Below are 57,671 nucleotides of genomic sequence, written 5' to 3' on the forward strand. Positions count from 1 at the left end.
TAGGGGAGTTCGAGCTCCTCCATCAGCCAGATCACGCGCTCGGAACGGGATGTCGACAAGTGATAGATGGTGATCATCGATGAGCTCGCTTCAGGTCGCTGCAGAGGCGCCATGAGCGGCCGGGGTACAGCCGACTTAGCCGGTAGACAATAAAAAAGCGCCAACATGGTCGGCGCTTTTGCTTTGAATCCAGTCTGGAATCGTCGGTCACGCGCGAAAGCGCGTCAGCGCGAGAACTTCTTGTACTTCATGCGATGCGGAATGAGGCTGTCGACGCCAAGACGGCGCTTCTTGTCCTCTTCGTAGTCGGCGAAGTTGCCCTCGAACCACTCGACGTGGCTATCGCCTTCAAAGGCCAGCATGTGGGTCGCAATGCGGTCGAGGAAGAAGCGATCATGGCTGATGATCACGGCGCAGCCGGCATAATCAGTCAACGCGTCTTCCAGAGCCCGCAGGGTCTCGACATCGAGATCGTTGGTCGGCTCATCGAGCAGCAGTAGGTTCGCGCCCTTCTTGAGCATCTTGGCGAGATGGACGCGGTTGCGCTCACCGCCCGATAGCTGCCCGACCTTCTTCTGCTGGTCGGGCCCTTTGAAGTTGAAGGCGCCCGTATAGGCCCGCGAATTGATCTCGCGCTTGCCGAGATAGATGATCTCGTTGCCTTCAGAGATTTCCTCCCAGACGTTCTTCTTGCCGTCGAGGGCGTCACGCGATTGATCGACGTAACCGAGCTGCACGCTGTCGCCGACCGCGATCTCGCCCTTGTCGGGTTTTTCCTGGCCGGTGATCATCTTGAACAACGTGGTCTTGCCCGCGCCGTTCGGGCCAATCACGCCGACGATGCCGCCAGGCGGCAGCTTGAAGGTGAGATTGTCGATCAGAAGCTTGTCGCCAAATGCCTTTGACAGGCCCGTGAATTCGACGACGTTGTTGCCGAGCCGCTCACCCACTGGAATGACGATCTGGGTCGAGGACGGAATCCGGTCGGCCTGTTTGGTGACGAGATCTTCGTAACGTTGGATACGCGCCTTGGACTTGGCCTGACGGGCCTTGGGCGACGCGCCCATCCACTCGGCTTCCTGTTCGATCTGCCGTTGACGGGACGCATCCTCGCTCTTCTCCAACGACAGCCGCTTGGCCTTCTGCTTGAGGTAGGAGGTGTAATTGCCCTCATGCGGGATGCCCCGACCGCGATCGAGCTCGAGAATCCAGCCGGTCACATTGTCGAGGAAGTAGCGATCATGGGTCACGATCAAGATCGCGCCCTCGTAATTGCGAAGATGACCCTCCAGCCAGTTCACCGTTTCGGCGTCAAGATGGTTGGTCGGTTCGTCGAGGAGCAGCAGGTCGGGCTTTTCGAGCAGCAATTTGCAAAGCGCCACGCGGCGGCGTTCACCACCCGAGAGCTTGTCGACGGGCCAATCGTCGGGCGGACAGCCGAGCGCGTCCATGGCCTGTTCGACCTGACTATCGAGGTCCCACAGGTTCTGGGCTTCGATCTCGTCCTGCAGGCGGGTCATCTCATCCGCCGTCTCGTCCGAATAATTCATCGCGAGGTCGTTGTAGCGATCGAGGATCGACTGTTTGGCCGAGACGCCCAACATGACATTGCCGCGAACGTCGAGGCTGTCGTCGAGTTGCGGCTCCTGCGGCAAATAGCCGACGCGCGCGCCGTCGGCGACGAAGCCGTCACCCTGATATTCGGTGTCGATCCCGGCCATGATCTTGAGCAGCGTCGACTTACCCGACCCGTTGATGCCCAACACGCCGATTTTGGCGTCCGGATAGAAGGAGAGGTGGACGTTGTCCAAAACCTTCTTGCCGGTCGGGTAGGTCTTGGTCAGCCCCTGCATATGATAGATGAATTGATTGGAGGCCATACGTTGTGGTCCGCTCTTCTCGCATTCGCTCGAGCATGGGCGCCCGCCGCGAAACAATGCTCACGATTTCAAAATTCGATCACGTTCGTGGCGTTAGAAATCGATATCGATTCCTTGTCGTCCGATCGCATCGGTGGGGTGTACATCCAGATCAGTCAGAGGTAGCAGGCGGCGGAAACCCGCACAAGCAGACGCGCTCGGCGCGGCGCACCAGAATGCTCCATTTCGGAGCGAGACGACGCTCATCGCGGTTCGTCTGCGGCCGTGTCAATCAGGTTCAATCGAAGGAGCAGCATGTGAGTTCAGCCGATATTGCGGTGCGCGACCCCGGTTTTCCGATCCCAGCCGGCGTGAGCTCGTCGCTCGTCCGCCCGCCTGACGCAAGCCGAGCCATGACCCCGATCGCGCCCCTGTTTTCGGCCGATCTCGCGTCGGGTGAGGACGAACTCGGGCGCGGTGAGCAAGCCGTCTTCATGGCCGAACTTCTGGCGCATCAGCAGGTGGAGACGCCCTTTTGTGTCGGGGTGTTCGGATCGGCCGGCGCCGGCAAGAGCTTTTTCCTGAACCAAACGATCGCGGCCGTAAAACAGGCGAGCGATGGGGCGGCTCGCGTCCGCGCCGCAAGCCCGTTCCTGCCCGACATTCTCACGGTGCAGGTTGAGGCCTCGTACTCGACCGACGCGGGTGCCACGCTGATGGTGGCTGTCGCCGAGGCACTCGCGATCTCCTATCCGGCGTCGATGTCCGAGACCCTGCATGCGGGAGGCGATCCGGTGAAGGCCGCCCGCGATGCAAGCGATTCGCTCAACGATGCGCGCCGGCGGCTCGATGAGGAGCGACAAACACTGGATGGCCTGGTGGCCCGGCAAGCGCGCCTCGTCGAGACGGTTTTGTTCGAAGCCGCCGGATCCCGGGTCGACGCCTATGCGAGAGGCAACCGATCCCGCATCGAAGCTGCACTTCGCTCCTTCGGGTTCACCGGTGCGGATCCTGTCTTGACCTATAAGGATCTCGTTCGGGAGGCGAGCGAGGCCAGCGCCCCCCTGTCGCGGTTCGCGCTGGGTCTACGCGCCCTCTGGGCCTATCCGGGCCAGACACGACTGATCGTCTACGCGATCCTGTTCGGCCTCTTGGCCTGGGGCGCAACGGCCCTGCAGACCGATCAACAGGCATGGTTGACGTGGATCGCAGATTTTGGCGATCGCGCTGTGCCGACGGCGGACTGGTTGCGCGGGCATGTTCACTGGCTCGGGCCAATTCACACCGTTGCCTTGACGTTGGCGATCCTCGCGCTTGTCTGGAATGTGCTTCGCGCCGCGCGATTCCTGCAGCCGATCTTCAAGGGCGTGTCGCTGTTGCGATACGACCTCGAGGCGCGCCATCGCGACCTCAAGGGCCAACTCGCCCACCAAACCCGCCGGGTGGACGGGTTGGCGAGCGATGCCGAAGCCGCCTCCGTCCGTGCGGCCGCGTCTGAGCGACGCGCCAGCCAGCACATCTCCTCCGGCCTCCACGACGCATCGGCCTCCGCCCTGCTTCCGGCCGATGCCGCCCCTCGCGATTCGGCAGCGACTTTCTTTAGAAGCCTTGGCGCTCTGATGGCGCGCGGAACGGTCGGCGCCGCGGCCGGGATGAACGAGGAACTTGCTCCCGGAATTGCTCATCGGGACACAGGCGTGCCGCGCCGGATCGTCGTCGCGATCGACGGACTCGATCGTCTTGCGGCCGATGCAGCCGCAAGCTTCGTCACAACGGCGCGGCGCCTCCTCGGCCCTGGCTTCGTCATCATTCTGGCGGCAGATCGAGGTGTGCTGGCCAGCGGCTTCTCGGAGACGGATCCGGCCCGGTCGACAGCCGATCTTGGCCGAAGCGTCAATCTCTCCTACCACCTCGGCTTGCCTGATCGGGCGGATCTGCGGGCGACTTATGCGCGTCGTCTGATCGAGGGTGGATCGGCGGCGACGCCGAGCGTCGGCGATGCGATCGATCCGCGTCAGTCGGCTCTCGATGCCGCGTGGCGGCCGAAGGAAGCCGAGACTGTCGCTGCCCTTGCGTCGTTTGCCGGTGAAAATCCGCGTGCGATCAAGCAATTCGTCAACGTGTACCGGATTGCGCGTGCGGATCCGCAACTGCGTGATGCGCCGACGCCCGTCTTCACGGCTTTGGCACTGGCTCTCGCCCTCGACTCCTACGGCTTTCCGGAGGATCTGGCGGCTTTGGAGAGCGCGAGCCATGGCGAGATGCCCCGCGACTCCGCCGTGCTGCGGCAGGCTCTTGCGGCAGCGCGCGCCGCGTCCGGCGAGCCCGTCGAACTCGGCCAAGCTCAGCGTGGTCTCGAGGTTGCGCGGCACTACACGTCGCGGACCTGACGCCGCCCAAAAAGAAACCGGCCCGCGAGGGCCGGTTTCCATGATGCAACTACATCTTTGGCAGATCAGTCGGCGCGAACGGCCTGCCAACCCTTATAGTCCTTGACGTTATCGCGCGTCACGAGCGTCGGCGGGATCAAGGTCACGAGCTCGGCCGGCTTCTTGCCGCTCAGGATGTCGACGCCGACCTGCACGGCCTTGCGGGCCATCAGATAGGGATCCTGGCTCGCAGAGGCCTGGATCATGGGTGAGTTGGCGTCCTTCAGCGCGGCTTCGATATCCGGCGCGCCATCGACCGACGTGATGATGATGTTCGAACGGTTCTGCTGCTTGGCCGCAAGATTGCTGCCAATCGCCTGGGGGTCGTTGATGGCGAAGATGGCATCGACCTTCTGGAAACGGGTCAGCAGGCTCTGCATGACGGAGAGGCCGCCATCGCGCGAGCCCTTGGCATCCTGGTCGCTCGACAGGATCTTGAGACCGGATGCTGCACCGAATGCCTTTTTGCAGCCGACCACGCGGTCGATCACGGATGACACCTGAGGGCCATTCTCGATGATGACGTCGCCCTTAGCGTTCAGCTTGTCGACGATATACTGGCACGCGATCTGACCGGCCTGGATGTTGTCGGTCGTCACGGCGGCATCGGCGCCGTCCGCATAGGTGTCGACCGCCACCACGATGATGCCAGCCTTCTGGGCCTTTGCGATAGCGGGTTTGAGGGCCTTCGGGTCACCCGGGTTGAGCAAAATGAGATCGACGCCAGAAGCGATGAAATTATCGATCTGCGTGACCTGCTTGCCGAGATCGTAATCGTAACCGACCGTCTGAACCTTCACGTTCGGGTTGGTCTTCTTGGCCTCTGCCTCGGCGCCCTTCGACAGAGCGATGAAGAACGGATTGCCGAGCGATCCGAGCGATATGCCGATCGACTTCAAGTCCTTGGCTGATGCTGCGCCGGACGCGATCATCAAAGCCGCGCTGGCGAGTAGAATCTTCTTGAGCATTGTAAACTCCCTGTGAGACGGAAAAGCCGGTCCCGTGTTGGCCCGAAGCCGGCTTGACCGGGCGTTAGGCCCGGATGACGTGAAGGGTCAGGTGCGGGCATTCCCCTGCATCCGATAGCGGTCGAGCGCGACGGCTCCGATGATCACCAAACCCTTGATAATAAACTGCCAGACGTCCGAGACGCCCGTGAGGATCAGCCCGTTGGCCAGGACCGCGATGATGAGCGCCCCGATCAACGTGCCGATGATCGAGCCGACACCGCCGACGAAGCTGGTGCCGCCCAGGATGACGGCTGCGATCGCATCGAGTTCGTAGCTGGTGCCCAGCTGCAATCCGTTGGCGGCATAAAGCCGAGACGCCTGCATCACGCCGCCGAGACCGGCTAAAAAGCCCGAGACGCCATAGACGAAGAGCAGAACCGCCCAGACCTTGATCCCCGCGAGGCGCGCCGCATCCGCATTGCCGCCGACCGCGTAAATGTGCACGCCCAGCACGGTGCGTCGCAGGATGAACCAGGAGATGGCGATCACCACGATGGCGATCACGACCAGCCAGGACACGTTATAGCTGGTGCCCGGTACCACGAAGCCGCCGTTGCCGATCGCTGCGAAAGGCAGGTCGGAGTTGAACACGGTGGTGTCGTCTCCGAGCAGTCGCGCGACACCGCGAACGGCCGTCAACGATCCGAGCGTGACGATGAAGGGCGGCAGCCGCATCGCCGAGATCAACGTGCCGTTAATGAGCCCGAAGACGAGGCCGGTGAGGACGCCGGCGAGAATGCCGAGCATACCCCAATCCGGGATCTTCGAGATGATGAGGGCCGCCATGGCTCCCACGGCCAGGATCGAGCCAACCGACAGATCGATGCCGCCTGTGAGGATCACGAAGGTCATGCCGGCCGCCAAAACCGTATTGACGGCGGCTTGTTGTGCGACCGTCGACAGGTTGAGGGCCGTTCCGAAACGGCCGCTTTGGAAAGCTTGCGACAGGTTGCCGGTTTCGGACCATCCACTGAGGAACTGGAACATGACGCAGATCAGGATCAGAATCGGCAGCATGCCGACCGATCGCCAGAAGGCTTGCATGCGCTGACCCTTGACGGGCGGTCGCGCAGGTGAAGGATCGATCGTTTTCACCGAAGTCATGACGTGGCCCTTGTCAGGATCGTGAGAGAGAAGACCACCAGCCTGACCACGGTCGCTCGGTGGTGGGGGTGATGGTGGTCCGGCAAAGCCAGATCAGTGAGCGGAGGCCGCAAGTGCGGGCTGTGGCGCCAACGGCGACTGAGCCGCGGTCGCGAGCGCGATGATGTTTTCCTGATCGATGCGGTCGCCCTCGAGCTGCCCTTCGAGATGGCCTTCCCGCATGACGAGAACGCGATCGGCGATACCGACCACTTCCGGCAGTTCGGACGAGATCACCAGCACGCCCGCGCCCGCCTTCGCGAGATCGTCGATAATCCGGTAGATTTCGGATTTCGCACCGACATCGACGCCGCGGGTCGGCTCATCGAGGATCAGCACGACTGGTTTGGTTTCGAGCAACCGCGACAGCAGCACCTTCTGCTGATTGCCGCCCGAAAGCGACCCGACATTCACGTCTGCCGATGCGACCCGGATCGTCATGGCAGCAATGGCGGCCTTGGCGCGCTCCGCTCCGTGTTTCAGGTCCAACACCCCGGCTTTGGCGTCCTTGCCGCAGATCATCAGATTGATGTTGTCACGAACCGACATGTCGAGAAGCACGCCCTCGGCCTTCCGGTCCTCGGTGAGGTAAACCAGCCCCGCATCGATCGCGTCTTGCGGCGATCGGATCGTGACCGGCTTGCCCGCCAGCTTGATCTCGCCGGTCGTATGCGGATCTGCCCCAAACAAGATGCGCGCGAGTTCCGTGCGGCCGGCCCCCACGAGGCCCGCCAAGCCAAGCACCTCCCCGGCATGCAGCGAAAAGCTGACGTCATGCACGCGCCGGCCGTCGCCGATATGGCTGACCTCGAGGATGGGCTCGGCGGTCGCCTGAAAGCGGTGATCCTTCTTATAAAAGGAGGAAATATCGCGACCGACCATCATCTTGACGACCACCTCAGGGGTCATCTCGGCGCGATCGATGGTTCCGACATAGGTCCCGTCCCGCAGGATGGTGACGCGATCCGAGAGTTCATACACTTCGGCCATGCGATGCGAAATGTAGATGATCGCCATGCCGTCCTGTCGCAACTGGCGGACGGTCGCGAAGAGACGATCCGTTTCGCGCGACGACAGAGCCGTCGTCGGCTCGTCCATGACTAGAATGCGAGAATTTGCGTGGACGGCTCTGGCGATCTCGACGAGTTGCCGCTCGGCGATCGACAGCAGCGAAACCAAGGTCTGCGGTTCGAAGGTCGCCCCGAGGCGTTTTAGAACCCCGGAGGACTCCCGCATCATCTTGGCCCGATCGATCAAGCCTCCGCGACGTGGTTCTCGTCCGAGATAGATATTTTCCGCGACCGACAGGTTCGGAGAGAGCGCCAATTCCTGGTAGATGATCGAGATGCCCGCATCGCGGGCCTGCAACGGTCCATTGATCGTCACAGGTTTACCGTTGATCCGAATTTCGCTGCCGGCGTCGGCCTGGTAGGCGCCCGATAAGATCTTCATCAACGTCGATTTGCCGGCGCCATTCTCCCCCATCAAAGCCAGGATTTCGCCTTGATGCAGGGTAAGCTCGACGTTCGAAAGCGCTTTGACGCCGGGGAACGTCTTCGAAATGTGACGCATTTCCAAGATGGGAGCGGATGTATTCGACGGAAGCGCTGCGTGATGCGCAATATCCATAACGGCCTCCCCCAATTTGCTCATTCCCGAGGCACGACTGCTCACCGGACGCGCGACTGCCTTGGGTGCATCAGAGCCACGCACCGGGCGATTGTCAATGAGTGGAGGCCGCATTCTGGCCGCATAGCTGAGCAGGCGGCCAGATTAGTCATATGATTGTGAACGATCTTAACGGGGACGACGGACTTCCGCCGAATAGGCTTCAAGCAGGGTGCGTGAGACGTCCCCAGGCGTGAATCGATAGGGGCCGATCTCGGACACGGGTGTCACCTCGGCGCCCGTGCCGCAGATGAAACATTCGTCGAAGTCGGGCAATTCCTCGGGCATGATGCGCCGCTCCGACACCGCAATGCCGTGCTGCTCCGCCAATTCGATCACGGTCTGGCGCGTGATGCCGTTGAGGAAGCAGTCGGCGATCGGTGTGTGCAATGCGCCGTCTTTTGCAAAGAACACGTTGGCGCCGGTGCATTCGGCCACGCGCCCCTGCCAATCCAACATGAGCGCGTCGGCATAGCCCTTCCGCTCCGCTCGGTGCTTCGAAATCGTGCAGATCATGTAAAGACCCGCGGCCTTCGAATGAGCCGGAACGGTCATCGGATCGGGACGACGATAATCTGCCATGTCGAGCCGGATGCCCTGCATCTTTTGCTCGACATCGAACATGCTCGGCCATTCCCACGTGGCGATCGCGACATGGATGGTCGCATTCTGGGCCGCCACGGCCATCATCTCGCTTCCGCGCCAAGCGACGGGGCGGACATAGACATCGGCGACGCCGTTCCGACGGATCACCTCGGCCTTCGCGGATTCGATCTCATCGACCGAAAACGGAATGTCGAAGCCGAGCAAATCCGCGGACTGCCTAAACCGCTCGCTGTGCTGGCGGCTTTTGAAGATCACCCCATTATAAGCGCGTTCGCCTTCGAACACCGCACCGCCATAGTGCAATCCGTGGCTCAGCACGTGCAGCTTGGCATCGGCCCAGGGTACAATCTTCCCGTCCATCCAGATGACCCCATCGCGTTGGTCGAAAGGAAGGACGGACATCAAATTGCTCCCATGATGGCTTTGAGATCGCGGCCGGGCTAATATCGCCGGGCGCGTGTCGTGAGAATGACGCTTCACGACAGCCTCGGTATTGCTGAGGCCTTGCCATGGACTATCGATAGCCTGATACTAAGTCAATACTGCTGACATAAACGGAGCCGACCTGCCGATGGATTCAGCGACCGCCCTGGTCTCAAGTGAGCCTCTGGATCCGACCCTTGGCGCTCGGGCTCCGTCGCCCATGTTCGACCTGATCGAGCTGTTGTTCTTCGCCTATCGCGATTTCGTCGGTGATGCCGACCGGCTACTCGAGACTTACGGGTTCGGCCGCGCGCATCACCGTGTGTTGCATTTCGTCTACCGGCAGCCGGGCCTGACGGTCGCCGAGCTCCTCGACATCCTGAAGATCACGAAGCAGAGCCTCAACCGCGTGATGAAGGATTTGCTGGACGTCGGTTTCATCGAGGTCCGGTCAGGCGCCAGCGATCGGCGCCACCGACTGCTTTTCGCGTCGGTTGCGGGTGGCCAACTCGCGCTCGAGCTCGCCTGTCTTCAGTCCGAACGCTTCCGGTCGACGCTGAAAACGTTAGCGCCGTCCTCTCACGAGGCCGCGACCGATTTTCTGCTTGGCGTGGTTGATCCGACGGAGCGAAGCAAGGTTACGCGGCTGGTCTGGGGTGCGCCAGCGGCGCAGCGGGCGAGGGCTGCAGAGTGATGGACGCCACCGTGCCGGCCGATGTGCTGGGCGCTTCTCCCGCCGATGATGCCGCACATCTCCTCGTGGTCGACGACGATCGCCGAATCCGGGAGCTACTGTCGCGTTTCCTTCGAAAGGAGGGCTATCGCGTCACGCTCGCGCAGGATGCGGCGGAGGCCGCCATGCATCTGAAGAATCTCGCCTTCGACCTCATCGTGCTCGATGCCATGATGCCGGGGCAGAACGGTTTCGATTTTGCGGTCCAGACCCGACGGGATTCGCAGGTCCCGATCCTGATGCTGACGGCTCGCGCCGAGGCGGAAGATCGGGTGCGCGGCCTCGAGGCAGGCGCCGACGATTACCTGACCAAGCCGTTCGATCATCGGGAGTTGCTGCTTCGGGTCGCCTCGATCCTGCGCCGCGCCGCGCCGCGCGTTGTCGAAGATCGCGAGCGGGACCGCCATATCCGCTTCGGCCCGTATAGTTTTGCGATCGATCGGGGAGAATTACGCCAGGGCGAGGAGGTGATCCGCCTGACCGACCGGGAGCGTGAAATGCTTCAGATGCTGGCCGGCAGTGCCGGCGGCACAGTCTCGCGGGAAGATCTCGCCGGATCCGGGGTCGGTGCGAACGAGCGGACCATCGACGTCCAGGTGAACCGGCTCCGGCGGAAGATCGAAGTCGACCCGGCGAATCCGGCCCATCTCCAAACCGTGCGAGGAATCGGCTATCGGCTTTTCCTCAACCCATAACGCGCGGCGGCGCGGCTTCATCAAGTTCCCGCCCTCGCTCCCGGCTCCGCGGACGTGGTGGCACAGGAGCGCGAGGCTGGTGGCCGACATCCTGCCGAAGCGGCTTTATTCGCGTTCGCTGCTGATCGTCATCGTGCCGATGGTGATCTTGCAATGCGTGATCGCCTATTTCTTCATGGAGCGGCACTGGCAGTCGGTGACGTTCCGGTTATCGACCGCTCTGACGCAGGATATCGCGGCGCTGATCGATCTCTATCGAACCACTCCGCTCGATCATGGCACTGCAAATCTCGAGAGGATCGCCTTCGAGCGCCTCGCGCTCGATGTGGACTTTCTGCCGAAACAGTCGCTTCCGACCGCGCTGCCGAAGCCATTTTTCTCCTTGCTGGACCATTCGCTGTCGAACGAGATCCGCAAGCAGATTGGCCTGCCGTTCTGGATCGATACGGTCGGCCGATCCAGTATGGTGGAGATCCGCATCCAACTCGGCGATGCCGTGTTGAGGGTTTTGGCGCGCCGCAGTGCCGCCTATGCGTCGAATGCCCATATCTTCATCTTGTGGATGCTCGGAACGTCATCCGTGCTTCTGGCGGTCGCGATCGCATTTCTGCGTAATCAGATCAGGCCGATCGTCCGCCTGGCGCTAGCGGCCGAGAACCTCGGCAAGGGCCGCCTGATCGACTATCGGCCGAGCGGCGCACTCGAAGTGCGGCGCGCGGGTTACGCCTTCATCGAGATGCGCCGCCGCATCGAGCGAACGCTGGAGCAGCGGACCACGATGTTGAACGGGGTCAGCCACGACCTCCGCACTATTCTGACTCGATTTAAATTGTCCTTGGCGCTGATGGAAGAAGGGCCCGACAGCGAGGCCTTGCAAAAGGACATCGACGAGATGGGCCGCATGTTGGAAGCCTATTTGGCTTTCGCGCGGGGCGATGCAGGCGAAGTCTCGGCGGCGGTCGATATCGGCGCGCTCCTCGAGGAGTTGAAGTCCGAGGCGGAACGCCAAGGGCGACCCACCAAGATCGAGGTCAATGGCGAAACCACGATGATCGTTCGGCCGCATGCCTTCAAGCGCTGCCTCGCCAATCTGGTCGGCAATGCCTTGCGCTACGGCACACAGATCCAGATCGAGGCCTTGCGTGATCAGCGCTTTCTGACCGTGCATGTCGACGATGATGGGCCGGGCATCGCGCCCGACAAGCGCGAGGAGGTGTTCCGGCCGTTCCACCGGCTCGACGAAGCCCGTAACCAGGATCACGGCGGCACCGGTCTTGGTCTCGCCATCGCGCGCGATATCGCGCGCTCCCACGGCGGCGAGGTGTTGCTCGGCGAAAGCCCGCTGGGCGGGCTGCGCGCTACGGTGCGTGTGCCGGTCTGACGCCGACCTTGTGCGGCGCCGACTTCGGCGTAAAGGAAGCACGAACCCCGTCCCCCTTTCGACCGGACAGTCATGACATTTCGATCCTTGGTCACTCGCGTCACGCCCGACCCCTATATCGCCGCGATCGTCGGCATGGTGGTCTTGGCCACCATTCTCCCGGCCCAAGGCGTCATGGCGCCGGTCATGACCCGAGTCACGAGCTTCGCGATCGCGCTGTTGTTCTTCATTTACGGGGCGCGACTGTCGCGCGAGGCCGTCGTCGCGGGCCTGACGCATTGGCGGCTGCAACTCACGGTCTTTCTCAGCACGTTCCTGCTTTTCCCGGTGCTCGGGCTCGGCATGAGCGCGCTGATGCGGCCGATCATCGGCGCGCCTCTGGCGCTCGGTATCCTGTTTTTGTCGACTCTCCCGTCGACCGTTCAATCCTCGATCGCCTTCACGTCGATCGGTCGCGGCAACGTCGCGGCGGCGCTGTGTAGCGCCTCGGTGTCGAACCTGGTCGGCGTCGTCGTCACGCCTTTGCTGGTTGGCCTGCTTCTCGGCACGCAGGGCGGCTTTTCGGCGGATGCGATCGGCGATATCGCGTTGCAATTGTTCCTGCCGTTTTTGCTCGGGCAATTGCTGCGGACCTGGATCGGGCCGTGGATCCTCCGCCACAAGAGCCTGACCAGCTATGTCGATCGCGGCTCGATCCTTCTCGTCGTCTATACGGCGTTCAGTGAAGGCGTCGTGGGCGGGTTGTGGCATCAGATCGACGTGCAGGATCTCGTCATTCTCCTGATCGCCAACCTTGTGCTGCTGGTCCTCGTGCTGGTCGCCACCACAGTGGCGAGCCGCGCGCTCGGCTTCTCGAAAGCCGATGAGATCGCCATCGTGTTCTGCGGCTCGAAGAAGAGCCTCGCGAGCGGCTTGCCGATGGCCAACATTCTCTTCGCCAGCCAGCCGCATCTGGTCGGGCTCTATGTGCTGCCGCTCATGCTGTTCCATCAGGTGCAGTTGATGGCCTGCGCGGCTCTGGCCAAGCGCTACGCCGCACGGGCGGAAACCGACGATGCCGGCCAAGCGAGCGCGCAAGCCGCTCCGCTTTAATCCGGGACGCGCTGGCCGTTGGCGCGAAGCCGGGTCGAGGATGCCATCGATCGTGGTCCATGGATGAAGACCGAGGCCGGTGGGCGTTTGCCCGAAAGGCTCGGCGCCTCGTTTTCGCGCAGTCGTCCTTTCGCCATCACGGTCGCGGCGCGTCCGCGCTTGGCATTGAATGTCGAGCCGGGCCTGTCGACGATCGCGAGCGGAACGCTTGCGACAAACTCCCGCCAATGCTTCCAACGGTGCAGCTCGGGCAGGATATCGGCCCCCATGATCCACACGAATGATGTCCCAGGACATCGACGTTTCAGATAATCAACGGTCTGGACCGAATAACGCGTGCCGATCGCGGCTTCGAAACCCGTGACGTCGATACGTGGGTGGTGAGCGACGATCTTGGCGGCGGCGATGCGCCGTTCGAGGCTGGGCAAGCCCTCGGCGACCTTCAGTGGATTGCCGGGCGTGACGATCCACCAGACCCGATGCAGCCCCAACCGCTTCATAGCCGCGAGGCTCGCCAGGCGATGACCCTCATGCGGCGGATTGAACGATCCACCGAACAAGCCGATCCGCATCCCGCGCCCGGTCAGGGGAAGCACGGGAAAGCGCCAGTGTCGGTGCGGTCCGATTGTCGAGCGCGGCGCGGGCCCTTGTTTCACGGGCGCGTTTGTCCGCTCCCGCGAATGCGATAGTTGAACGACGTCAATTGTTCGACGCCGACCGGTCCCCTCGCATGCATGCGGCCCGTCGAGATCCCGATCTCGCCGCCAAATCCGAACTCGCCACCGTCGGCGAATTGGGTCGACGCATTATGGACCACGATGGCGGAATCGACCCGCGCCAGAAACGTATCGGCCGCGCCCTGGTCCTCGGTGACGATACAATCGGTGTGATGGGAGCCATAGGTCTCGATATGGTCAATCGCCGCCTCTAGCCCGTCGACCAGGCGGCAGGCGATGATCGCATCCTGATATTCGGTCCGCCAATCCTGCTCGGTGGCGGGCGTGACGCGCGGATCGATCGCGCAGGTCTCGCTATCGCCGCGGATGGCGCAGCCCGCGTCGATCAGCATGTCGAGCAATGGCTTGAGATGCGTCGCAGCAACGGCGCGATCGACCAACAAGGTTTCGGCCGCGCCGCAAACCCCGGTCCGCCGCATTTTGGAGTTGAGCACGATCGCCTTGGCGCGTTCGAGGTCGGCGGCTTTGTCGATATAAACGTGCACGAGACCTTCGAGGTGGGCGAAGACAGGCACGCGCGCTTCGCGCTCGACCCGTTCGACCAGCGTCCGACCGCCACGTGGCACGATCACGTCGATCGATCCATCGAGCCCCGACAACATCGCCCCGACGGCATCCCGGTCCCGTGTCGGCACGAGACTAATGGCTGCCTCCGGAAGACCTGCGGCGCGCAACCCCTCGACGAGACAGGCGTGAATGGCCTGGCTCGACTGAAAACTTTCCGACCCCCCGCGCAAGATGGCTGCATTGCCGGATTTCAGACAGAGCGCTCCCGCATCCGCCGTGACGTTGGGGCGGCTCTCGTAGATGACGCCGATGACGCCGAGCGGCGTTGCGACGCGCTCGATCACGAGACCGTTTGGACGGTCGAACCGTGCGAGGATGCGGCCCACAGGGTCGGGAAGGGCCGCGATGTCCGCGAGCGCTTGGGCCATGGCCTCGATCCGCTTGCCGTCGAGCTTCAAGCGATCAAGCGAGGCGGAGGTCAGGCCACGCCGCTCGGCATCCGTCATGTCGCGTGCATTGGCCAACAAAATGACCGGCTCGTTGGCGCGTATTGCGGCGGCAGCGGCAAACAGCGCCTTGGATTTTTGCTCTGCCGTCGCAAGCGCAAGGGCGCGCTGGGCGAGGCGAGCCGCCGCTCCGAGATCACGCATGATCGTGGTGGTCGCGCTCAAGGAGGCGCCGCCGCCTTCGATGACCGTAAAGGGCTCCATGATGTCCGCCTTCGATTGGGTGAGCGGTTCATGCGTCACAGGCGCAACGTTGTCCAGAGAAGCGACGCGATCAGGTGGCACGAACCGGCCGCACGGTGGTCCGAAAATCGACCCTCACCATATCCTGTGTGGCGATGCAGGCGACGACGCCGTCGACCCGGCCACCCGCAGTTCCATCAAGGAAGGTGAACCGACCCTGAAGATTCTGTGCGAACAGGCTCGAGAAGGCGAGATCTGGTCGGTCATCGAAGGTGAGGTCGACCGGATCGAAACCCGCTGCCTTCAGCTTGGTCACGAGCGCCGGTGAACAGGCTTGCACGACCCGGTCGCGCCCGAGAACGGCCTTGAGGACATGCTGCTGATTAAAGGCCAAGTCCCAAACGAGAGCCAGCACCACCAGTGCCGCGAGTGCGACCAGGCCGATCAGGGTCTTGAACATGAGCCGCACGATTGATCTTTCTACAAGTCGGTTCGTCGTCCGATGAAACGCCGCAAGGGCGAGTTGATCGGTCCCATCACGTCTTTGAATGCTTGGCGCGGGCTTTTTTATTGCGACGGCGGCATGACGAACCTATGGTCCGGCGTCAATTCCACCACCCTCGGAAGCTCCCATGGCCTTCATCGCCGACACCCTGTCCCGCGTCAAACCATCCGCCACCATTTCGGTGACGCAGAAGGCGCGCGACCTGAAAGCGCAGGGGCGTAATATCATCAGCCTGTCGGTCGGCGAGCCGGATTTCGATACGCCGGACAACATCAAGCAGGCTGCGATCGAGGCGATCCAGCGGGGCGAGACGAAATATCCGCCGGTCTCCGGCATCGTGCCGCTGCGCGAGGCGATTGCGGCCAAGTTCAAGCGCGAGAACGGCCTCGACTACAAGCCGACGCAGACCATCGTCTGCACCGGCGGTAAGCAGGTGCTGTTCAATGCCTTCCTGGCCACCCTGAACCCGGGCGACGAAGTCGTGATCCCGGCGCCATATTGGGTCAGCTATCCCGACATGGTGTTGCTGACGGGCGGCACGCCGGTCGTGGTGCAAACCACCATGGCCCATGGCTTCAAGCTGCAGGCCGAGGATCTCGAACGCGCCATCACGCCGCGCACCAAATGGGTGCTGCTGAACTCGCCGTCGAACCCGTCCGGCGCGGCCTATACGGAGGCCGAACTCAAGGCCGTCACCGACGTGTTGATGCGTTACCCCGATGTCTGGGTCTTGACCGACGACATGTACGAGCACCTCGTCTACGGCGATTTCATCTTCACGACGCCCGCCCAGATCGAACCGAACCTGATGGACCGCACGCTCACGATGAACGGCGTGTCGAAATCCTATGCGATGACGGGCTGGCGTATCGGCTACGCGGCCGGTCCGGAGAAGCTCATCAAGGCGATGGACATGGTCCAGGGTCAGCAGACGTCGGGCGCCTGCACGATTTCTCAGTGGGCTTCGGTCGAGGCGCTGAACGGCCCGCAGCATTTCATTGCGGAGCGTCGCAATGCATTCGAGGTAAGGCGCGATCTCGTCGTGTCGATGCTCAACCAGGCGAAGGACCTCGTCTGTCCCTCGCCCGAAGGGGCGTTCTACGTCTACCCGTCTTGCGCTGGCACGATCGGCAAAACGGCCCCCTCCGGCAAGCGCATCGAGAATGATGAGGATTTCGTGTCGGAACTCCTCGAGGCCGAGGGGGTCGCGGCGGTGCATGGCGCCGCTTTCGGATCAGGCCCCAACTTCCGCATCTCCTACGCCACCTCCAACGCATTGTTGGAAGAGGCTTGTTCGAAGATCCAACGGTTCACCGCCTCGCTGCGCTGACCCGACCTGATCGGCGATACGGCCGTCCAAGACCGTATCGCGAACGACAGCCGCATCCTCGCCGTGCTTGCGCGTTGGGCCTGCGCCGAACCTTTGGCACATCCGGCCGTTAGAGCCGAAACAGGGGAAGAACGCATGTCGCGACCATTAGCCTGGGGCGTGTTGAGCACGGCCAACATCGGCGTCGAGACCGTGATCCCTGCGATGCAGAAGGGCGAGCTTGGCGAGATCCGCGCCATCGCGTCTCGTAACGTGACGACCGCGCAAGCCGCTGCGGATCGGCTCGGCATCCCGCAGGCCTATGGTAGCTACGAGGAGTTGCTGGCCGATCCGGCGATCGACGCCATCTACAACCCCCTCCCCAACCATTTGCATGTTCCGTGGACGCTCCGGGCGCTCGAAGCCGGAAAGCACGTGCTTTGCGAAAAGCCGATCGTCCTGACGGCTGACGAAGCCACGCGACTGGTCGAAGCTTCGGCCCGTACAGGCCGGCTCGTAGCCGAAGCGTTTATGGTTCGCCATCATCCGCAATGGCTCAAGGTGCGCGATCTGATCGCAACCGGGTGCATCGGCGAAACGCGCGCGATCGGCACGCTGTTTTCCTATTTCCTAACTGACCCGAGCAATGTCCGCAATCAGGCCGACATTGGAGGGGGTGGCCTTTACGACATCGGTTGCTACGCGATCAACACCGCTCGCTTTGTCTTTGGCGACGAACCAGAGCGCGTCATCGGGTTGTTCGATCGCGATCCTGCCATGCGGGTCGACAGGATGGCGAGCGCTCTGGCCGCGTTCCCCGGATCACGGCATCTGACCTTCACCTGCGCGACCCAGGCGGTGCCTTACCAGCGAGTTCAGATTCTCGGCACGACGGGCCGTATCGAGATCTAGATCCCGTTCAACGCTCAGCCGGATCGACCGAGCCGCTTGTTCGTCGACGATGGAGGCGATGTGACCGGCAAGGACATCGAGGTGATCGAACTCCCCCTCGCCAACCAATATACGCTGCAAGGCGATGCTTTTTCCCGCGCGGTACTCGAGCAACGTCCGCTTGAATGGGGGATGGCAGACAGCATCGCCAATATGCGGGTCATCGACGCGCTCTTCCGCTCCGGCGAAAGCCAGCGTTGGGAGACGCCGTAAATCTTCTTATGAGGCGGCCGGCCCAGGGCCATATTGCTCGTCGGTAACCTTCTCCATCCAGGTCACGGGGCTGCCCTCAAGCTTTTCCGCAATGGCCACATGGGTCATGGCCGTCGTTGGTGTCGCGCCGTGCCAATGTTTCTCGCCGGGCGAAAACCAGACGATATCGCCGGGCCGGATTTCTTCGATCGAGCCACCATCGCGTTGGGCCCAGCCGAGCCCCGAGACGACGAGCAGCGTTTGTCCAAACGGGTGCGTGTGCCACGCCGTTCGCGCGCTGGGTTCGAAGGTCACCGTCGCACCGCTGACGCGTGCCGATTCAGTGCCTTGGAACGGAGCGTCGATCCGTACGGTTCCGGTGAAATAATCGGCCGGCCCCTTGGCGGATGCCGTCGAGCCGCTGCGTTTGATATCCACGACTGCTCTCCTCTGTTGCTACTCTGCGCGCGATCGTAAAGCATTCCGGTGGTTGACGGAAAGCGCCGCTGCAGCGCCCCCTCTCGTTCGCTCCACGATATTGAGGCTCACACAGTCGCGGTTGATCCTCGGCCCAGACCACTTTTGTATCGGCATCAACCAAGCTATTGCTGCGCGGGCAATGAGTGGCGTGGCCGTCGAACGGAGAGACGATATGTTGGTGGTCTGGCGCGGTCGAGGATGCTGGGTCATCTTTTTGATCGCCCTTGCGGCCTTTCTTCCGATCATCGTTCTTTGGAAGGTCGATGGGCCCGAGATCGACCGCGGTGTCGCGGTCACCATGGGGTTGGCGGCTGTGATGATTGCGGCGCTCGGACTACGCTGGAATCGTGGCGTGACCTTTCATGCGTCAGCGCAAGCGCATTCGTTCTGGGGCATCCCCATGCAATTATGGGCACTGCCGACCGCGCTCTTCGCCATCTTGCTCGGCACAGGCGTCATCACGACGGCAGAAGCAGCTCCGCTACGGCCACCCATGCCGATCACCGACCGCGGCGCTCCGTAAGGGCAGGGCCATCAGCCGTTGCGAGACTTAAATCCTTTCCAGCGTGGCGACCTTGGTTCAGATCGGCGCCTGCCTATTGGTCTCTCCGGTAAAAGCCAGAAAAGCTGACGTTGGCTCCGCCGCAGGCTTTGTTGTCACGCACGACGAGGTAAGGTCCTCGCCGGACCATGCGGACGTTGCATGTGAACTCGTCGCCCGCACCAAAGGGCAGCGTGTGGTTTTCATCGCCCATCGCAAAGGCCAGCACGCCCTTGTCGGGTCGCATCGTGCCGGCGAGTTCGCCGGTGTGAACGGACCCAAGTCGACGCCGGTCTGGTGTATCGCCCCAGGTCGCGTCACCTGTCACGATCAGCGCACCGCTGCTGCCGTTCGCGATCGTGATGGTCTGCTCAGGCGCAACCCAATGCCCCGCCCAATCGGTGGGTGACTGCTGATCGTTGGGGAGCGGCGCCAGCGCGGCCGTCGGAAGCCATGCGATGGTCGAGGGTCCCCGGCGGCCCAGAAATCCTGAACAGGTATAGGCGCCCTGTGTCGGTCCAATCAGCACCACGTCGCCCGCGACAAGAAAGGCTCGCTGCTGGCACTCCGGCTTGTCGCTCGGACATCCATGCACCAGGGCGTCGATCTGCACGAATTGAGTTCGCGGCGTCTCCGACCGGACCACGGCCACACGCGGCTCATCGACCGCGACGTCGGACCAGACGCAGTCAGCCCAGGCGTCGGACGGCACCGCTACCACAGCCATCATGAAGGCGAGAGCGAAGCGCTTGTCGATCCATCGTCGCAGCATCGTCAGCCCTCTTACACGTGACCGGCGATTGATCGCCGATTACGGATCAGCGCGACCAGCGGCAGCATCGTGGCGCCGAGCAGTGCCACCACCAGGGCCGCCAACGTGAACGTGCGGTTCCACAATTGATTGAGCGCCAAATCGGTGGTGACAAGGTCGGGCTTAGCGGGGTCGGCCAAGACGTCGATCGTATATTCGCCGACGTGAACGCCCGTGAAGACATAATTCACGCGTCGCGACACGGAGCCGGACGGCGTCTCTACCGACAAGGTCGCATTGCAGATGTGTACAATCAGTTGGGAACTGCATTTGCCGTCGGTGACCTCGGCCTCGGCCACAGGGCGTGCTGCCTCTCGCACCTGCCAATCCGACACAAGCGTGGGCGCTGTATAGATGGTGGCAGCAACCAGCATCGCGCCAAACATAAGACTGCTGAGCAAGACCCAGATCGTTTGCTTCCAGTCACGAGCTGGCGGTGGGAGCCGCAGGGGCGTCGAATCGAGGGACGTCATCATGGCAACGGTCTAAACCATTAAAGCGTCGCCAGCCAAGACGTGCGGCGCAGCGTTTAATGCCGCGAGACGCCGCCGGGCTTCTGCAGCATGCTGGTAGCGGCCGAGCAGATCGGCGAACTCCTGCGGCTTCATCTTGCCGGGCAGAATGGTCTTCAGCGTCACGATGCGCTGCTTGGGGTCAAGCTTGACGTTGCGAGCCCGTGTCACGCGTTCAGGAAGCGGCGATCCAGGCCGCAGCAAAAGGCGCGTGGTCATGCGATTATAGTCGCAAGCGAGGTCCAAATCGGCGATGTCGTCCCAGGCGATCGGTCGATCGAGGCCCGGAACGGTTAGCGCGTCTCTCCCGAAAACAAGCGACGTTCGCTCGCCTTGCCAGAGACAGAAGAGGCCGAAGCCGGCCAATAACGCTCCGAGCGTGGCGCTCGTCGCCGCCACCAACCTTAACTCGCCTGCTCCGAGCCCGGGTACATCCGTCACCAACAGGATGAGCGAGACGCCGATCATGACGCCGCCGGAGACCAAGAGGACGTAGCCTTGTGGGCGTTTGTTGACGGTGAGCACCCGATCGTCAGCATCGACCTTCGCGGCTGTCGCGGCCAGATGGGCCTGGAGCGCATCGTCATTCTGCCGCACGGCCGCGAGGAAATCAGCCGTCGCCGCCTGGCAGAGGCCGACCGGGTCGTCGAAGTAGGCCGCGAGCTTGCCGAGTGCCTCGCGGGGGGGGTGCCGCTCTTGCCGCGTCGAGCCGTTCGGGGGAGGGCGGACAGCCTAGTGCCGCAAGGCGATCGCGCGTGGTCGGGTGGGTGTCGGTCGGGTGAGTCTGTTCGGCCTCGAGATGAGCGGCGGGATCGTCGAGACCGCGTGCGATGGCGTGATCGAGCACAGCCGCGACCATATCGGGCGCCCCCATCCCACGGTTCTCCGTGGCTTCGTCGAGCGTTTCGACGATGCGCGGTCGGACGGCACCCACCCGCAAGAGCGCGCGGGCGGCGGCCTCTGGCGAAGTCGGTCCGGCCCCGACACGATCGGCCGCAAATTCGCGGGTTCGGCTCCAGTGGCGCACGGCATAATGGAACCGATCCATCACGAATAATCCGAGCCACATAGCGGGACTGAGAAGTCCGAAGGCCGAACCGCTTCCTTCGCCGACGGCCGCCACCGCATCGAGGGACCGGCCGACGCCTGCATAGATCGGCAGAAAGCGCAGGCTGTAGGCGGTATCGCCCCCGGCGAAATGGGCGAGCTCATGTCCGATGATCGACGCGACCTCGTCGCCCCGCAGCAGCGTCAGGTAGGGCAGGGGGACATAAAGCGTGCGGCCTGCGAGCTTGTGGCCGCCGGGTTGCAAGATCTTGGGTCCGGCGCTGACGAAGAAGCCCTCCGTTAGTCCAACCACGATGGTATCGGGTTTGAGTGATCCGAGCCGTTCAGCAAGCCCGTCGACGAGCCGCCAAAGGCCCGGTGCCGCTGCCGGAGGGACCAGCCGACCCAAAATGGGAAGCGGGTCGGGCTCGAAGGCCGCCAGCGCGTGTCGTAACCCGGCCAAGGTGCTGCCCGCCACAAAGATGCTGCCGAGAACGGCGATGCATGCGACGGCCAATAGCTTGATCTCGCTGGTGCCGATTCCGGGTTGAGCAAGCGCTGCCGCCTCGAAGACGACGACCGATACGAAGGCCGTCGTCCCGAGCACGACCTGCGTCGCGAGGATCGCCGGTAAAACCGTTCGGACAAGGGAGAAACCGCGCACGAGGATCTCGCGCGACGTCCGCCCGAGCCATCCGAGCGCCCCACCGGTGATGAGAACCAGGAGTGACAGCGCGGCGACAAAAGCCGAGGCCCCCATCACAACGGGTGGCAACATGCGCCGCAGGTCCATGACCTTGGTGAGGGACGCGACCTCTTTCAGGGCCTCACGCGCCTGGTCCAGCGCAAGGGGCCCTCCATACAGTTGGCCGTTGCGGCGAAACTGCATGGTGAAGTCCATCTTGCCGTTCTTGGGCGCCTGCGCTTCGAGTTGTGCGACGACACCGGACAGGCGGAGCTGCTCGTTGTGGAGATCGAGCCAGTCGGCAACGCCGCGTTGCTGTTCCCAGCATCCCAGCAGCAAGATCGCCAGCGGCAGCAACACGGTCGCGGCCAACAGCCTCATGAATCGACGGGCACGGGACTGCGGCGTCATATCTCGCCTCCTGAGAGCCAAGTTTGGCAAGGGTCGAGGCTTCCCCTGGTCCCCACGAGCATCGGTTTCGCCGGAGCGACGACGGTCAAATCGAGATCTTGTCCGTCACGGAAATCCCGTGCCCGACGAGACCGATATAGTTGTGCTCATGCGCCGACAGCACGGCGATCGACCTGACACCGAGGTCGCGCAGGATTTGCGCGCCGACACCGATATCGCGCCAGCGGGTTTTCCTGGCTTCGGCACTTTGATGATGTTCGCCAGTGCCGGCGCTGACCGCCGCCTGCGGCGCGGCCGTCGCGACATCCGGATTGCGGACAACGATGAACACGCCGCGGCCTCTTTGTCGGAAGATCTCGAACGCTCGGCCGATTTGATTAAATCCCGGCTCGATCAATTCGCGAACGGGTTGCTCGCGATGGATGCGGCACGGCACGTCCATGCCGCCGCTGAGGTCGCCGAAAACGACCGCGATATGCTGCCAGGGGTCGAGCTTTGTCGCATAGGCATGGACCGTCACGGCATGGCCGTCGATCGTCGCCTGTTCGGTCGACAAGCGTTGAACGAGACTCTCACTTTGCACGCGGGCCGCGATCAAATCCTCGATCGTAACGATCCGCAAGCCATGTTCCCGCGCGAAACGGATCAGTTCGTCGAGGCGCTTCACTGTGCCGTCGTCGTTCACGACCTCCGCCAGAACCGCCACATCAGACAGCCCCGCCATCGTGGCAAGATCGATCGCCGCTTCGGTGTGACCCGAGCGCGTGAGGACGCCGCCGGCCCGGCCGATCAGCGGAAAGACATGGCCGGGTCTGAGGAAGTCGCCGGCTTGCGCCCCGGCTGCCGCGAGCGCCCGCACCGTGTTGGTTCGCTCGATGGCCGAGATGCCGGTCGTCATCCCTCGTTTCGCATCGACGCTGACCGTAAAGGCGGTCCGCATTGGATCGAGATTGTTGGCCACCATCGGCGGCAATTGCAGGCGCTCGGCTCGTTCGGCGGCCATGGGAGCGCAGATGATGCCACTGGTGTGGCGGATCATGAAGGCCATCCGCTCAGGCGTGGCGGTTTCGGCCGCCATGATCAGATCGCCTTCGTTCTCGCGATCGGTGTCGTCCACCACGACGACGAGTTCGCCGCGCCCCACGGCCGAGACCGCGTCCGCGATCGTGTCGAGCTTGAAAGTGTGTTCGGTCATAAGGTCCTACCGCAGCGAAGCTGTCGTCGAACGCGTGTCCGAAATCGGCGAAGACGCGTCCCTTGAAAAATCGCGATGACCTGATCTACCGGCGCTGACGGCATGACGCAATCATGCTGGCTCGAGCGATGTGGACACTCGCGATAGTGCCCCCTTTTCGATGGCGGTTTTGCAGGTGACCGGAGACATGGCCGCCTTCTTATACACAGCCGATCAGACTGACGCTTCGATCGATCGGAAGCTCGCTTTGGTCAAAGAAGAGCGGCGCGGTTTAGTCGGGAAGGGTCCGCAGGGTCTCGCCCGGTCGACAGCCGCATGAACTCCGTCCTGGCGGAACTGTCGTGCCTCAAGGAGGTTGATCGCGGAGCGCACGAGCCCGGTTTGTCGCGCCGGGTCGATCAGCAGAGTCTGGCAGGATGTGATGAGCCCAGGATATCTCCCGTTCAAGGATGCCCTCGATCTACCAGCCTTCTTCTGTGACAATTGTGGCTTCTGGCAACGGCATTTCGAGCGTCCGACGTCCTGCCCGCTGTGCGTTGATGCCCGACACGTCATGCCGCAGCGCGGCTGGCATTTCCGTGATCTCGCCGAAGCCCGCAAGCTATATCCCTGCCATTGGGCCGAGATCGAGCCGGGAGTCTGGCGCTTCTGGAACGATCCGGTCGATGGGATCGGTTCGTCCGGCTATCTAATCCAGACAACGGGCGGCAATCTCGCCTTCGAGGGCTGTGCGGTCTATAGCGAGGCGGCGCTCGCGGCCATCGCCCAACTCGGCGGCGTGCAAGTTCTGGCCGCCTCGCATCCCCATTCTTACGGAGCGATCTGGCAATTGCAGGATCGCTTCGATCCCGAACTCGCCCTGCATCCGGGCGATCTCGCTTGGTCGGGCGCGCTCTGCGTGAGTTGGCCATTCGACGAGCGGCTTGAACCATTGCCGGGCCTGGAACTGCATCTGACGGCCGGACACTTCGACGGCCATGCCGTGCTGTTCGACCGCGCGCGAAAGATTCTGTTCTGCGGTGATTGCCTGAAATTCGAGCTCGACCCTCGCGATTCTCGCCGCGCCACCACGATCTCGACCCATAAGGCGTTTGTGCGTGGCATTCCGCTCACGCAAGGCGAGTTGCGGCGCTATCGCGATGTCTTCGCGGCTCTCGACTTCACCCAAACCTGGACGCCGTTCGAGCAAGCCGCCAACAGCGGGCGTCGCGACGCCCTGGCGCTGATCGACACGATGTTGGCGACGCGTCCGCATGCCTTTCCGGTTCCGCTCGGCGATCTCGGCGTCGCGGACGCTTAGGAGCGGGCCGGCGCCGCTATCCTGCCGATCCCCGACATGTCGCGCATCAGGCTCCATGGCAGACCCTGCCCTCGGAAGCCTTCGGCGGAGCTGCCCTCTGAAAGCTTCGTCCGCAAGCCGTCGGGGCCACCGAATTGAAAGCACAACTGGGTCGCGTAAGCGAGGCACGATGCCTCCTTGGCCGCCGCTGCGTCCGCATTGAGCCGCAGGCTGTGCTCGGGCATGACATGCATCCTGTGGGCGAACGGCTCAGCCGGATTGGCGGTCCGTGCCACATAAGGAAAATCGCGCCACCAAAGAACCGGTTTCTCGAGACCGTCGAGGGCTTTGACCAGTTGAACATGATCGACATGACCGCCGATCGCTTGCGGCGCGAAGATGAGATCTGGCGCATGATCCACCATGAGCCTCTCGATCGCGGCACGAAGATCGATCCCGATGGTGTCGGTTGCGAGCGGCGGTTGAAACAGGGCGTTGGCCGACGTGTAACCGCGATGGGGTGCTTCCGGCAGCTCGACATGGATCGGCTCCGCCACCCCGAGCGCCCGCATGGCTGCAAGATCCTCGGCGCGCCGCAGGGCCATGTAATCGACGTCTGGCCCAAGCCCCTTATCGAGTTGGCAGGCGAGCGCAAATCCATGCGGTTTCGGCACCGAGCGGGTGAAGAGCGTCGCGACACGGACGCTCCAGCCGTCGCGCACCAGCGTCGCGAGCGTACCACCGCAGGAGAATGCGGCATCGTCGAGATGCGGCGATAGCGCGAGTGCCGTGCGGGTCATGGATGGCCGGCCGTCACAGAAGATGCGGCTCGGCGCGGAAGCGGCAGTCGGTCATCGGCAGACGAGCATCGACGCGGCCCCTCGCCGGTGCCCTCAGGACGCGAGCGTAAACCGTCATGATCATCCGCCCGACCGTCTCCCAGGAATAGTCGCGGCGGCATTCGGTCAGACCCGCGACGGCGATGCGCCGACGGAAGGCGGCGTCTTCGATCAGGCGTTGCAGCCCATCGGCCTGGCCCGCGATATCGCCGGGCTCGACCAGCAGGCCATTTTCACCGTTCCTCAGGCAGTCGTTCACGCCCACCGCGAAACACGACATGTTGGCGAGGCCCGACGCCATGGCTTCTAGAATGGTGTTGGAGAAGCCCTCTCCATAGGTTGGAGAGACGAAGATGTCGTGCTCCCGGTAGATGTCGGGCACAGCCTCGTAGGCCGCGTAACCCGTGAACCCGACGGTGTGGGCATCGAACGCGAGATCCGCCGCGCGGGCCTTGCAGGCATCGAGATCGGGGCCAATTCCCGACACGGTCGCCCGAAACGCGACACCGCGGGTCCGCAACACGTCGAGGGCGTCGAGAAAGTCCAGCGCGCCTTTCCGCCGGTCGACCCGGCCGTGGTAGAGGAGCCTCACTGGAAGGGGCGCCACGCCGACCTTGGCCTCAGCGGCCGGCCGAAAGCGTTCCGTGTCGACTGCCCCTGGCACGATGGTGAACCGCGCGCGAGCGGTTCCGAGCCGGTCGCTGACTTCCTCGACGAAGCTCTCACCGCCGATCAGCAGCGCATCGGCCCCGTCCAGCACACGCTGCATCGCAAGGCGGTGTGTGTCACAACACGAGCCCACCCAATGGCCATCGCCACCCTGGATCGAGACGACCGCCGGAATGCCGAGATCACGCGCCGCCAGCAGCGTCGCCCAGCCGGTCGGATAACCATATTGGGCATGCAGAAGGTCAAACGGCTTGCGGTCATGCGCCGCCTTGATGGTTGCGATCATCGTGTCGATGTCGCGCTCGAAATCGCCGTTCGTCTGCTCGCCGATCTGTTCGAGCCCGATCACCGCGACACCCGGCACCGCAGGCGGGGGGCCTCCCCCATAGACGCGCGTGCCGAATGCATCGCCGCGATACTGGCTGATCATCGTGACGTCGTGACCGGCGCGCACCAACTCGCGCAAAAGGTTCACGGCGTAGACGCTCATCCCGGAAATAGCCGGGAAGTACCGTCGACTGACGAAGCAGATCCTCACGCGACACACTCACGCTCATAGGCCGCAATCGCCTGCCGCGCTTCGGGGATCATCAGGTCGGCCCGGTAACTGTCGCGTGAAAGTTCGACGCAGACCAAACCGTCGAATGAAATATCGCGGAGCGCCCGCAGCGCGGCGGGCACGTCCATATCGCCATCGCCGAACGCCAGATGAACATGGTCGCCCCGCTTCATATCCTCGAGATGCACATCGGCGATGTGGCGGCCAAATTCGCGAATGGCCTCGTCCGGCTCCCGCTCGCCCGTCACCAGCACATGGCCGAGATCAAGCGCGAGCCGAACGTCCGGAACGGCCCGGATCAGGTCGGCATAGTCGTCCACGGTGGAGACGAACATTTCGGGCTCGGGTTCGAGCGCCGGTACGATGCCCTGCCGCTTGGCATAGTCCACGATGGCGTCGACGCCCTCGTGCAGCCACTCCGTCGCGTCGCGCCGATCGACCCCGGGCTTGAGGCGTCCGGACCAAAACGACAGCACCTCGGCTCCCAAAATCACGCCGATGTCGGCGGCGCGCTTGAGAAAGTCGAGGCGGCGAAGACGGCCATCAGGGGCTGCCGAAACGAAGGTCGGCTCATGCTTCTGTTTGGGATCGAGCAGAAAATGAGCGCCCGTCTCGATCACGACCCCGAAGCCGAGCGCGTCGAGCCGCTTCCGCAACGCCATCGCGTTGCGCTCCCAATCGGGAGAGAGCGGATCGAAATGGTGATGATCGAGCGTGAGGGCGACGCCGTCGTAGCCAGCCTCGGCAAGCAACGAGAGCGCGTCATCAAGACGATGCCAAGCCGTTCCATTGGTATTGTAGGCGTAACGCAAACTCATGGCGTGACCTCATGTGTCAGTTGGCCCAGTCGCAGGGCAACATGGTGGGCTTCCGGTTCTCGGTAGAGCGGATAAAGGGGACCGACGATCCGTTCGGCTTCGCCGACATCGAACAAAGGTTGGCGGCCGCTTGTCTCCGGACGCAGCCGCTCGAACGCTGCTTCGCTGAGCCGGACCGGGCGCAGCGTTGCGCTTTCCTCACCGAAGCGGATCAGCGGGCTGTCTCTCGCGATGAGCTTGCGGGCATTGCGCTCGCCGATACGGCTGTAGCTCATGGTTTCAACCTCGAGCCCTGGGACGATCACCTTGGCGACCGCGAACCCGCCGCCGGGGGGTGAGCCGTCGATGTAAAGAACGTCGAAGCCGTCGGCCTCGAGTTGCCGCCGGGCCCAAGCGCCGCGCTCGCGCGTGTCGGCCAGCGCGACGGCCGGCAGATCGCCGAAGCGCTTATGGCTGCGGATCGAGAAGACGGTTGCGTCGAGGGCGCGTCGCAGGGTCGATCCATCGTCCTTGGACCAGGCGATCATCTCGCTGAGGGCTCGACTTTCCTCGTGATCGAGGCTGGGAAGCGCGCGTTTCACGAAAGCCTGCACGTAGCCTTGCGGTGCAACGCTCAATGCCTCGGCGATCGGCCCATGGCCATAGGTTTTGCGGACCCGTGCCGAGCAGAATTCAAGCAGCGCCTTCCGAAGGGCGCGATTCCGATCGGGATCGCAGGCCTCGCCGCAGGCCGACAGCATGATCGGGACACGCGGCCCAGAGCCGGGGCGGTCGAAGCCGACCACGTAGACGTTGGCGAGCCCGAATTCCTCAGTCGCGAATTTCGGCAGCACCGTGATGCCGCATCGGTCGATATGAGCGAGAAGCTCGCGTGTTTCGGCGTCGAGATCGTCGCCAAGATCCAACACCACGCCCTGATCGAGCGCGCGAAACAAAAGCCCGTTCCCGTCGCGCTGCAAACATTCGAGCAACCCATGTCCGACCGCCCAGTCGAGGTCGGGGCCGGCCCCGAGGCCGTTGGTGATCAGCGACGTAAACGGCGTATAGTCGGGCGGTAACTCGAACCAATCAGTCGCCGCGACGTCGAGCGGTACCAGGACGCGCTCGCCGTTGCGCGCGCGCACCGCTTCTGTCCAGGCTAAGGACGTGTCGTGATCGACAAGACTTCCTGCCGGGAGGCAAAGCGTGAGGGGGTCGACGATGCGATCACGGCCGACTTCGGCGACAAGGGTCCGATAGCTGCCGCGCCGCCAGGGCGTCTTCATCAGGCGCAGCGTCGGGCAGATCGCCTCGGCGATTTCGGCCAGAGCGCCGACGATGGCGTCGCCATCGGTGGTCCCATAGCCGTAGCCGGATGGCATGTTGCCCGGAAGCGTGCCGGCATCGTCCAGGAACAACGCAACCTTCCAGGCCGGCACGCCGGTGCGATCGAGCCCTGTCATCGGGAACCCGACAAGGCGGCCTTGCGGGAGCCCTTCGATATAGGCCCGCGCAGCGTCGGGAAGGTCTTCGGGAAGGCCGGTCACGACGGGATATCTCCACGGTAGGCTTCGGCGAGGAGCCGCATCGTGTGCAGGTCGCGTTCGCCGGAAAATTCGTTGGATCGTCCCGATCGCACCGCGTCGCCAAAACGGCGAACCTGGGCCAGAAAAGGGGATAGATCGTGGTCTGGGATCGGGAGGATTTCAGGCAGCCCTGTTGTGCCGTCCGTCAGGGTGAGCGTCCCGCCGGCGTCCTGCCCCATCGTCTTCTCGGCCACGATCATACCGTGGCTGCCCGTGACCTCGAGACGGCGGCGGGGCAGGGCATCCGGGCAGTTATAGGCGACGTGGAGACTGGCCAGAACGCCCGAGCCGGTCCGCCCCACCAGCATCGCGCCATCATCCACCGCATAGGCGTGAAGACGCCGCTGCAGCATCGACACCACAGTCTCGAGCGGCTCACCCAGCAGAAAGTCGACGAGATCGAGCCCATGCGGAGCGAGGTCCATCATGGCCCCGCCTCCGGCCTTGGCGCCGTCGATCCGCCAATTGTCGCCGCCGCGTCCGGCGCTCCAGGTCGGACCAAGCCAACACGCGTAGACGATGCGAATGGCCGTCGGCGTTCCAATGCGCCCCGCCGCCAGCGCATCCCGCAGCGCGCGATGAGCCGGGTGATGACGCTGATCGAAGGCGGTGCCGTAGAGCACGCCGGCACGCCGGCATGCCGCTACGGCGGCTTCCGCATCGACGAGTGTCGCGGCAATCGGCTTCTCGCACAGCACCGCTTTGCCATTTGCGGCCGCGGCCTCCACGGCCTCTCGATGCAAGTGGTTGGGGGTCGCCACATAGATGGCCTCGACATCGGGGTCGGACGCGAGCGCGCAAACGTCCGTGTAGGTCCGCGCGCCCCGGCGGCTTGCGTCCGCCTGTGCGGCTGAGGAGGGGTCGGCCACGGCCACCAGCCGGTCCCCTGCAGCCGCGATCGCTGGAGCCATGAAGTCCGTCGCGACCCAGCCGAAACCGGCGATGCCCCAGCGCACCGGACGCATCACCAGCGCTCCGGCAGGTCGACGAGAATACGGCGGCGTATCGCATCGGCCGCGTTGGTCCGATCGCGTGAGATCAGGCTCGGATAGGTGGCCCGAGAGGCATATTCGGCTGCGTAGCGTTCCGACGGCCAGACGATGGCATAATCGTCCCCACTTGGCCGATAGAGCGGATTTAGCCGAAATACAGCATCGTCGAATGGGATCGAAAGACCGCGTTTCGCCGGCCGTGAGCCATTTGGACCGTCGACACTCTCTTCGACCGAAAAAGCCTCGACCGATCCGAGCGCCTCCCAGGAGGCCGACCGCGGCGCGCGCGCCTCGACCACGGCATGCGTGAGTTCAGCATCGTCATAAACGGTGGCGTGCGGGAAGAGGTCGGCCATCTCTGCAGCCGAGAGGGCATGGCCCGACGAGAAATTGGCGGCGCCGCTGTTGTGCACATGGCTGAGCGCGAGGCGACCGTCTCGGCCGACCAGGGCTCGTAATTGCGCCAGGATCGCCGGTTTCGGATCGAGAAAGTAGAAGGCGTCGTGGCAGAAGACGAGGTCGTATTGCTCATCCGCGATCGGCCATGGGGCAGCGGCGTCGAAGCAGATCAAACGAGCAGCCGGTGGCAAGACCCAATGTCGTGCCAGCCAAAGCTTACTGAAAACAACGTCTCCACCAGTATAGTCGACCTCCCGTCTCGCTAACTCGCGGCCGTAGTGCCCAATGCCGCTAGCAAGCTCGAAGCTTGATCGAGCCGGTCTCCAATGCGCGTCGAGTAGCGCGAGGCCGGCCATATAAGTCGGGTCACTCCAGCGATGCGCGAAGTAATCTCCAACCCGATCGAAGGCGAGACACGCCATGGCGTCCCGCAACGAGAGCCGCAACCGATCGGCGACAAGGTTTCGGACCGCGGCGGGATCCGCGGGAGCGCCGGTCCACCAATCATCTTGATCACCCAACAGGACGACGAGCGCACCGTCTCGATCGCCGCTTTGGAGGCAGTCGACCGCCTCAGCGACGAGATCGTCGCGTCCGACACGCAGGTACGGAATGCCGTCGAGCCGAGGCCAGAGACGCCCGTCGGCATCGCGCAGCAGATCCGAGCCGTCATCGATCAGCGGCGCGCCGGTCACGGGGGATCGAAGCGGGCCGGTCACAGAAGCCCCGCTTGGCGGAGCACATCATCCTGGAACGCCTTGACCGGCCCCTCGTGGACCAGCTCCATCTCGCCAAGCATCTGTTGCGGCGTGAGTGCGGCCGCACGCGTATATTGCGTGGTCTGGATCACCCGGTCCAACACATCGGCGGCATGAAACGCGCGGCCGTCGGGCGTGTCGGCATTCGGCAGGATTTTGCGCGCGTCGTCGACCTGCTCGCGTAAGGGCGACGCCAGTTGCCCAAGGGACGCCTGCGTGTAATGCGCCACGAGCGTCGCGAGATGGCGGCCGAGCAACATTTCGCCGGTGAAGCCGGAATCCGGCATGCCGGCATTGTGGACGTGGTGCGACAGGCCAGCGACGAAGACGCGTGTCGGATCGGCCTCGTAGACCGGGGCCAGCAACACGCCATAGACCGCCACCATTAGGCAATGTTCCGCATGATTTTCGGGTGGCTCAAGGATGATGCGCGGCTTACCCGGACAGGTAATGCCGGCCCGCGGCTGCCGGACGAGTTGCTCGACAAAGGAAAGGCGACGCGACTCGCCGAGCGACACCTCAGCGCCTAAGGCGTCATGGAGAGACTGCCGCGTATGATCCGCGAATGGGGGCACAACCTCGTCGATCGCCGTTTTAAGAATATCATTTGCCGCAGCGGCCGACACACCAGCCTTGGTGATCACGTCTCGATCGAGATCCCCCAATCTCGTCGCAGCCAATGCACGCGCCGTGATCCACCACGTGACCTCGGACGGCGAAAGCCCCGACTCGAGCCCCGCCCAAGCATCTTCAAACAACCGCGTCGCGATCGAGCCTATGCGATAAGCCGACACAATCCGCTTCAGGTCGTTCAACTCGACCAAAGCTGTCATTCCACTAGAAAGCACTCACACGTCCTCGCCTATCGCCAGCCGCAACTTAACTTAGGCTCACCTCAACCTTGGTCGGATCGAGGTAACTATGAGCCGGGTGGAAGAAGGCGAGACCTTGGGGTGCGTCGAATCCGCGCTGGAGGATGCGTCGATGTGACATCCAAGTGGAGCGCAGAAGCGGCGCACGTCGGCCGTGGTTTGCGGTTCCCAGCGCGGTCATGAACCCGACAAGCGCGGATTATACGTCGGCGCGCGTTCCTCTGGCCGATGCCGCGCGCAAGCCGTAGAGTTTCTGTCGATGACCCCTGACATCCGCGCGTCGCGTGTGTCTTGCGCTTCGACACCGCCGCTGGAGATGTCCCGACCATGTCGCTCGTCGATCGCAGGCGCGCCTCGACCCTCATCGCCAGCGCGGGTTTCGATGCGCTCGTGATCGCCGAACCGGAGGGGTTTGCTTACGTGACCGGTGTGCCGCAGGGCGTGCCGGCTTTGTTTCGTCGCGCCGGCGCGGGATTTGTGGTGCTCCCCGCCGATCCTGCTTTGTCGGTCGGGGCCGTCATCGGCGACCTCTACGTCGCAGCCGCGCGCTCTGCGATTCCGGATGTTCGGTCGCATCCGCTCTGGATGGAACATGCGGACCTCACCGGAGCGAGCGGAGACGGGAGCATTCAAGATCGCATCGCTCGATCATGGCGTCGGGCCAGTCGTCCGATTGGCTTCGCGCGGCCTGCGACTTTCGACCTTGGTCTGGCCCTGCAGGCCTTGGCCGAGGTTCTGGCATCTCGCGGCCTGTTCGGCGCACGGCTCGGCTTCGATCTCGATTACATTGCGGCAAGCGATGCGGCGGCGATCCAGAATGCCTTGCCGGCCGCCCGGATCGGGAATGGATCGCCGGTTCTCGATCGCATCCGGATGGTCAAGACCGCGATCGAGATCGAACGGCTGACGCTGGCTGTCGAACTCGCCGAAGCCGGGTTGATCTCGTTGGCGGGCGGGATAGCGGCCGGCCATACGGCCGCCGATCTCCACGCTCTCTTCCGACATGGCATCGAAGCCGAGGCCGGGCGGCGCGCGATACCGGTGCCACCCTCTTGGGACTATATCGCGGTCGGCCGCGAGCCGTGGGGGCCGGGCGGCACCGTCGAGCGGCGCGCGATCATCAAGGCGGACGTCGGCTGCGTCGTCGCAAATTATTCGTCCGACACGTCACGGAACTACGTGTTCGGCGAGGCGACGACCGATCAGACTGAGCTCCATCTGTCCCTCGAGGCCGCTTTCGCGGCCGGTATGGCCACCATCAAGCCGGGGGTTCTGTTATCGACGGTGCATCATGCCGCCACGCAGGCCCTCGAAGAGGCCGGTCTGGTCGGTTTCAGCCGCGGGCATTTTGGTCATGGGCTCGGCCACTCGTTCTTTTCGGAGCAATGGCCCTTCATCGCGGCGGATTGCGACGTGCCGATCGAGCCCGATATGGTCCTGGCATTTGAAATCCCGATCTACGTCACCGGCATCGGCGCGTTCAATCTCGAGGATCAACTGATCGTGACGGCGGATGGCTCTCGATCGATGAACACCTTGCCGCGCCATCTCGCCATTCTGGGGCCGTGAAAGCCCGGCTAGGCTCGCTGAGTGACCGGCGGTGTCGCCACCGTTGCGCGCGAGCGAGGGGTGGGCTGCGGTACGGCGTCAAGCAAGGCCTGTGTATAGGGGTGCTGCGGGTTTTCGAACACCGCGCGCCGGTCGCCTTGCTCCACGATCTCGCCGTAGCGCATCACGGCCACATGGTGGCTCATTCGCTCCACCACCGCCATGTCATGGGAGATGAAGAGATAGGCGAGGCCCAACTCCTCCTGCAATTCGAGCATCAGGTCGAGCACATGGCCCCGAACCGAGACGTCGAGCGCCGAGACGCTTTCATCGGCCACGATGATGTTCGGCTTCAAGGCAAGGGCGCGGGCGATACAGATGCGCTGCCGCTGGCCGCCGGAGAATTCGTGCGGAAAGCGGGTCGCGTGATCGGGCGAAAGGTGGACGCGTTTCAGGAGGGCCGCGACGTGGTCGCGCCTCTCGCGCGCAGTCCCAAGGTCGTGGATGACCAGCGGCTCCGCGATGGCGTCGCCGATCGACATGCGTGGATCGAGCGAGGCATAGGGGTCCTGAAAGATCATCTGCGCCTTGCGGCGGACAGGCTTCATGTCGCGCGACGACAAACCCGCAATCCCCCTGCCGTCGATCACCACCTCCCCGGTGAAGGGGATGAGCCCGAGCACGGCCTTGCCGGTCGTCGATTTGCCTGATCCACTCTCGCCCACGAGACCCAGCGTCTGCCCCGGTCGAACCGAAAAGCTGGCTGCTTTGACGGCGGGCGTGACCGGAGCGGCTTTCCCGAACCAGCCCGCGCGCCCGCCATACGACACCGTGAGGTCGCGGACGAACAGCACCGGCTCCGCGCCGAGCGTCGTCGGTGCTGCGTGGGTGATACGCGGGGGGCCCTCCTGTCCGGCCCAGCTGCCGAGGCGCAGAACGGCGGCCAGCAGGCTTTTCGTGTAGTCGTGACGGGGACGTTCGAAAATGTCGTGAACGGTGCCGTCCTCGACCATCCGTCCGCTCTTCAGCAGCGCCACGCGATCGGCCATTTCGGCCACGACCCCCATATCATGCGTGATCAAAACGATGGCGGTGCCGAATTCGGCCTTCAGGTCCCGCATCAGCGTCAAGATCTGGGCCTGCACCGTCACGTCGAGCGCCGTGGTGGGCTCGTCCGCGATCAGCACTTTCGGGCGACAGGAGAGCGCCATGGCGATCATGACCCGCTGACGCATGCCGCCTGAGAGTTCATGCGGAAATTGTGTGAGCCGCCGCCCGGGATCGGTGATGTGAACGGCGTCGAGCATCGCGCGGGCCCGGGCCGCGACGCTCGTCTCATCGCCGGCCGCGTGGGTCCGGATCGCCTCGCTCAATTGCGCCCCGATCGTCATGACCGGGTTCAGCGACGTCATCGGTTCTTGAAAGATCATCGCGACATCGCCGCCGCGGATCTGCCGCATCGCGCGCTCGGATAGCGTCGTGAGTTCGCGGCCTGCGAGCACGATGGAGCCGGCGCGTTGGCGAAGCGACGGCGATAGCAGGCCCATGATCGATAGCGCCGTCAGGGATTTGCCAGAGCCGGATTCGCCAGCGAGGCACAGCGTCTCCCCGGCCGCGAGGCTGAAGCTCACGTCGTCCAGAACCGGGCGAAGCCCTTGTGGGGTGCGTGCGTCGATCGATAGGCCCGTCACGGAGAGGATCGGTGGCGGCGCTAAGGGCATGGTCACGAAAAGACGATGCGCGGAAAGTAGAAGGACACGACCCAGTTCGGCATGTCGACGATCTCGGAGATGCGGAGGTCGCCGCAGACCGAGAGCAGAAGATAGGCGTCGATGGGAGCGAGCCCATGGTCGGCCGCCAGCAGGTCGATCATCCGCATCACGCTCTCGCGTGCCGCCGTCATCAGATCCGGACCGATGCCCGTGGTGGCCTCGTAGCCAGCGCCGTCGAGATGGCGCGTCACGGGGCCGTCCGTGGTGAAGCGCGGGCTCTTCAGGTTGGCGCCTTTCACGAGGTCGAGCGTGAGTTCGACATCCATCTGGCTTTCGATGGCGGTGCCGCAGACTTCGCCGTCGCCCTGGGCCGCATGGGTGTCGCCGATCGAGAACAACGCTCCCTCGACCTCGACAGGAAGGTAGAGGGTGGTTCCGGCCGCAAGATCCCGGATGTCGAGGTTGCCGCCGACGCGACGTGGTGGAACGACCGAGTGGAGGCCGGGCTCGGCCGGCGCAACGCCGATCTCGCCCGCGAAGGGTTTCAGAGGCACGCGCCCCTTCGGCCCGAACGCAGCCGGCGCGAGCGTGGCGGGATCGTAGGACCACATATGCAAGGCCGGGTCAGGGAATTGGTCGGCCAGAAGGCCGAAGCCGGGGATGTTTGCGGTCCAGCCCAGCCCCGAGGGAATGAACCTGCGGAACGTGATCTTCAGGGCGTCGCCCGGCGCTGCTCCCTCCACATAGACCGGCCCGGTCACCGGATTGACCTTGCTGAAATCGAGCGTCTGAACGTCGGCTGCCTTGGAGTCGCGACTGAAATGCCCGTTCGCGGCGTCGAGACATTCGAAGTGGATCGTCTCGCCGGGCTGACAGACGAGAACCGGTTCGATGTCCCGGCTCCAGCCGAAATTATGGCGGTCACGATGGATCGTATAATTGCACGCAACGCACATCGGCGCGTGTCCTTGTCGAAGAGGGACGGACGGCTGCGGTCCTTCCCGCCGCCCGGTCGTCGGGGCGGGGGAAGGAGCGCCGGATCGAGGGACGCTGACGTCGGCGGCCGCTAGTTTTTGGCGTAGATCGCTTCGTAGTCGATCACACGCGTCGGATCGATGTAGATCTCGTCGGGTCCGCCCATGCGCTTGGACTTTGCCACGACGCGACGCTCGTTGAACACCGGCACCCATGGAGCGGCCTGCGTCTGAATGTCGGTGAAGATCTGCGCCCAGACCTTGCTCCGCTCATCCCGCTGCTTGGGGTCCGACATGGCATCCGCCTTCGTCGCACGATCCTCGAACGTCTTGTCGCAATACCAGGACCAGTTCCACCCGCCGGTGACCGCGCCGCCGCAGCCGAGGATCGGCCCATAGAAATCGGAGGGGTCGGGGAAGTCGGCGATCCACCCCATGCCGCCCGACCAGGTCAACGCGGATTGGTCTTTATTGCCGCCGGCCGCGATGACCTGCGGCTGCGCCAAGGCCTTGATTTCGGCCTTGATCCCGATGGCGGCGAGATCCTGTTGGATCGCCTGCGCGATCCGCGGATTCGGGTCGGTGTTCATGGCCCAGAGTTCGGTCGAGAAGCCGTCCTTTAGTCCGGCCTCGGCCAGCAATTGCTTGGCCTTGACGATATCGAACGGGTATCCCTTGTAGGACTCGTCGTAGCCCGGCATCAGTGGCGGCAGAACCTGGGAGGCCGGCGTCGCGCGGCCATTAATGATGCGGATGATGCGATCCTTGTTGATCGCCATGTTCAGCGCCTGGCGGACACGCACATCGTCGAACGGCTTCTTCGTGGTGTTGATCGTGATGTAGCTCGTCTCGAATTGCGCGCGATCGACGATCATGTCGGCGGCATCGGGGGACTTCTTCATCTCAAGGTATTTTGCGGGCGGGATGCCATCGCCGGCGATATCCACTTCGCCCTTCTGCAAGCGCAGGATGGCGACCAGCGGTTCCTGGCCGATCTCGACCGTGAAGCCATCGAGATTGGGTCGCTCACGGAAGTAGTCCGTATTCCGGGCGAAGACGAGCCGCTGGCCTGAGACCCATTCCTTCAGCAAGAATGCACCGGATCCCACCGGCTTCTTGCCGAAATCGGCGCCGTCCTGCTCCACGACTTCTTTCGGCACGGCGGACGAGAAGTTGAGCGCGAGCACGTTCAGGAAGGTCGCGTCGGCCTGCGCCAGGGTGAACTTGACCGTTGCATCATCCGGCGTCTCGATGCCCGAGATCGTCGTCGCAGATCCATCGGTCATCTTATCGGCGCCGACGATCGAATGATAAAAGCCGCCGCCCGGACCTTGTGTCTTGGGGTTCACGGCCCGCTCGATCGAATATTTGATGTCGGCGGCCACGACCTTGCGGCCGTTGGTGAACTTGGCTTTGGGGTTCAGCTTGAACGTATAGACGAGACCATCCGGCGAGATGGTGAAGCTTTCGGCGAGCGAGGGCACGATCTCGGTGGTGCCGAATTTATAGTCGACGAGACGCGAAAACAGCCCGTTGATCATCGACCAATTCTGCCAATCGTAGCCGATGGCCGGGTCGAGCGTGGCCATGTCGTCTTTGTAGGTCACGATGATGGTGCCGCCTTGCACCGGCACGTCGGCAGCCTTGGCGGGCAGCACCGCCAGCGCCGTCGTCAGCGCCAGCGCGGCGGTGGTGGTCTTCAACCAGGTCATTGTCATCGACATCTCCAGGGGGTTGAGAACTATCGGCCGCGAATGCGCGGATCGAGCACGGGAGCCAGAGAGTCGGCGAGAAGGTTGCCGATCACGATGGCGAGGGACGAGACGAGGGTGACGCCCATGATGATGGGGACATCGACCTGCTGCACGGCTTGCCATGCGAGCTGGCCGATGCCCGGCCAGCCGTAAACGGCTTCGACCACGACAACGCCGCCCATGAACTGGCCGACGTCGATGCCGATCATGGCGACGACCGGCAACAAGGCGTTGGGCAAAGCGTGGCGCAGGATCACGCGAGACTGCGACAGTCCCTTGGCCCGCGCGGTTCGCACATAATCCTGGTTCAGCACGTCGATCATGGCGGAGCGCACCATGCGGGCATACCAACCAGCGCCAAGCAGGCCGAGCGTCAGGGCCGGAAGCACTACATGGGCCGGCGTGCCGTAGCCACTCATCGGGAACCAGCCGAGGGTGGCGGCGAACACGTAAAGCAGCAGCAGCGCCACTACGAATTGCGGGGACGACACGCCGACGAACGCGAGCGTCATCACAAGGCGATCCGCAATCCCGTTGCGTTTCAGCGCCGCGAGGGTCCCGAACAGCAAACCGAGCGAGACCTCGACCAGGATGCCCGTGACCATCAAGACCAGCGTGGCGGGGATGCGGGAGGCGATAAGGGCCGCGACCTCACTGCGCTGGATGTAAGAGCGCCCGAGGTCGCCGCGCAGCAACCCCTTCAGATAATGCCAGAATTGCTGGACGATCGGCAGATCCAGCCCCAGTTGGTGGCGGACATTGGCGATCATCTGCGCGCTGGCGCTGCGTCCAGCGATCAGGGCCGCCGGATCAGCCGGCAGAAAATGCAGCAACAGAAACGTGACGAGCGCGACCCCGAACAGGATCGCGACCGCCTGCATCATCCGTTGCGCCAGGAGCAGAGCCATCAGCCGCGTCCCCGCTGGGTCGGATCGAGGAAATCGCGCAAGGCATCGCCGACGAGGTTGAACGACAGCGCCGTCGCCAGAATGATGGCGCCCGGAATGAAGACGAGCCAGGGTGCGCTCTGGAAGTAGCTCTGGCTTTCGAAGATGATGTTGCCCCACGAGGGCTGCGGCGGCTGCACGCCGACGCCGAGGAAGCTGAGGGTCGCCTCCAGCAGCACCGTGGTGGCGATACCGAGCGTGCCATAGACGATCGCGGTCGGCATCAGATGGGGCGCGATGTGCCGAAACAGAATGCGTGCCGATCCGGCCCCGAGCGACCGTTCGGCCAGGATGAAGTCGCGTTCGGCAAGCCCGCGTGTTTCCGTGTAGACCACGCGCGCGACCTGAACCCAGTTCACGAGTGCGATCACCAATGCGACGATCCACAGGCTCGGCCGAAGTAGAGCCGCCAGCACGATGGCGAGCAGGAGCGCCGGAAACGCCATCATCAGGTCGGTGAAGCGCATCAGGATGCCGCCGACGACACCGCCGCGATAGCCCGCCACGATCCCGACCATCATGCCGATCGCGACCGCGACCCCGTTGGCCACGAGGCCGATCACTAACGAGGTCCGGGCGCCGAACAGCAGCCTCGAAAGGAGATCGCGGCCCAATGTGTCGGTGCCGAGCCAGTAATGCGCGCCGGGCGGCAGGGGAGCGCCATCGATCGACAAGCCGTCGAAGGGTTGGTCGTCGGGTGAGAAGGGCGCGATCCAGGGCGCCGCGATCGCGGTCAGCACCACGAAGAGGATCACCAGGGTGGCGACCAGCGAGGCGGGTCGACGCACCAGTTCGACGAGGACGCGTTTCATGACGCCTCCGAGCGTGAGCGTCCGCCGGCGAGGATCGCGGCCGCGACATGTTCAAGCGTCAGCCGGCTTCGCATCGCGTCCTGGCGAAGGCACCGGTAGGCCGCCGCCTCATCGCAGCCTTGCATCGACATGATCGATTGAACGGCCGCCAACACCAGCGGCCGAAGGCGGATGCGCTCATGCAGGTCCGCAACCTTGGCCGCCGTGTCGATCGCTTCGGCATGAAAGCGCGTCGCCATCACCAGCGCGGGGAAAATCGCTGAGGCGATCACCGGCTTGGCGATCATGGCCCGGGCGCCCTGATCGATGGCCCAGGCGATCCGGCCCGGCGCTTCCGAACTCAGCAATGCGATCATCGGCATCGGGTTATGGCCGGGCGCCCAAGGAAACAGTTCGCTCCAACCCGCGTCCGCATCGACCATCACAAGATCGGGCGCCGGTGCGGCTTGGCTCAACGGGGCCCATTGGACGTCAACCCGCATGCCGAGCATCGCGAGTTGGCGGATCAGGCGCTCGGTCGTGCCGCCAGGCCGGTGCAGGATGACGACCCGCTGGCCGGTGAAATTGGGTGTCGGGCTCATGACACGATCCGCAATGTCGGCTTGCCATGGCGAGAGGGCTGCGGCGTTGAGCGGCGTGCGACCAGATAGGGGTCGGCCGCGAGGCTCGGGCGGGTCTGGAAGATATCGAAGCCGCGGCCTGCGATACGGCCGAGGAGAAAGGGCAGAGCCGCGTGATTGGTCGCGGGATCGATCGTGAGCGGTCCCAGCGCGCTGGCGAAGGTCACGGAGCGCAGCGCCTCGCGCACTGCGCGCGGATCGTCCGACCCGCTGCGGAGAATCGCCTCGACGCAAAGTCGAACAGTTGCATAGCTCGTGGCGAAGAAGCTCGAGATCCGCCGCTCGTCGCCATAACGGGCCGCGACACGAGCCTTGAAGACACGGTTTTCTGCTGTGTCGACGTTGTGAAAATACGAAGCGGCGGCGAGATGCCCGTCGGCGACGCCGATCCCGATGTCGCCTAATTCACACTCGGTCAGGTCGCAACTCACGATCGGGCACAGATGCGCCGCAAAGCGCGGATCACGCGCGGCCAAGTCGTGCATCGCCCGCAGGAATGCTTGGCTCGAAGGCCCGATCAGATTGCTCAGGATGAAATCGGGTTGGCGCGCTTCGATATCGGCCACCAATCGCCCGACGTCTGTCTCCTCGATCGGGAGGCAGCGCTCGCCCACGATGGTGCCGCCCGCTTCCGTGACGATCTCGCGCGCAAGCCGGTTCATTTCCCAGCCCCAGACATAGTTGGCGCCAGCCAAGTAAACCCGCGCTCCATAGCGAGGCAGCAGATAGTCGAACAGCGGGACGAGATGCTGGTTCGGACAGGCCCCTGTGTAGATGACATTCTCGTTGGCTTCGAACCCCTCGTAGGGGCAGACGTACCAGAGCTGTCCGTCATGCTTCTCGACGACCGGAATGACATCCTTGCGCGATTGCGACGTGATCGTCCCGACGATGTGACGACAGCCTTTTCGCATCATCGCGCTTGCGAGGGTGGCGTAGCGATCCGCCGAGCCCGCCGGATCGCCGAAGACCGGCACGAGATCGAAGGGGAGGCCGCCGTCCTCGCGCAGATGTGCGACCGCGAGATCAGCTCCATCACGGCAGTCGCGGCTGAGCGCCCCATAGGCGCCCACCGTCGAAAAGAGAAGACCAAGCCGGAGAATGTCCATGCCGACCCAAAAAAAAGCCCCATGACGCGGATCCTGAGGGATAACGTCATGGGGCGCGATTGCCCAAGGCCGATGAGGCCGATGTGAAGGAAGTCCGGCTGCGCCGTCCTAGTGCTCTAGCATTGCACGCTCGGCTTATGTGTCAATGCGATGAAACAGGCAATCGACACCGAAAATGCCTAAGTTTCGGCCATGATGCTCAGCGAGAGAGCGCTGCGACGACCCACCGCAAGGCCCTAGAGGCCGATTGTCCTCCCGATGCCGCCGTCGGCGTGACAGATCGGGAAGGCCGTAGGCTCCTGCATCGCGTGGTGCGTCAGGCAGCAGCTTGGTATCAGCAGAGTCCCAGCAATTGCGAGAGCCGAAGCTGTGCCGATGGCCTTGCTGAACCAGCCGGCTTTTTTCTGCGGCTCTGGTTCCGGCTCAGCTGGCGCAGCCGGTGTCGTCTCGGTGCCGACGATCGCGCCGAGCTTGGCGAAAAATTCGGCGGCAAGCTTCTTGGCCGTCCCGTCGATCAGTCGCGACCCGAGTTGCGCCAGCTTGCCACCGATTTCGGCTTTGACGTCATAGTGCAGCAGCGTAGCGTCGACATCCGGTTCGAGCCGGACGGCGGCGCGTCCTTTGGCGAAGCCCGCAATGCCGCCCGACCCTTCACCGCTGATCGTATAGCCATTCGGCGGATCGAGGTCGGAGAGGGTCACGGCGCCGGCAAACTGAACAGACATAGGGCCGATCTTCAGCTTGACGGTGGCTTTCAAAGCTCCGTCCGGCATTTTCTCGATGGCCTGGCAGCCTGGAATGCACTGACGCAGAATGTCGACATCATTGAGGGCCGCATAGACCACGTCGCGAGACGCCTCGATGCGTTGGCTGCCTGTCATATCCATGAACCGCTCTCCCTTGTCGGCTGAGTTGGTTTAGGCGTCGCGCTGGCCGCGGCGCCGGGTGATTGTGATTTCGGCCAGGATCGACAAGGCGATCTCGTCTGGCGTGATGGCACCGAGATCGAGCCCTGCTGGGGCCTTGAAAGCGGTCAGGCGGTCAGCCGGCAGGCCATGCTTCTCGGCGAGTTCGATCCGCAGCGCGTCGGCTTTCCGGCGTGAGCCGACGAACGCCAGATAGGCCGATGGTGGTGCCCGCAGCGCTGCCGCGAGAGCCGCCGCATCTCCCTTGCCCTGCGTGCAGATGACGACGAAGCGGGCCCCGTCCGCAGCGTCGGGCAGAGCGAAACCGTCGTTCCAATAGTCTGCCGTCGAAAAGGCGGCATGCTCGGCGGCCGGCGCGCAGACCGTGATGGCGTAGCCGATTTGGCGCGCCAGATTTGCTAGTGCCACACCGACAGGCGAACTGCCGACGATGACGAGACTCGGGCGTGGCAGGATCGGTTCGATGAAAATGTCCATGGTGCCTTGGCTCGGGCACATGTTCCTGGAAAATTCGATCCCGTCGCGAACCTCGCCCGCGCCGATGTGCTGATGATCCAACAAGTCCTTGGGTTGGATGCTGACCAAACGCGGCGTTCCATCCTGGAGGGCGGCGCGCGCCGCCCGGATCACGGCGCCCCGCGCGCAACCACCCCCGATCCAGCCGCCCGAAATCGACCCATCCGCCTCGATCACGGCTTTGGCTCCCGCCTTGGCGGCCGTCACCGATACGGTTCTGACCACGGTCGCGAGCGCGAAGGTCGCGCCCCTTGCCTTCATGGCATTGACGAGATCGAGGATGTCCTCTGCCATCGTTAGAGGCTCGCCAGGAAAGGCTCGATGGCCAGGAGGCTGTCGAGGTTATGGGCCGGCGCGAAGAGATCGACGAAGGGCAGTGCCGCCTTCATGCCGCGGGCCTCGGGGGCATAGTCACGCCAGCCGATCATCGGATTCAGCCAAGCGATACGCCGGCAGCGCCGCCGAAGCGCGGCCATTTCGGACGCGAGCCGCACGGGTTCGCCGGTATCGTAACCGTCCGAAATGATCATGATGGCGGTTCGCGAATGGATCACGCGACGGGCATGAAAGCGGTTGAATGCCGCGAGGCTGGCGCCGATCTCGGTTCCGCCGCCGACCCCCGTCGCCAGCAGGGACAGTCGCCCCACCGCTCGTCCGGCATCCTTTTCGCGCAGTGCGGGCGTCACATGCATCAGTCGGGTGTGAAATAGGAAGGTCTCGGCCTCCCGGAACGCTCCCAAGACGCCATGCATGAAACGCACAAAAACGGGGGCATAGACCGACATGGATCCCGACACATCGAGCAGGATCACCAGCCGCAGGGGCTTCGGCTTGCGGCGGCGATGGATCAGCCGGACCGGTGTCCCTCCCGTGCCAATGCTGCGGTGGATCGTGCGCCGCAGATCGAGACGCTTGCCCCGCGCCTTGCTCCTGTAGCGTCGAGTGATGCGCGCTCGCATCGATCGCGCGAGACGTCCGGCGAGGGCATGAGTCGCGGCCAACTCGTCGGCATCCACGATATGGCGAAAGTCTTTCTTGCCCAGCGCCTCGGCGGCGGACGCCTGATCGCGCTTCGGTAAGCGGGTCTCGATCGTTTCGGCGCCGTCATCGTCGGGCAGGCGCTCGATATGGTCAGCCGGCCCGGTCTCGCTGCCTGGCGCGTCATGCTCCGCGTCCGGGCCGAAGAGCGCCGGCGCGGCCTTTGGAACGTGTCGGGGACGGACCACAGTCTTCATGCCCCGCTGCATCCAATGGGCCGCGAACAGCTCGTCGAACCGATCCCAGTCCGATCGCCTCCCGCAAAAGAGAGCTCGAAGCGATGATCGCGCGCTGGATGATGCCTGCCCCGCAGCCGTGCCGAGAAGCTGCAGCGCGTCCCGCGTTTCCGCCAAGCCGATCGCGAAGCCGTTGTGGCGCAACAGCGTCGCGAAGCCCGCCAGCCGATGGCGGATTGCGGGGCCGGGGTCGTCGCTGGCGAGGGGTCGGGCTTTCGCCATGGCTCAGGCCACCTTGCCGAGCAGCCGGTCCGTGACCTCGCGCGTCACGCGGCTCTTGTCCTCGGCCGTTTTGAGGAGGCACATCATGCTCTCATGCACGAAGGCGGGATCGTCATGCAGTCGCGCGATGCCGACGCCCATCAGAGCGGCAGCCCAGTCGAGCGTCTCTGCCACGCCCGGCGCCTTCCGCAGATCCTCTTTGCGGATTGAATTGACCAGACTGGCGATCTGCTGGGCCAGCCTGGCATCGATCCCCGGCAGGCGTGCCGCGAGAATGCGGGCCTCGCGGTCGACGTCGGGAAAGTCGACATAATGATAGAGGCACCGGCGTCGCAGAGCATCGGAGAGTTCGCGCGTCCCGTTCGAGGTCAGCACGACGCGCGGAATCGACGTGGCCGTGATCGTGCCCAGTTCCGGGATCGAAACCTGGAAATCGGAGAGCAATTCCAGCAGGAACGCCTCGAATTCCTCGTCGGCCCGGTCGATCTCGTCGATCAGCAGAACCGGCGGCTTGACCTGTCTGATGGCTGCCAGGAGCGGTCTTTCGAGCAGATAGCGCTCCGAAAAGATAAGATCTTCGACGCCGTCGGCCTCGGCCCCTTCGCGCGCCTTGATGGCGAGTAACTGGCGCTGGTAATTCCATTCATAAAGCGCTGCGTTCTGGTCGAGACCCTCATAGCATTGCAGCCGGATCAGCTTGGTGTCGTGCAGGCTCGCGAGGGCCCGTCCGATCTCCGTCTTGCCGACGCCCGCTTCGCCTTCCAGCAAAAGCGGCCGCTTCAGCATGTCCATCAGCCACAAGGCCGTAGCGAGAGCCTGATCCGGAATATAGCCGTGTCGCGCCAGTTGATCGGCGATCAGGTCGCGTGGGGCGGTTGCGGTTTGCACGGGTGTCACTCGACTGTCGCTCGCGAGAATATGTGTGGCGGAGGCACCCCCTCCGCCACGGCGTCACGCATGGAGGCCGAGCCGTTCCCCGACGGTCCACAGGCGCCAATTGTCATGCGGCATCTGGATGTGCCCGGCGTTCAGGAACGCATAAGCATCGTTGACCGCGTTGGAGAAGGCCGGCACGCCCCCGACGTTGGGGCTCTCGCCCACGCCCTTCGCGCCGATCGGATGATGAGGCGAGGGCGTAACCGTGAAGTCGGTCTCCCATTTTGGGGTCTCGACCGCCGTTGGGATGAAGAAATCCATGAACGACGCGTTGGTGATGTTGCCGGTTTCGTCGTAGCTGAGTTCCTGCCCCATCGCGATCGCGAAGGCTTCGGTCAGCCCGCCATGCACCTGCCCCTCGATGATCATCGGGTTGATGCGTGTGCCGCAATCGTCGAGCGCATAGAAGCGCCGCGTCTTGGCGACCCCGGTGTCGACATCGATGTCCATGACACAGAAATAAGCGCCGAACGGATAAGTCATGTTCGGCGGATCGTAGTAGTTCACCGCCTCCAGCCCTGGCTCCATTCCGGCCGGCACGTTGTTATAGGCCGCCCAGGCGATCTCTTTCATGGTCTTGAACTTTTCGGGCAGTCCCTTGACCTCAAAACGATCGATATTCCACTCGACGTCGTAATCGGAGACTTCGAGCAGGTGGGCCGCAATCATCTGCGCCTTCGCCTTGATCTTGCGCGCCGCGAGTGCCGTGGCGGCGCCGGCGACCGGCGTCGAGCGCGACCCGTAGGAGCCGAGCCCATAGGGTGCCGTATCGGTGTTGCCTTCCTCGATCATGATGTCGTCGGCCGGAATACCGAGTTCAGAGGCGATCACCTGAGCATAGGTCGTCTCGTGCCCCTGGCCCTGGCTCTTGGTTCCCATGCGCGCAATGATGCTGCCGGTTGGATGGATGCGGATCTCGGCTGAATCGAACATGCCGACCCCGAGGATGTCGCAGTTGCGCGAGGGGCCGGCGCCGACGATCTCGGTGAAGAACGAGATACCGATGCCCATCAGCTCGCGCGTTTCACCGCGCTGGAACGCCGCCTGTTTTTCGGCCTGTTCGGCCCGCAGCCCGCGATAGTCGATCGCGTCCATCGCCTTCTGCATGGCGAAGGGATAGTTGCCGCTGTCATATTCCCAACCGAGCGCCGAATTGTAGGGAAACTGCTCGGGCTGGATGAAATTTCGCAGCCGAAGGTCGGCCGAGTCCATGCCGAGCTTCTGGGCGAGGCAATCCATCGCCCGCTCGATGCAATAGGCGGCTTCCGTCACACGGAACGAGCAGCGATAGGCGACGCCACCCGGCGCCTTGTTGGTGTAAACGCCGTCGACCTCGAGATGGGCCACCGGGAAATCGTATGATCCCGTCACAATATTCATGAAGCCCGCGGGCCACTTCGTCGGGTCGGCGCAGGCGTCGAAGGCGCCATGATCAGCCAGAACGTGAACCCGCAAGGCCAGCACCTTGCCGTCCCGCGCGGCCGCGATCTCGGTCGTCATATGGTAGTCGCGGGCGAAGGATGTCGAGGACAGGTTTTCCATCCGGTCCTCGACCCACTTGACCGGAATACCGAGGACGATCGACGCCACGATGGCGCAAACATAACCGGGATAGACGCCCACCTTATTGCCGAAGCCGCCACCGATGTCGGGCGCGATGACATGCACCTTGTGCTCCGGGATGCCGGACAACAGCGACACGACCGTGCGGACGACGTGGGGGGCTTGGAACGTGCCCCACAGCGACAATTCACCCTTGATCTTGTCCATCGAGGCGACGCACTGGCATGTCTCCAGCGGCGAGGGGTGTGTGCGATGATAGGAGATCATCTCCTTGATGGTCACGTCGGCTTGCTGGAACACGGCGTCGGTCGCGGTCTGGTCGCCCATCTGCCAATTGAAGACGTGGTTGACGTGCTTGCGAGCGCCGTGTGCGCCCACAAGATTATGCATGATGTCTTCGCGGAGGACGGGCGCATCCGGCGCCATGGCCTTGAACGGATCGACCAGGACCGGGAGGGCCTCATATTCAACCTCGACGAGGTTGACGGCATCGGCCGCGATGTAGCGGTCGTCGGCCACCACGAAAGCGACTTCCTGGTTCTGGAACAGCACTTTCTCGTCGGCCAGCACGGCCGCGACGTCGCCCGCCAGCGTCGGCATGTAATGCAGCTTCAGCGGCTTCAGGTCTGCGGCCGTCAGCACGGCACGCACGCCCTTCATCGCGAGCGCTTTGCTCGCATCGATCTTGACGATCCGGGCATGCGCGTGCGGCGAGCGGACGAAATCGCCAAAGACCATGTGGGGCAGTTTGAGATCGTCGACGTAGCTGCCTCTGCCCTGCGTGAAGCGAACGTCTTCGACGCGTTTACGCCGGCACCCCATCCCCTGGAGTTTTTCGGCGCGCTCGGCCTGTGTGGGGGTCATGTCGTTCATTCGGCGGCCTCTTGAAAGCTCACGCCGTTGATCTTGGCGGCGGCATATTGGATGGCCTTGACGATGTTCTGATAGCCCGTGCAGCGGCAGAGATTGCCCGAGATCCCCCACCGGATTTCCTCTTCGGTCGGGTCCGGGTTTTCCTGGAGAAGGCGATGCGCCCGCATGATCATGCCGGGCGTGCAGAAGCCGCATTGCAGCCCGTGCATCTCGCGAAAGGCGTCTTGCAGGACGTGCAGCGAGCCGTCCTGTCCGGCCATCCCCTCGATGGTCGTGATCTCAGCGCCATTCGCCTGCACGGCAAAAACCGTACAGGATTTCACCGAGAGGCCATTCATCTCGACCGTGCAGGCGCCGCAATGGCTCGTGTCGCAGCCGATATGCGCGCCGGTCAGCAATTGGCTCTCGCGGAGAAAGTGGATCAGCAGCGTCCGTGGCTCGACCAGCGCCTCGATGTCCTGCCGGTTGATCGTCATCGTCACGTGTGTCTTGGGCATGGCGCGCTCTCCGCTCAAGCCGTGGCGCGGGCGTGGGCCCGTTCGACGGCACGCCGGACCATGACGCCGGCCATCTTGGTTCGATATTCGACGGGACCTCGGCTATCATGCGCCGGGCTGGTAATGGCCTCGGCGGCCTCGATCGCCTTCTCGAGGGCCGCTTTGTCGAGCGTCGTGCCGACCAGAGCCCGGGCGGCATCCTCTGCCCACAAAGGTGTGCTCGCCACATTGGTGAGGCCGATCGAGCAGGTCTTGCAGACACCACCCTCGAGGGTCAGCACCACGGCGGCGGCCGCCGTCGCATAGTCGCCGACCTTGCGCTTGAGCTTCTCATAGGCGGAGCCATGGCCGGCCGGTGGGATCGGTATCCGGATGGCCGTGACGATCTCGCCGGGCAACCGCGCCGTGTCATAAGCGTCGTGATAGAAGTCGCGGGCCGCGACGCTGCGATCGCCGTCGGGGCCGGTCAGCAGATAATCGGCTCCGAGACATTGCATGAGGGCCGGCATGTCGTTGCCCGGGTCGCCGTTGGCGACGTTGCCGCCCAGTGTTCCCATCGCACGAATTTGTGGATCGGCGATCGTGACAGCCGTTTCCCCAACGAGTGGGATAAGATCACGCAGTAAAGCCGAGACGATCAGATCCTGCTGCGTCGTCATGGCCCCGACGACGATGTGATCCATTTCGCGGCGAATGAATTTGAGATCTGCGAGCCCGCCGAGATCGACGAGATGATCCGGCACGGCCAGTCGGGTCTTCATCAGGGGAATGATGCTGTGGCCCCCAGCCAGGGGATAAGCGTCATCGCCGAGACTGGCGAGAAGCGCGACCGCCTCGCTGATGGACTGAGGGCGGTGATATTCGAAAGGACCGGGAATCATATATTCCCCTCCGTGTGTTTCCTCGACGCTGGCTGTTTCCGCCATTGAAACCAGGGTCGTGGAGGGCATGCCGAGGAGCAAGCTCAAAGGCATGAGTCGCACGGTTTTTGCACGAAACGCGTGCCGATCCGCACGAAATGCGGCCGCCCTTCATCGTAATTTATCCAGCGATTTCAGTCACTAAAGCGTCGTGCGCACGACGGATGCCGAGGGGTGGCGGCTGGTGACGCAGTCGCGGATCGCGTTGATCTTGGTGCGGCTGATCGGGATCGAAAGCTTGGGGTGGCCGGATAAATCGGCAAAGCCACCATCCGCAATCTTGCGGACCGCGACGACCCGATCGAGATTGACGATGTGGCTGCGGTGCACCCGTACGAACGGGGTGCCGCCGAGGCACGCTTCGACGTCGCTGATCGACAATGAGCAGAACAACTCCTCGCGACCGTTATAGATCGAGCAATAATGCGCGTTGGCGCGCACCGCATAGACATCATGCGGTGGCAACATGATGCGCGCGCCGTCGCGCTCGACGGGAATCTGCTTCGGTCCAAGGTCCGGCACGGCATCGGGGTCGTGCTCCGGTTCAGCAGGCGGGAGAGGTTGCGACGAAGGTGTCGCGTCGGCGGCCGCCATCGCTTCCGTCAGGGGAGTGGCGGCATGCGGGTGCATCTCCGCTTTGGACGGAACCGTAAAGGCCCGCGGTTCGGGAACCAGCGTGAGAAAGAAGCCGGCCGATACGATGAAGGCCACCACAGCGACAACGATCGCCATAAGACCCGATGACAGGCTGGGCTCTCCCGGATTGTCGATATGGCCCATCTGGTGGATCGTGGTGCCAGCCATCGCGATGTAGTGCATGCTGGAAATGGCCAGCCCGAGCACGATCGCGCAGACGATCAGCGACGGCCTGCGCCGTGCCATCGTGGCGAGCCACAGCGCGGCCGCCGACGCCAGCACGGCGGCCAAGAGGCTGGCGACGACAAACCTGCGATCGTGCACCATATGCAAGCTGTCGTGCAGCGCCATCATGCCGATGTAGTGCATCGTCGCGATCCCGACGCCCATGACCGATGCTGTGCAGGCCAAGGTGCGAAACGACGTTGGCCAGAGACTCGCGCCAACGATCGCGAACCCGACCACGAGAACACAAAGCAGAAAAGACATGAGCGTCGGAAGCACCTGATAGGTGGTGCCGACCGGAAGCGCGATGGCGAGCATGCCGACGAAATGCATGCCCCAAATGCCCATCGCGAGTGACAATGACGCGCCGACGAGCAAGAGACGTCTGTGCAGACCCTTTGCGTCCGCAACCTGGATCGTCAGCCTCAGTCCGACATAACTCGCCTGAACCGCGATCGCGATCGAGAGTAGGACGAGGAGCGGATTATAGGCGATCGCGACATCCACGCCGAACCCTCCCTGTTGGTCGCATTCCCATTCGGGATTGCCCGCATCATCGGGCAGTGGTGCGGCGAAGACAAGCGATCGCCATGACGCCGTGAGAGACCCGAGATGACCGCGCTCTGCGATGCGACCACCCTTTGGGCGAGATCCGGGCTGCTTGCTCGCCTCTGCACGCCGTCACCATGCTAAGGAGCGTGGATGAACCGTGGACGCGTCACGACCTGAGCAGCGCGAGGACCGTCCATCGCCATTGGAGAGATCTTGATTTTCCACATCATCTTTAGCGTGCCGAGCCTGCTGGTGATCGGGCGGTTTCTGTGGCCCCTTCACATTCCGCTCCTGGTCAAAGCCGGCGCAACCGTTTTGCTGCTCGTCGCGTCCCAATATCTGCTGTGGAGCCGGCTCTCGTCGGGGTCGGTTTTTTCGCCTGAGTTTCCCCGCCCGATCGTCATCCTGTTCAATTGGGCATCTGGCGCGATCCTGCTGCTCGCCTTGTTCCAACTGGCGCTCGATGCGGGAACGCTGATCGCAATGCTGGTGTGGGGAGGCAGCGTTGTCGTGCCGGACATCGTCCGCTACGGGATCGCCACCCTCGCCGCCGTTCTGGCGGCCATTGGTGTCGCTGAGGCGATCCGCGTGCCACCCTTGAAGGATGTCGAGATCGGACTTCGCGACTTGCCGCCGCAGTTCGACGGTTACAGGCTGCTGCAACTGACCGACCTCCATATCAGCAGGTTGTTCCCACAAGCCTGGACGCGCGCGGTCGTCGAACGGTCCAATGCGCTGGCTGTCGACCTGATCGTGGTGACGGGTGACTTTATCGATGGCACCATCGCGGCGCGGCGCGACGACGTGGAGCCGCTGAGAACCCTGCATGCGCCGGACGGGGTCTATTTCATTCCCGGAAATCACGAATATTTCTTCGGCTATGACGCCTGGATGCGGCACTTCACCGAGATGGGGATGCGGCCTTTGGCCAACGCTCACACGGTCATCGAGCGGGACGGCCGCTCACTGGTGATCGCCGGCGTGACCGACCTTTCGGCCTCTGAGACGGGCCATCCTGCACCGGACCTGATGGCCGCCCTCGATCATGTCCCGATCGGGGCACCGATCGTTCTGCTCGATCACCAGCCAAGGAACGCGCGGGCCGCCGCCGCGCGCGGTGTGGCATTACAATTGTCCGGCCATACCCATGGCGGGATGATTCGTGGCCTCGACAGGCTGTTCGCCAAGCCGAATGGTGGTTTCGTCTCGGGCCGCTATGATGCGGAGGGGATGACGCTCTACGTGAATAACGGCACCGCTTTATGGGCCGGTTTTGCCCTGCGGTTGGGTCGCCCATCCGAGTTGACGCGGATCACCCTAAGCCGGAGCGGGTAAGTTCTCCTGTCCGGGCATCGAGACGGTTCCTAACGCCTTGATTGTTCGCTGAGCCGAACAGCCCGTCCTGATCCAGCCCGATTATCGGATCGGCATACGATGGTTAGCTTTGGTCAATGAAGGAGACGCACATGCAGACGATCGATCGCGCTGGTACCTACAATCTTGGCAACCGCAGCGTAAAGCGGATGGGCTATGGGGCGATGCAACTCGCGGGTCCCAAGGTGTTCGGGCCGCCTCGCGATCCGGAGGCGGCGGTCGCGGTTCTCCGCGAAGCCGTCGCGGCCGGCGTCGACCATATCGATACCAGCGACTTTTATGGGCCGCACGTCACCAACCAGCTCATCCGCGAGGCGTTGGCGCCCTATTCGAGCGATCTCGTGATCGTGACGAAGGTTGGGGCACGGCGGGGCGACGATGCATCATGGCTCCCGGCCTATGCGGCGGACGATCTCGTGCGTGCCGTCGACGACAATCTGCAGAATCTCGGTGTGGAGGTGCTCGACGTCGTCAATCTCCGCATCATGCTCGATCCCCATGGCCCGGCGGAAGGGTCGATCGCGGAACCGCTGAAGGTGCTGGTCGATTTGCAGCGGCAAGGTCGGGTGCGGGCGATCGGCCTGAGCAACGTGACCGCGACCCAGGTTCGTGAGGCGCGCGGGATCGCCGAGATCGTCTGCGTGCAAAACCAGTATAATCTTGCGCATCGCGCCGACGATGCGCTGCTCGACGCCCTTGCGGCGGATGGGATTGCCTATGTTCCGTTCTTCCCCTTAGGCGGGTTCAGTCCCCTGCAGTCGGCGACCTTGTCCGAGGTCGCGACGCGCCTCCACGCCACGCCGATGCAGGTCGCGCTGGCTTGGCTGTTGCGGCGCGCCCCCAACGTTTTGCTCATCCCAGGCACGTCCTCATCCGCGCATTTGCGTGACAATCTCGCTTCAGCGGCCTTGATGCTGCCGGACGACGCGCTCGCTGCGCTGAACGGCATCGGTTCGGCTCACTGACACGCGTCCGTGATCGACGCAGCCGATCACTCGGCTGGCGCGAGATCCTGATCGTGGCTCGGAACCGGCGCCATGGCCTCGAAAACGCCGTCGCGCCGGATCAGCGCGTGGAACAGAGCCGCTGCGACATGCAGCAGGATCAGAGCGAAAAACGCGAAGGCGAGATAGAAATGCGCGTTCCACAGGAGCGTATGCAAGCTATCGCTTTGGGGCAGGATCGGCGGCAGCGTCACGCCGCCGAACATCACGATCGGGTAGGCGGCCGCTGACAGCATGCCCCAGCCGAGCAACGGCATGGCGAGCATCAGCGCGTAGAAGGCGTAATGCGAGAGTTTGGCCGCGAGCTTCATCGGGATCGGCAGATCGGCCGGCAGCGCCGGCGCGCCATAGCGCAGCCGCACGACGAGGCGAATGAGTGCCAGAACCAGGATGGCGATACCGAGCGGCTTATGGATCGAAACGAGCGTGACGTAACTTTGCGTGATGGTCGAGACCATGCCGACGCCGATGAACAGCATGGCGAGGATGCAGAGGGCCATCAGCCAATGCAGCCCTCGCTGGAGCGGCGTGAAGTGGGTGCGGTCCACCGTCATGGCTTGGCCTCCGTCGCGACGCGCGGGTAATCCTTGGCTTCGGCCGTGCGCCGGTCGAACGACACCGCATAAGCGGCCGATCGCGCAGACGGGAACGGATCGTCAGAAAGTTTGATGCCGGATGGCACAACCGTTGGGTCGAAGTTGATGTCACGGCATGGCCCGTCCGCCTCGGGCTCGATTTTATTAACCGTGAGGGTTCCGACCTGCACGGTCTTGCGATCGTCGGGCCAAGCCTTGCTCGGATCGGCCGTCGGGTCCCCGGAATTGGCGGCCGTGACCGTCATGGTCCATGTCTGCGGACCTTTACCGACTCTATCGATGATGTCCTGCTCGAGCACGTCAGGGCCGCGCGCCGTGAGGTCCGCGACGGACAGGAAGGTTGGTTGCGCCGCCGGAAGCAAGGACCAGCGCACGGCATGGTCGGTGCCGGACGCATCTGTGAACAGAAAGCTGTTCAGGCTGTTGTAGCGCTCTTCCGCGTAGCTCGCCGTGAAAGGCGCGGTGCCCGCCCAGGCGCCGAAGGCACCGATCTCCGGATGAGCCGCCGCGAAGCTCTTCATCGCGTCCGGGGCCTTGCTGGCAGAGGCCGTCAAGAGTTCGTAGAAGGCTTGCGGCGTCGCGACCGGAAAGAACGGCAGGTCGATCATGGCGGTGCGCCATTCCTGACCGCCCGGCGGCATGATGCGGAGGCTGATGCCGCGCACCCGCACTGTGGCGTCCACGACCTTCGGGTCGGGTGTGCCGAGGTTGAAGCGGCCCACGACGGGAGAACGGCCGGACGCGAAGACCTGTGCGGTCGACAGTGCCGATCCAGCGCCATTGGCCTCAAAGGCGCCCGTGAAGCAGATGCCTTTGGCGTGATTGCGACGATGGCCGAGGGCAGGGCCGGTTGGAGGCGCCAGCGCATCCACCAGTTTTACGGGGGTCAGCCGCTGCGGTGAGAACCAACCGGCCGTAAAGGCGAAAGCTGCCGCGCCCCCGGCCACGACGGCCGCGATCAGTACAAGCGGCCCGATGACGGACCTCGCCGAAGAGGGTGTCGGTGCTGACATGATCACCCCATGAACCGACGACCGAATCGTCGAAAAACCTGAGGCATCATGATCGGGCGGACGCCACACCGCGTCAATCCGGCTCTGCTGTCGATCTGCGTTCCGTTTGGGTTTCCGCAGGCATAAAAGATGGGGTGAAAGGCGAGCAATCGCCCGCCTTTCGTTCGAGTGGATCGACGGTAAAATCAGCCCTTCGGCAGAATGACCTTGTCGATGACGTGAATCACGCCGTTCGAGCAGGCGATGTCGGCCGAGACGACCTTGGCGCCGCTGACGGTTACGCCATTGGTCCCATCGACGTGAAGCTCTTCGCCGCCGACCGACTTCGGCGACATGGTCTTGCCGGTCACGTCCGCCGCCATCACCTTGCCGGGGAGGACGTGCAGCGTCAGGATCTTGACGAGCTGGTCTTTGTTCTCCGGCTTGATCAGCGTCTCGACGGTGCCGGCCGGCAGGGCCTTGAAGGCATCATCGGTGGGTGCGAAAACGGTGAAAGGGCCAGCGCCCTTCAAGGTCTCGACGAGCCCGGCAGCCTGGACGGCCGCAACGAGGGTCGTGAACGAGCCGGCCGCAATCGCGGTGTCAACGATATCGTGAGTGGAATCAGCCATAACATCCCCATTTAACCTTCTGCCGCATGTCGAAGACAGCAGCGCGCCGGTCATTCAAAGCGCTCCGAAGTCAAGGCGGCCGACTGAAGCCGCCAGTAACGTTCGAAACGCTGTTATGTGCCGCACCAATGTGCATTCAAGTGCGGCATAATGGGTGACAATACTGTGACGCCACTGGCGGCAGACTCAACGAGCCTTGCCGCAAGCTTTGATGTTAGGCCTTAGCGAAGGCCAGAATGTCGGCGCTGACCTCGTGTTTGTGGGTCGAGCACATGCCGTGCGGGGCGCCGGGATAGATCTTCAGGGTGGCCCCCTTGATTAATTTGGCTTGCAGCTTGCTCGCATGCTCCATCGGCACGATCTGGTCGTCGTCGCCCTGCAGGATCAGCGTCGGGACGTCGATGGCCTTCAGGTCATCAGTCTGGTCCGTTTCCGAAAAGGCCTTGATACAATCATATTCGGCCTTGATGCCGGCCATCATGCCTTGCAGCCAGAAGGAGTCCCGCAAGCCCTGGCTGACCTTGGACCCCTCGCGATTGGCGCCATAGAAGGGCGCCGAGAGATCCTTGAAAAATTGCGAGCGGTCGGTCACGACGCCATCGCGGATGCCGTCGAAGGCCGACAGCGGCAAGCCGCCCGGAAACGCTTCGGTCGAGACCATGATGGGGGGCACGGCGCTGATCAGGACGAGTTTGGCAACGCGCCCTTTTCCGTGCCGGGCCACGTAGCGGGCCGCCTCGCCGCCGCCCGTCGAATGGCCGACATGGATCGCGTCGGTGAGGCCCAATTGCGTCACCAGTTCGTCGAGATCGGACGCATAGGTGTCCATGTCGTTGCCGATCCAGGGCTGGCTCGAGCGGCCATGACCGCGGCGGTCATGCGCGATGCAGCGGAAGCCGTGGTCCGCGAGGAACAACATCTGATCCTCAAAGGCGTCCGAACTCAGCGGCCAGCCGTGGCTGAACACCACCGGTTGGCCGGCCCCGAAATCCCGGTAGAAGATCGACGTTCCGTCCTGTGTCGTGATGGTTGGCATGGTGTCATACTCCTGGGTGAGTGCGGGCCGCTTAGCGCGGAAGCAGGTTCGTCTTGGCGAGGTCGATGACCTGATCGCCGCGCCCGCTCATCACGGCACGCAGCATCCACAGGCTGAAACCTTTGACCTCGTCGAGGCCGATGGTCGGCGGCATCGAGAGTTCGTTCGTCGCCGTCACGACGTCGAGCAGGGCTGGGCCGTCGTGCGCCAGAATGGTCTGGATCGCGTCGGGCAGGTCGCCCGGGTCCTCGACTCGGATCGCGTGGATGCCCATGGCGCGAGCCATGGCGGCGAAATCCGGGTTCTGAAGATCGACGCCGATATCGACCAGACCCGCTGCCTTCATCTCCAGCGCCACGAAGCCGAGCACGCCATTACTGAAGATCACGACCTTCAGCGGAAGCTTGGCCTGGGTTAGGGTGATGAGATCGCCCATCAGCATCGTGAAACCGCCGTCGCCCGACAGCGAGATCACCTGCCGTCCAGGTTGGGCCGCCTGAATGCCGATGCCTTGTGCCATGGCATTGGCCATCGAGCCATGCACCAGCGAGCCGATCAGGCGCCGCTTGCCATTCATGGCAAGATAGCGCGCCGCCCAAATGGTCGGGGTGCCGACATCGAACGTGAACACGGCATCCTCGCTCGCCGCATCGCTGACCACCTTCGCGAGATATTGCGGGTGGATCGGCTTACGTCCCGGCGTCCCTTTGGCGAGATCGTCGAGCCCCTCACGCGCGCTCTTGTAGCGGGTCAGCGCGTCGTCGAGGTGGAGCCGCTCCGTCTTGACCCGCAAGCTCGGAAGCAACGCCGTGATGGTCGCGTCCACGTCGCCCACAAGCCCAAGCTCGAGCTTGGCGCGACGACCGAGGTTTTCCGGCCGGATATCGACTTGTGCGATCTTGGCGTCGGTCGGCAGGAACTGCTTGTATGGAAAATCGGTGCCGAGCATCAGCAACACCTCGCACCGATGCATGGCTGCATAGCCGGACGAAAAGCCGATGAAGCCCGTCAGGCCGACATCATAGGGGTTGTCATATTCGACATATTCCTTGCCGCCGAG

At 63.6% G+C, this 57,671-nt stretch carries 53 protein-coding genes and 1 pseudogene (2 of these 54 cut by a window edge); 12 read left to right on the forward strand and 42 right to left on the reverse strand.

Going from position 1 to position 57,671, the window contains the following annotated elements:
* Positions 1-77 carry the start of a glutathione S-transferase family protein gene (locus EY713_RS07925; protein WP_165491060.1) on the reverse strand. 556 nt of this gene lie to the left of the window's left edge, so 77 of the gene's 633 nt are visible here — the first part of the coding sequence; its start codon is at positions 75-77; its stop codon lies off the left edge, out of view.
* Between the two features lie 147 nt (positions 78-224).
* Positions 225-1,880 (reverse strand): energy-dependent translational throttle protein EttA, encoded by a 1,656-nt coding sequence (gene ettA / locus EY713_RS07930; protein WP_131114316.1) that lies wholly within the window; start codon positions 1,878-1,880, stop codon positions 225-227.
* Between the two features lie 296 nt (positions 1,881-2,176).
* On the opposite strand from ettA, the gene EY713_RS07935 reads away from it, so the two are divergent.
* On the forward strand, positions 2,177-4,249 hold the full coding sequence (locus EY713_RS07935; protein WP_165491061.1) for a P-loop NTPase fold protein: 2,073 nt from the start codon (positions 2,177-2,179) through the stop codon (positions 4,247-4,249).
* A gap of 65 nt (positions 4,250-4,314) precedes the next feature.
* Here the strand turns inward: EY713_RS07935 and EY713_RS07940 are convergent, their stop codons facing one another.
* From EY713_RS07940 to EY713_RS07955, 4 genes are all read right to left on the reverse strand, one after another.
* Positions 4,315-5,256: an ABC transporter substrate-binding protein gene (locus EY713_RS07940; RefSeq protein WP_131114318.1), complete on the reverse strand. Its 942-nt coding sequence runs from the start codon at positions 5,254-5,256 to the stop codon at positions 4,315-4,317.
* 87 nt (positions 5,257-5,343) lie between these two features.
* Positions 5,344-6,402 carry an ABC transporter permease subunit gene (locus EY713_RS07945; RefSeq protein ID WP_131114319.1) on the reverse strand — a complete coding sequence of 353 codons (1,059 nt, stop codon included), beginning with the start codon at positions 6,400-6,402 and terminating at the stop codon, positions 5,344-5,346.
* A gap of 93 nt (positions 6,403-6,495) precedes the next feature.
* Entirely contained in the window at positions 6,496-8,070 is a 1,575-nt protein-coding gene (locus EY713_RS07950; protein ID WP_131114320.1) for a sugar ABC transporter ATP-binding protein, read from the reverse strand.
* Between the two features lie 168 nt (positions 8,071-8,238).
* Entirely contained in the window at positions 8,239-9,117 is an 879-nt protein-coding gene (locus tag EY713_RS07955; RefSeq protein ID WP_131114321.1) for a branched-chain amino acid aminotransferase, read from the reverse strand.
* 169 nt (positions 9,118-9,286) lie between these two features.
* Here EY713_RS07955 and EY713_RS07960 point away from each other — a divergent pair, with 169 nt between their 5' ends.
* The 4 genes from EY713_RS07960 (at position 9,287) to EY713_RS07975 (ending at position 13,039) form a co-directional block, all read left to right on the forward strand.
* Positions 9,287-9,832, forward strand: a complete 546-nt coding sequence (locus EY713_RS07960; RefSeq protein ID WP_131114322.1) for a MarR family winged helix-turn-helix transcriptional regulator — start codon at positions 9,287-9,289, stop codon at positions 9,830-9,832.
* Positions 9,832-10,566 (forward strand): response regulator, encoded by a 735-nt coding sequence (locus EY713_RS07965; protein WP_131119441.1) that lies wholly within the window; start codon positions 9,832-9,834, stop codon positions 10,564-10,566. Before EY713_RS07960 ends, EY713_RS07965 begins: the two co-directional genes overlap by 1 nt.
* A gap of 19 nt (positions 10,567-10,585) precedes the next feature.
* Positions 10,586-11,947 carry an ATP-binding protein gene (locus EY713_RS07970; protein ID WP_425374362.1) on the forward strand — a complete coding sequence of 454 codons (1,362 nt, stop codon included), beginning with the start codon at positions 10,586-10,588 and terminating at the stop codon, positions 11,945-11,947.
* Between the two features lie 72 nt (positions 11,948-12,019).
* Positions 12,020-13,039, forward strand: a complete 1,020-nt coding sequence (locus tag EY713_RS07975) for a bile acid:sodium symporter family protein (RefSeq protein WP_131114323.1) — start codon at positions 12,020-12,022, stop codon at positions 13,037-13,039.
* Here EY713_RS07975 and EY713_RS07980 read toward each other — a convergent pair.
* The 3 genes from EY713_RS07980 to EY713_RS07990 all read right to left on the reverse strand — a co-directional run bounded on the left by EY713_RS07980 (position 13,036) and on the right by EY713_RS07990 (position 15,441).
* Positions 13,036-13,635 (reverse strand): nicotinate-nucleotide adenylyltransferase, encoded by a 600-nt coding sequence (locus EY713_RS07980; RefSeq protein ID WP_281015450.1) that lies wholly within the window; start codon positions 13,633-13,635, stop codon positions 13,036-13,038. The genes EY713_RS07975 and EY713_RS07980 overlap by 4 nt on opposite strands.
* A 56-nt stretch (positions 13,636-13,691) precedes the next feature.
* Complete coding sequence (locus tag EY713_RS07985; RefSeq protein WP_131119447.1) at positions 13,692-14,993, reverse strand: glutamate-5-semialdehyde dehydrogenase; 1,302 nt, start codon at positions 14,991-14,993, stop codon at positions 13,692-13,694.
* A 70-nt stretch (positions 14,994-15,063) separates the two neighbouring features.
* Positions 15,064-15,441: a hypothetical protein gene (locus tag EY713_RS07990; RefSeq protein ID WP_131114324.1), complete on the reverse strand. Its 378-nt coding sequence runs from the start codon at positions 15,439-15,441 to the stop codon at positions 15,064-15,066.
* A gap of 163 nt (positions 15,442-15,604) precedes the next feature.
* On the opposite strand from EY713_RS07990, the gene EY713_RS07995 reads away from it, so the two are divergent.
* Both EY713_RS07995 and EY713_RS08000 read left to right on the forward strand, forming a co-directional pair.
* Complete coding sequence (locus EY713_RS07995) at positions 15,605-16,807, forward strand: pyridoxal phosphate-dependent aminotransferase (RefSeq protein ID WP_131114325.1); 1,203 nt, start codon at positions 15,605-15,607, stop codon at positions 16,805-16,807.
* A 135-nt stretch (positions 16,808-16,942) separates the two neighbouring features.
* A pseudogene (locus tag EY713_RS08000) lies at positions 16,943-17,950 on the forward strand (Gfo/Idh/MocA family protein).
* 6 nt (positions 17,951-17,956) lie between these two features.
* Here the strand turns inward: EY713_RS08000 and EY713_RS08005 are convergent.
* Positions 17,957-18,367, reverse strand: coding sequence for a (R)-mandelonitrile lyase (locus EY713_RS08005; RefSeq protein ID WP_131114326.1), 411 nt, complete (start codon positions 18,365-18,367; stop codon positions 17,957-17,959).
* Positions 18,368-18,581: 214 nt separating this feature from the next.
* Here EY713_RS08005 and EY713_RS08010 point away from each other — a divergent pair, with 214 nt between their 5' ends.
* Entirely contained in the window at positions 18,582-18,932 is a 351-nt protein-coding gene (locus EY713_RS08010; RefSeq protein ID WP_131114327.1) for a hypothetical protein, read from the forward strand.
* A 73-nt stretch (positions 18,933-19,005) separates the two neighbouring features.
* Here EY713_RS08010 and EY713_RS08015 read toward each other — a convergent pair whose 3' ends face one another.
* The 5 genes from EY713_RS08015 to ribB all read right to left on the reverse strand — a co-directional run bounded on the left by EY713_RS08015 (position 19,006) and on the right by ribB (position 23,611).
* Positions 19,006-19,722, reverse strand: a complete 717-nt coding sequence (locus tag EY713_RS08015) for a hypothetical protein (protein WP_131114328.1) — start codon at positions 19,720-19,722, stop codon at positions 19,006-19,008.
* Positions 19,723-19,733: 11 nt separating this feature from the next.
* A complete protein-coding gene (locus EY713_RS08020; RefSeq protein WP_245572939.1) occupies positions 19,734-20,162 on the reverse strand; it encodes a hypothetical protein in 429 nt (142 codons plus the stop codon).
* A gap of 84 nt (positions 20,163-20,246) precedes the next feature.
* Complete coding sequence (locus EY713_RS23125; RefSeq protein ID WP_245572940.1) at positions 20,247-20,870, reverse strand: hypothetical protein; 624 nt, start codon at positions 20,868-20,870, stop codon at positions 20,247-20,249.
* A 13-nt stretch (positions 20,871-20,883) separates the two neighbouring features.
* Positions 20,884-22,416 (reverse strand): M48 family metallopeptidase, encoded by a 1,533-nt coding sequence (locus EY713_RS08025; RefSeq protein WP_245572941.1) that lies wholly within the window; start codon positions 22,414-22,416, stop codon positions 20,884-20,886.
* 85 nt (positions 22,417-22,501) lie between these two features.
* On the reverse strand, positions 22,502-23,611 hold the full coding sequence (gene ribB / locus EY713_RS08030; protein ID WP_131114330.1) for a 3,4-dihydroxy-2-butanone-4-phosphate synthase: 1,110 nt from the start codon (positions 23,609-23,611) through the stop codon (positions 22,502-22,504).
* Between the two features lie 421 nt (positions 23,612-24,032).
* Between ribB and EY713_RS08035 the strand changes: the two genes are divergently transcribed.
* Complete coding sequence (locus tag EY713_RS08035; protein WP_131114331.1) at positions 24,033-24,911, forward strand: MBL fold metallo-hydrolase; 879 nt, start codon at positions 24,033-24,035, stop codon at positions 24,909-24,911.
* On the opposite strand, the gene EY713_RS08040 is transcribed toward EY713_RS08035, so the two are convergent.
* From EY713_RS08040 to EY713_RS08070, 7 genes are read right to left on the reverse strand one after another with little or no spacing between them, the layout of a single operon-like run.
* On the reverse strand, positions 24,908-25,690 hold the full coding sequence (locus EY713_RS08040) for a PIG-L deacetylase family protein (RefSeq protein WP_131114332.1): 783 nt from the start codon (positions 25,688-25,690) through the stop codon (positions 24,908-24,910). The genes EY713_RS08035 and EY713_RS08040 overlap by 4 nt on opposite strands.
* Before the next feature lie 13 nt (positions 25,691-25,703).
* Positions 25,704-26,936 (reverse strand): glycosyltransferase, encoded by a 1,233-nt coding sequence (locus EY713_RS08045; RefSeq protein ID WP_131114333.1) that lies wholly within the window; start codon positions 26,934-26,936, stop codon positions 25,704-25,706.
* Complete coding sequence (locus EY713_RS08050) at positions 26,933-27,775, reverse strand: sugar phosphate isomerase/epimerase family protein (protein ID WP_131114334.1); 843 nt, start codon at positions 27,773-27,775, stop codon at positions 26,933-26,935. The genes EY713_RS08045 and EY713_RS08050 overlap by 4 nt, the downstream gene beginning before the upstream one ends.
* Entirely contained in the window at positions 27,772-29,388 is a 1,617-nt protein-coding gene (locus EY713_RS08055) for a YcaO-like family protein (RefSeq protein ID WP_245572987.1), read from the reverse strand. The genes EY713_RS08050 and EY713_RS08055 overlap by 4 nt, the downstream gene beginning before the upstream one ends.
* Entirely contained in the window at positions 29,298-30,305 is a 1,008-nt protein-coding gene (locus EY713_RS08060) for a Gfo/Idh/MocA family protein (protein WP_131119449.1), read from the reverse strand. Before EY713_RS08060 ends, EY713_RS08055 begins: the two co-directional genes overlap by 91 nt.
* Positions 30,305-31,426 (reverse strand): class I SAM-dependent methyltransferase, encoded by a 1,122-nt coding sequence (locus EY713_RS08065; RefSeq protein ID WP_245572943.1) that lies wholly within the window; start codon positions 31,424-31,426, stop codon positions 30,305-30,307. The genes EY713_RS08060 and EY713_RS08065 overlap by 1 nt, the downstream gene beginning before the upstream one ends.
* Positions 31,427-31,446: 20 nt before the next feature.
* A complete protein-coding gene (locus tag EY713_RS08070; RefSeq protein WP_131119453.1) occupies positions 31,447-32,322 on the reverse strand; it encodes a hypothetical protein in 876 nt (291 codons plus the stop codon).
* Positions 32,323-32,688: 366 nt separating this feature from the next.
* On the opposite strand from EY713_RS08070, the gene EY713_RS08075 reads away from it, so the two are divergent.
* Positions 32,689-33,930 carry a M24 family metallopeptidase gene (locus tag EY713_RS08075; protein ID WP_131114336.1) on the forward strand — a complete coding sequence of 414 codons (1,242 nt, stop codon included), beginning with the start codon at positions 32,689-32,691 and terminating at the stop codon, positions 33,928-33,930.
* Between the two features lie 8 nt (positions 33,931-33,938).
* On the opposite strand, the gene EY713_RS08080 is transcribed toward EY713_RS08075, so the two are convergent.
* From EY713_RS08080 to EY713_RS08150, 15 genes are all read right to left on the reverse strand, one after another.
* Entirely contained in the window at positions 33,939-35,630 is a 1,692-nt protein-coding gene (locus tag EY713_RS08080; RefSeq protein WP_131119455.1) for an ABC transporter ATP-binding protein, read from the reverse strand.
* 2 nt (positions 35,631-35,632) lie between these two features.
* Positions 35,633-36,577 carry an acetamidase/formamidase family protein gene (locus EY713_RS08085; RefSeq protein ID WP_131114337.1) on the reverse strand — a complete coding sequence of 315 codons (945 nt, stop codon included), beginning with the start codon at positions 36,575-36,577 and terminating at the stop codon, positions 35,633-35,635.
* A 110-nt stretch (positions 36,578-36,687) separates the two neighbouring features.
* Complete coding sequence (locus EY713_RS08090) at positions 36,688-38,313, reverse strand: ABC transporter substrate-binding protein (RefSeq protein WP_131114338.1); 1,626 nt, start codon at positions 38,311-38,313, stop codon at positions 36,688-36,690.
* Between the two features lie 23 nt (positions 38,314-38,336).
* Positions 38,337-39,257: an ABC transporter permease gene (locus EY713_RS08095; RefSeq protein ID WP_131114339.1), complete on the reverse strand. Its 921-nt coding sequence runs from the start codon at positions 39,255-39,257 to the stop codon at positions 38,337-38,339.
* Complete coding sequence (locus tag EY713_RS08100; RefSeq protein WP_131114340.1) at positions 39,257-40,108, reverse strand: ABC transporter permease; 852 nt, start codon at positions 40,106-40,108, stop codon at positions 39,257-39,259. Before EY713_RS08100 ends, EY713_RS08095 begins: the two co-directional genes overlap by 1 nt.
* The gene (locus EY713_RS08105; protein WP_131114341.1) at positions 40,105-40,689 is read right to left on the reverse strand and encodes an ANTAR domain-containing response regulator; all 585 of its coding nucleotides are present in this window, start codon (positions 40,687-40,689) and stop codon (positions 40,105-40,107) included. The genes EY713_RS08100 and EY713_RS08105 overlap by 4 nt, the downstream gene beginning before the upstream one ends.
* A complete protein-coding gene (locus EY713_RS08110; RefSeq protein WP_131114342.1) occupies positions 40,686-41,837 on the reverse strand; it encodes a transporter substrate-binding protein in 1,152 nt (383 codons plus the stop codon). The genes EY713_RS08105 and EY713_RS08110 overlap by 4 nt, the downstream gene beginning before the upstream one ends.
* A 236-nt stretch (positions 41,838-42,073) precedes the next feature.
* Entirely contained in the window at positions 42,074-42,724 is a 651-nt protein-coding gene (locus EY713_RS08115) for an SRPBCC family protein (RefSeq protein ID WP_131114343.1), read from the reverse strand.
* Positions 42,725-42,754: 30 nt separating this feature from the next.
* The gene (locus EY713_RS08120; protein ID WP_131114344.1) at positions 42,755-43,573 is read right to left on the reverse strand and encodes an XdhC family protein; all 819 of its coding nucleotides are present in this window, start codon (positions 43,571-43,573) and stop codon (positions 42,755-42,757) included.
* A 2-nt stretch (positions 43,574-43,575) separates the two neighbouring features.
* Positions 43,576-44,775 carry a vWA domain-containing protein gene (locus EY713_RS08125; protein ID WP_131114345.1) on the reverse strand — a complete coding sequence of 400 codons (1,200 nt, stop codon included), beginning with the start codon at positions 44,773-44,775 and terminating at the stop codon, positions 43,576-43,578.
* 3 nt (positions 44,776-44,778) lie between these two features.
* Complete coding sequence (locus EY713_RS08130) at positions 44,779-45,663, reverse strand: AAA family ATPase (protein WP_131114346.1); 885 nt, start codon at positions 45,661-45,663, stop codon at positions 44,779-44,781.
* A gap of 63 nt (positions 45,664-45,726) precedes the next feature.
* Positions 45,727-48,147: an aerobic carbon-monoxide dehydrogenase large subunit gene (locus tag EY713_RS08135; RefSeq protein WP_131114347.1), complete on the reverse strand. Its 2,421-nt coding sequence runs from the start codon at positions 48,145-48,147 to the stop codon at positions 45,727-45,729.
* Entirely contained in the window at positions 48,144-48,644 is a 501-nt protein-coding gene (locus tag EY713_RS08140) for a (2Fe-2S)-binding protein (RefSeq protein ID WP_131114348.1), read from the reverse strand. Before EY713_RS08140 ends, EY713_RS08135 begins: the two co-directional genes overlap by 4 nt.
* 14 nt (positions 48,645-48,658) lie before the next feature.
* Positions 48,659-49,525 carry an FAD binding domain-containing protein gene (locus tag EY713_RS08145; protein WP_131114349.1) on the reverse strand — a complete coding sequence of 289 codons (867 nt, stop codon included), beginning with the start codon at positions 49,523-49,525 and terminating at the stop codon, positions 48,659-48,661.
* Positions 49,526-49,705: 180 nt separating this feature from the next.
* The gene (locus tag EY713_RS08150) at positions 49,706-50,932 is read right to left on the reverse strand and encodes an MHYT domain-containing protein (protein WP_131114350.1); all 1,227 of its coding nucleotides are present in this window, start codon (positions 50,930-50,932) and stop codon (positions 49,706-49,708) included.
* A gap of 261 nt (positions 50,933-51,193) precedes the next feature.
* Between EY713_RS08150 and EY713_RS08155 the strand changes: the two genes are divergently transcribed.
* Both EY713_RS08155 and EY713_RS08160 read left to right on the forward strand, forming a co-directional pair.
* Positions 51,194-52,312, forward strand: coding sequence for a metallophosphoesterase (locus EY713_RS08155; protein ID WP_131119457.1), 1,119 nt, complete (start codon positions 51,194-51,196; stop codon positions 52,310-52,312).
* Positions 52,313-52,443: 131 nt separating this feature from the next.
* Complete coding sequence (locus tag EY713_RS08160; RefSeq protein ID WP_131114351.1) at positions 52,444-53,316, forward strand: aldo/keto reductase family oxidoreductase; 873 nt, start codon at positions 52,444-52,446, stop codon at positions 53,314-53,316.
* 26 nt (positions 53,317-53,342) lie between these two features.
* Here the strand turns inward: EY713_RS08160 and EY713_RS08165 are convergent, their stop codons facing one another.
* The 5 genes from EY713_RS08165 to poxB form a co-directional block, all read right to left on the reverse strand.
* A complete protein-coding gene (locus EY713_RS08165) occupies positions 53,343-53,909 on the reverse strand; it encodes a cytochrome b (protein WP_131114352.1) in 567 nt (188 codons plus the stop codon).
* A complete protein-coding gene (locus EY713_RS08170) occupies positions 53,906-54,964 on the reverse strand; it encodes a catalase family peroxidase (RefSeq protein ID WP_131114353.1) in 1,059 nt (352 codons plus the stop codon). Before EY713_RS08170 ends, EY713_RS08165 begins: the two co-directional genes overlap by 4 nt.
* Positions 54,965-55,149: 185 nt before the next feature.
* The gene (locus EY713_RS08175) at positions 55,150-55,575 is read right to left on the reverse strand and encodes a fasciclin domain-containing protein (RefSeq protein ID WP_131114354.1); all 426 of its coding nucleotides are present in this window, start codon (positions 55,573-55,575) and stop codon (positions 55,150-55,152) included.
* 214 nt (positions 55,576-55,789) lie between these two features.
* Positions 55,790-56,611 (reverse strand): alpha/beta fold hydrolase, encoded by an 822-nt coding sequence (locus EY713_RS08180; protein WP_131114355.1) that lies wholly within the window; start codon positions 56,609-56,611, stop codon positions 55,790-55,792.
* A 31-nt stretch (positions 56,612-56,642) separates the two neighbouring features.
* Positions 56,643-57,671 carry the 3' portion of a ubiquinone-dependent pyruvate dehydrogenase gene (gene poxB / locus EY713_RS08185; protein WP_131114356.1) on the reverse strand. It continues 708 nt past the right edge of the window, so only the last 1,029 of its 1,737 coding nucleotides appear in the window; its start codon lies beyond the right edge, outside the window; the stop codon is at positions 56,643-56,645.

It is taken from the genome of Lichenihabitans psoromatis, assembly GCF_004323635.1.
GTDB classification, from domain to species: domain Bacteria; phylum Pseudomonadota; class Alphaproteobacteria; order Rhizobiales; family Beijerinckiaceae; genus Lichenihabitans; species Lichenihabitans psoromatis.

Excerpts from the sequence above, each read along its gene's own strand:
- EY713_RS08125 (WP_131114345.1), bottom strand. The coding sequence starts at position 44,775 with ATGGCGAAAGCCCGACCCCTCGCCAGCGACGACCCCGGCCCCGCAATC.
- EY713_RS07950 (WP_131114320.1), bottom strand. The coding sequence starts at position 8,070 with ATGGATATTGCGCATCACGCAGCGCTTCCGTCGAATACATCCGCTCCC.
- EY713_RS08025 (WP_245572941.1), bottom strand. The coding sequence starts at position 22,416 with ATGACGCCGCAGTCCCGTGCCCGTCGATTCATGAGGCTGTTGGCCGCG.
- EY713_RS08175 (WP_131114354.1), bottom strand. The coding sequence starts at position 55,575 with ATGGCTGATTCCACTCACGATATCGTTGACACCGCGATTGCGGCCGGC.
- ribB (WP_131114330.1), bottom strand. The coding sequence starts at position 23,611 with ATGACCGAACACACTTTCAAGCTCGACACGATCGCGGACGCGGTCTCG.
- EY713_RS07960 (WP_131114322.1), top strand. The coding sequence starts at position 9,287 with ATGGATTCAGCGACCGCCCTGGTCTCAAGTGAGCCTCTGGATCCGACC.
- EY713_RS08035 (WP_131114331.1), top strand. The coding sequence starts at position 24,033 with ATGAGCCCAGGATATCTCCCGTTCAAGGATGCCCTCGATCTACCAGCC.
- EY713_RS08010 (WP_131114327.1), top strand. The coding sequence starts at position 18,582 with ATGTTGGTGGTCTGGCGCGGTCGAGGATGCTGGGTCATCTTTTTGATC.
- EY713_RS08100 (WP_131114340.1), bottom strand. The coding sequence starts at position 40,108 with ATGAAACGCGTCCTCGTCGAACTGGTGCGTCGACCCGCCTCGCTGGTC.
- EY713_RS07985 (WP_131119447.1), bottom strand. The coding sequence starts at position 14,993 with ATGGAGCCCTTTACGGTCATCGAAGGCGGCGGCGCCTCCTTGAGCGCG.
- EY713_RS07995 (WP_131114325.1), top strand. The coding sequence starts at position 15,605 with ATGGCCTTCATCGCCGACACCCTGTCCCGCGTCAAACCATCCGCCACC.
- ettA (WP_131114316.1), bottom strand. The coding sequence starts at position 1,880 with ATGGCCTCCAATCAATTCATCTATCATATGCAGGGGCTGACCAAGACC.
- EY713_RS08165 (WP_131114352.1), bottom strand. The coding sequence starts at position 53,909 with ATGACGGTGGACCGCACCCACTTCACGCCGCTCCAGCGAGGGCTGCAT.
- EY713_RS07940 (WP_131114318.1), bottom strand. The coding sequence starts at position 5,256 with ATGCTCAAGAAGATTCTACTCGCCAGCGCGGCTTTGATGATCGCGTCC.
- EY713_RS08135 (WP_131114347.1), bottom strand. The coding sequence starts at position 48,147 with ATGAACGACATGACCCCCACACAGGCCGAGCGCGCCGAAAAACTCCAG.
- EY713_RS08140 (WP_131114348.1), bottom strand. The coding sequence starts at position 48,644 with ATGCCCAAGACACACGTGACGATGACGATCAACCGGCAGGACATCGAG.
- EY713_RS07975 (WP_131114323.1), top strand. The coding sequence starts at position 12,020 with ATGACATTTCGATCCTTGGTCACTCGCGTCACGCCCGACCCCTATATC.
- EY713_RS07945 (WP_131114319.1), bottom strand. The coding sequence starts at position 6,402 with ATGACTTCGGTGAAAACGATCGATCCTTCACCTGCGCGACCGCCCGTC.
- EY713_RS08085 (WP_131114337.1), bottom strand. The coding sequence starts at position 36,577 with ATGTGCGTTGCGTGCAATTATACGATCCATCGTGACCGCCATAATTTC.
- EY713_RS08080 (WP_131119455.1), bottom strand. The coding sequence starts at position 35,630 with ATGCCCTTAGCGCCGCCACCGATCCTCTCCGTGACGGGCCTATCGATC.
- EY713_RS08095 (WP_131114339.1), bottom strand. The coding sequence starts at position 39,257 with ATGGCTCTGCTCCTGGCGCAACGGATGATGCAGGCGGTCGCGATCCTG.
- EY713_RS08170 (WP_131114353.1), bottom strand. The coding sequence starts at position 54,964 with ATGTCAGCACCGACACCCTCTTCGGCGAGGTCCGTCATCGGGCCGCTT.
- EY713_RS08105 (WP_131114341.1), bottom strand. The coding sequence starts at position 40,689 with ATGAGCCCGACACCCAATTTCACCGGCCAGCGGGTCGTCATCCTGCAC.
- EY713_RS08015 (WP_131114328.1), bottom strand. The coding sequence starts at position 19,722 with ATGCTGCGACGATGGATCGACAAGCGCTTCGCTCTCGCCTTCATGATG.
- EY713_RS08075 (WP_131114336.1), top strand. The coding sequence starts at position 32,689 with ATGTCGCTCGTCGATCGCAGGCGCGCCTCGACCCTCATCGCCAGCGCG.
- EY713_RS08040 (WP_131114332.1), bottom strand. The coding sequence starts at position 25,690 with ATGACCCGCACGGCACTCGCGCTATCGCCGCATCTCGACGATGCCGCA.
- EY713_RS08180 (WP_131114355.1), bottom strand. The coding sequence starts at position 56,611 with ATGCCAACCATCACGACACAGGACGGAACGTCGATCTTCTACCGGGAT.
- EY713_RS07965 (WP_131119441.1), top strand. The coding sequence starts at position 9,832 with ATGGACGCCACCGTGCCGGCCGATGTGCTGGGCGCTTCTCCCGCCGAT.
- EY713_RS08090 (WP_131114338.1), bottom strand. The coding sequence starts at position 38,313 with ATGACAATGACCTGGTTGAAGACCACCACCGCCGCGCTGGCGCTGACG.
- EY713_RS07955 (WP_131114321.1), bottom strand. The coding sequence starts at position 9,117 with ATGTCCGTCCTTCCTTTCGACCAACGCGATGGGGTCATCTGGATGGAC.
- EY713_RS08060 (WP_131119449.1), bottom strand. The coding sequence starts at position 30,305 with ATGCGTCCGGTGCGCTGGGGCATCGCCGGTTTCGGCTGGGTCGCGACG.
- EY713_RS08070 (WP_131119453.1), bottom strand. The coding sequence starts at position 32,322 with ATGACAGCTTTGGTCGAGTTGAACGACCTGAAGCGGATTGTGTCGGCT.
- EY713_RS08050 (WP_131114334.1), bottom strand. The coding sequence starts at position 27,775 with ATGAGTTTGCGTTACGCCTACAATACCAATGGAACGGCTTGGCATCGT.
- EY713_RS08160 (WP_131114351.1), top strand. The coding sequence starts at position 52,444 with ATGCAGACGATCGATCGCGCTGGTACCTACAATCTTGGCAACCGCAGC.
- EY713_RS08120 (WP_131114344.1), bottom strand. The coding sequence starts at position 43,573 with ATGGCAGAGGACATCCTCGATCTCGTCAATGCCATGAAGGCAAGGGGC.
- EY713_RS08145 (WP_131114349.1), bottom strand. The coding sequence starts at position 49,525 with ATGATTCCCGGTCCTTTCGAATATCACCGCCCTCAGTCCATCAGCGAG.
- EY713_RS08110 (WP_131114342.1), bottom strand. The coding sequence starts at position 41,837 with ATGGACATTCTCCGGCTTGGTCTTCTCTTTTCGACGGTGGGCGCCTAT.
- EY713_RS08115 (WP_131114343.1), bottom strand. The coding sequence starts at position 42,724 with ATGGATATGACAGGCAGCCAACGCATCGAGGCGTCTCGCGACGTGGTC.